Here is a 56153-nt window from a genome sequence, read left to right on the forward strand (position 1 = left end):
GCGCAGCGTGATCGCCCAGCCGAGCGAGGAACCCCAGTCGTGCCCGGCGAGCGCGAAGTCGCCGACGCCGAGCGCGTCCGCGACGCCGAGCACGTCGGCGGCGAGCGCACCCATCCGGTAGTTCTCGACGCCCTCGGGCCGGTCGGAGTCGCCGAAGCCGCGCAGGTCCGGGGCGATCACCCGGTGCCCGGCGGCGGCCAGCGCGGCGATCTGGTGCGCCCAGAGGGTCGCCCGGTCCGGCCAGCCGTGCAGCAGGACGACGGGCGGGCCGGATCCGCCGGTGTCCAGCACGGACAGGGTGGTCCCGCGCGGCGTCGCGCCGGGGACGGTGATCCGCTGCGGCTCGGGGAGGGCCGGGTCGGGTGAGGCCATGGCCGCGACAGTAACCCGGCGCCGGGACCGGGCGGCGCCGCGCGGGCGAACAGCGGAGAACGGAACGGGAGCGCGGAAACGGCGCGCGAGCGCGGCGGAATGCGCTACTCTGTGGGGTGCCTTCAGATAGCAAAGCCACAGCGGTACACCTCAATGATAGCACGGTCGGCAAGCTCGGTACCAGCCCCCGGTTCGCCGAGGAGCTCGCCGCCGAGACCACCCGGCTCCGGTGGCTGCACGGGCTGCTCACCGCCGAGCTCACCGCGGTCGACACCCGCGCCGCGACCGCCCGGTCCACCCCCGCCGGCGAGGAGCTCAGCGCCCGCTGGGAGCGCGACGTCTCAGAGTTCCGCTGGTCGGAGCGGGCCGGTGCGCTGCGGGCCGCCCGGTACGGGCTGTGCTTCGGCCGGCTCGACCACACCGACGGCGGCCCGACCTACGTCGGCCGGATCGGGCTCACCGACCCGGCCGACGGCGAGAGCGCGCTGATCGACTGGCGGGCGCCGGCCGCCCGGCCGTTCTACTGCGCCACCCCGGTCACCCCGCTCGGCGTGACCCGGCGCAGGCACTTCCGGCTGGCCGGCACCGCCCCCGACGAGCGGGTCGACACCTTCCACGACGACGTGCTGGACGGCACGCTCGCCCACCGCACCGAGGCCGCGTCCGATCCGGCCCTGCTGGCCGCACTGAAGGCACCGCGCGGATCGACGATGCGCGACATCGTCACCACCATCCAGGCCGAGCAGGACGACATCATCCGGCTGCCGCTGGCCGGCACGGTGGTGATCGAGGGCGGGCCGGGCACCGGCAAGACCGCGGTCGCCCTGCACCGGGTGGCCTACCTGCTCTACGCCCACCGGGACCGGCTCGCCCGCAGCGGCGTGCTCGTCGTCGGGCCCAGCGCCGGGTTCGTCCGCTACGTCGGCGGGGTGCTGCCCGCGCTCGGCGAGTCCGCCGTCGTGTTCACCACGCCGGGGCGGCTCGCGCACGGGATCGTGGCGACCGCGACCGACCCGCCGGAGGCCGCCCGCCGCAAGGGCGACCTGTCGATGATCGACGTGCTCCGCCGCGCCGTCGCGGACCGGCAGGCGCTGCCCGCCGCGACCGTCGCGATCGAGCTGGAGGACGTGACGCTGCGGCTGGACCGGGCGACCGCGGCGGAGGCCCGCCGCCGGGCCCGGGCGACCGGCCTGCCGCACAACGCCGCCCGGGCGACGTTCCGGGACACCCTCGGCAGGCTGCTCGTCGACCAGGGGCTGGAACGGCTGGACACCCGGCTGGCCGACCCGCCGGAGCTGGCCGAGCTGCTCGCCGGGCTGGACCTGCCCGAGATCGAGCCGGCCGGTGCCGCCGAGGTGTCCGCCGACCTGCGCCACGAGCTGCGCTCGGAGCTGCGCTCGGAGCCGGAGTTCCACGCGGCCGTCGAGGACCTCTGGCCGCTGCTGACCCCGCAGCGCGCACTCGCCGACCTCTTCGGCTCCGCCGACCGGCTCGCCGCCGCGGGCGACGGCGACGGCGACGATCTCGCCGTGCTGCACCGCGCCCCGGGAGCGCCCTGGACGGTCGCCGACGCCCCGCTGCTCGACGAGCTGGACGAGCTGCTGGGCCCGCTCCCCGAGAACGCCGCGGCAGCGGGGAACAGCACCGCCGCGGCCGACGCGCACTACGCCGAGGGCGTGCTGACCGTGCTCACCTCGGCCGACCGGGACCTGGCCGGCGAGGACGCCGACGAGCTGCGGGCCACCGACTTCGTCACCGCCGAGCAGCTCGCCGCGCGGCACGTGCCGGGGGTCCCGCTGACGGTCGCCGAGCGGGCCGCGGGCGACCGCGACTGGCGCTACGGCCATCTCGTCGTCGACGAGGCGCAGGAGCTGTCCGCGATGGACTGGCACGTGCTGCTGCGCCGCTGCCCGTCCCGGTCGATCACCGCGGTCGGCGATCTCGCCCAGCGCAGCGCCCCGGCCGGCGCGCGGAGCTGGGCCGACGTGCTCGGCCCGCACCTGGCGGAGCGCTGGACGCACCGGACGCTCACGGTCAACTACCGGACCCCGGCCGAGATCATGGCGCCGGCGGCCGCCGTGCTGGCGACGTACGCGCCGGGGCACCGCCCGCCGGAGTCGGTCCGCGAGACCGGCGAGCAGCCGTGGGAGCGGACCGTGCCGGCCGCGGACCTGGCGGGCGTGGTCGCCGCCGAGCGGGCGCGGCTCGACGGCGGGACGCTCGCGGTGATCGTTCCGGAGGGCACCGACCCGCTGCCCGCCGGCGCCGCCGGGGTGGCCGTGCACACGCCGTCGTCGTCGAAGGGTCTGGAGTTCGACGCGGTCCTGATCGTCGATCCGGACCGGATCCGGGAGCGCGAACCGGCCGATCTCTACGTGGCGATGACCCGGGCGACGCAACGGCTCGGGCAGCTGCACGTCACGCCGTGAGCCGCCCGGGGCCGGACGTCAGAAGGCCGGCCAGGGGATCGCCGGCCCGAACCCGTCCGGCCCCGGGAACCGCGGCTCGGCGAGCAGGTGGTCGATCCGGGAGCGCAACGCGGCGATCTCGCGCCGGGTCACGTGCTCGCCGAGGGTGTCGGCGAAGTCGCCGGCCAGCTTGGCGCGCAGCTCCTTGAGCGCGGCGGTGTGCTCCTCGCCGAGCTCGTCGCCGATCCAGCCCCACAGCACCGTCCGCAGCTTCGGCTCGCTGTGCAGGGTCAGGCCGTGGTCGACGCCGTAGACGCCGCCGTCCCCGCCGAGGATGACGTGCCCGCCCTTGCGGTCGGCGTTGTTGACGACGACGTCGAACAGCGCCATCGACCGCAGCTGCGGATGGTCGGCGTGCACCAGGACGACCGGGTCCCCGGCGCCGTCGCGGGCCCGCAGCACCGGCAGCCAGCCGTCCGGGACGCAGTCCGGCTCGCACAGCTCGACCAGCGACTCGGCGGCGAGCTGGATGGTCTCCTCGTCGATCTCGGCGCCGAACCCGTCGTCCGGGTCGCCGCCGCCGCCGGTGAGCGCGCTCTCGTCACCGGAGGAGACCCACGCCTGCACCATCCCCGGCCCGAACGGCGCCTCCGGGCGCAGCACGGTCGGCGGGACGACCCGCAGGCCGGACTCCTCGGCGACCAGGTAGGCGCCGACCTCGCGGCCGGCCAGGGTGCCGTCCGGGAAGTCCCACAGCGGGCGCTCGCCGCGGACCGGCTTGTAGACGCAGCGCAGCTCGATCCCGTCGAGGGTGGCGGTGCCGAACAGGGTGGCGTTGGAGGCGTCCACCATCCGGCCGGTGATCTCGATGCGGCCGCGGGCCAGGACCTCGAGGACGGCCGGGTCGCGCAGGTCGGGGGCCTGGCCGCTCACTCGGTCCCGGTCTCGGCCACGGGATTGCGGTCGTGGTAGCCGTTGAGCCGGACGCAGACGTGGCCCTCGGGATCGAGCGGCTCGGCGCACAGCGGGCACGGCGCGCGGCCGGCCGATACGACCTTCTCCGCACGATCGGCGAACGCCTTCGCCTCGTTCGGCGAGAGGAACACCCGCAGCGCGTCCGGGCCCTCCTCGGTGTCGTCGAGCACCACCGACTCGTCGATCTCCTCCTCGGTCACCGCGAGCAGCTCGACGACGATCGAGCTGGAGTCGGCGTCCCAGCCCAGGCCCATGGTGCCGACCCGGAACTCCTCCTCCAGCGGCACGGCGAGCGGATCGGTGTCCGACCGCGGCGAGCCGGCGTCGGTGCCCTCCTGCAGGTTCTCCTCGCCGAACCGCTTCGCCACCTCGCCGAGCAGCGCGGTGATCCGCTCCGCCAGCACCGTGACCTGCTGTTTCTCCAGCAGCACACTGATCGTCCGGGAGCTCTCGATCGCCTGCAGGTAGAAGGCGCGATCGCCGGGCTCGCCAACGGTCCCGGCCACGAAGCGGTCGGGTCGGCGGAAGACGTGGATGACGCGTGCCATGACCCTTCCCAGGGTAGGCGACGGCGGGGCGGTAGGCATCCCCGCCACCCCGCGCGATCGCCGCGACCTGCGCCGATACGCACCGGGGGTGATCTCAGGCGTTCGTCGAGCCCCCGACGACGGCGTCCGACGCGGCCCGGTCGTCCTGGCCGGAGCCCTCCTCGGGGGGCTTCGGGACCAGGTTGGCGACGTCCCCGGACTGCTCGTTCATCCGGGCCACGAACGGCCGCAGCGAGGTGTAGGTGACGACGCTCACCGAGCAGGTGTCGACCACGATCCGCTGGAAGGTGTCGAGATGGCAGCCGAGCGCGTCGGCCAGCACCGACTTGATCACGTCGCCGTGGCTGCAGGCGAGCAGGATGGAGTGCTCGCCGTGCTCGGCCCGCACCCGGGCGACGTGCCGGCGGACCGCGGCGACCGACCGGGCCTGCATCCCGGCGAGCGACTCGCCGTCCGGGAACTCGGCCGCCGAGGGATGCGCCTGCACGACCTTCCACAGGTCCTCGGACACCAGCTCGGAGATCGGCCGCCCGGTCCACGAGCCGTAGTCGACCTCGGCCAGGTCGTCCTCGACGACGGGTTCCAGGCCGCGGGTGGCGGCCAGCGGCGCGACGGTCTGCCGGCAGCGGGTCATCGGGGAGGTGACGATCGAGGCGATCGGCAGGGCCGCGAGCCGGTCGACGACGGCGTCGGCCTGCTCCCGGCCGCGTTCGTCGAGCTCCACGCCGGGGGTGCGGCCGGCCAGGACACCGGCCGTGTTCGCCGTCGAGCGCCCGTGCCGCAGCAGGATCAAGGTCGTCACGCCGCCCGAGGCTACGCGGACCGGGTCGCCGTCAGGTGGCGGAGATCGCGCCGATCGACAGCGCCGCCAGCAGCGCGACGCCCAGCGCGATCCGGTAGGCGACGAACACGTAGACGGTGTTGTTCTGCACGAACCGCAGCAGCCAGGCGATCACCGCGTAGCCGACGACGAACGCGATCAGCACGGCGACCAGCATCTGCACGCCGGACGGCCCGTCCCCGGCGAACACGTCGGGCAGGGTGAACAACCCGGCGCCGAACACCGACGGGATCGCCAGCAGGAACGAGTACCGCACGATCGCCGGGCGGGTCAGCCCGAGCGCCAGCCCGGCGGTGATCGTGCCGCCGGACCGGGAGACGCCCGGGATCAGCGCCATCGCCTGGGCGAAGCCGAGGGCGATGCCGTCGCGCACGGTGATCCGCTCGATCGGCTTGGTCTGCCTGCCGTAGCGCTCGGCCAGCCCGAGCAGCACGCCGAACACGATCAGCATCACCGCGACCAGCCACAGGCTGCGGGCGACCGTCTCGATCTGGGTCTTGAACAGCACCCCGAGCACGGCGATCGGAATCGACCCGATGATCACCAGCCAGGCCAGCCGGTAGTCGTCGGTCCGGCGGACCTCGGCGTCGCGGAAGCCGCGCAGCCAGGTGGTGAACAGGTGCCAGATGTCCTTGGCGAAGTAGACGATCACCGCCACCTCCGTCCCGATCTGCGAGACGGCGGTGAAGGCGGCCCCGGGATCGCGCCCGAAGAACACCTCGGAGGCGATCCGCATGTGCCCGGAGGAGGAGACCGGCAGGAACTCGGTCAGACCCTGGACGAGGCCGAGGACGATCACCTCGAGCCAGCTCACGGGCGACCCCCGACGGGTGGGTCTGCCGGATGCGGAACCTGATCGGTCACGGGCGGTCACCGTACTCGCGGAGACGGGCGTCACAGCGCGCGCCCTCGACGGTGTCGGGGCCCTCCGGGCCTAGGCTCGTGCCCCGTGCAGCGCAGACCCGTCGGCTCCAGCGGTCTGGAGGTGTCCCGGATCGGCCTGGGCACGATGACCTGGGGCGAGGACACCTCACCGGACGAGGCGGGCGCGCAGCTGCGGGCGTTCGTGGACGCCGGTGGGACGTTCGTCGAGACGGCCGACGACTACGGTGGCGGCGCCGCCCAGCAGGTGCTCGGCGGGCTGCTGCGCGGCACGGTCGCCCGCGACGACGTGGTGCTCGCCGGGCGGGGCACCGCGATCGACGCGCCCGGCCGGGGCGGCGGCCCGGCGCGGGCGTCCCGGGCGGCGCTGCTGCGCTCGCTGGACGGCACCCTGCGCCGGCTCGGCGTCGACCACCTGGACCTGTGGCAGTTCCCGGGCTGGGACCCGCGGGTACCGGTGGACGAGATGCTGTCCGCGGTGCAGGTCGCCGTGTACTCGGGACGGGTGCGCTACGCCGGGCTGGTCGCGCCGCAGGGCTGGCAGCTCGCGACGGTCGCGGCCGGTGCGGGCGCCGGGCCGGACCCGGCGGTGGCCAGGCCGGTGTCGACACAGGTCGAGTACTCGCTGCTGGCCCGCGAGCCGGAGGCCGAGCTGCTGCCGGCGGCGCGCTACCACGGGCTCGGGATCCTGGCCTGGGCCCCGCTCGGGCGCGGCGTGCTCACCGGGAAGTACACCGACGGCACGCCGGCCGACTCGCGCGCCGCGAGCGCGCTGCTGGCGTCCTACGTCGAGGCCCGGCGCACCGAGCACTCGGCCCGGATCGTGCAGTCGGTGCTGACCGCGGCGGACGGGCTCGGCACGTCGCCGCTGGTGGTCGCCCTGACCTGGGTGCGGGACCGGCCGGGGGTGGCGACCGCGGTCGTCGGGGCGCGGGACGCGGCGCAGCTGCGGGCGTCGCTGGCCGCCGAGGACGTGACGTTGCCCGCCGAGATCCGGACCGCGCTGGACGACGTGAGCGACCCCGTCCGGTAGCGCTCCGGCGGTGGATCCGCGGCGCCGAGCGCGCCTATGGTGGGGGCACCCGGTGGGTACCCGGGGCGGCACACGGCGGGGCAGCGGGTTCCGGGAGGCACGGATGGCGGAGAGCGGGCCGGAGGACGTCGACGGGAATCGCCGGGGCGGGGCCCGGCCGACCGGCACCCGCGACGGCGAGAGCTGGATCGACGACCGCTACGAGTACCGCCCGGTACGGATCGACGGCGACGTCACCCGGCTCACCGCGTCGGTCCGGCTCGCCGTCCAGGCCGAGTTCTCCGGCTGGGAGCTGTCCCGGCTGCGGCTCTATCCCGGCGGCGTCCGGAAGGTCGTGCTCCGGCGCCGACTCACCCACCGTGACGTCGGGCTGCTCCCCGAGCCGACGATCTGAGGCGTTCCCGCCGGTAACACCCGCCCATCGAGGTGATCACGCTCCGCGTTAACAGCACGGAGCGTGAATCTCACGACCTTGTGCCGCGGTAGCATCACCCGAAAGGATGAGGTCCGCGCCACCTGCCGCTCCCCGACTCCGGCACCGGTGCTGCCCGATCCGTTTCGCCCGGTGCCCAGGCCGAGGACGTCCAGGGACTGCTCGCGACCCACCCCCGGAGTACGTCCTCATGCCCGTCCGCCGTTCGCGGCCCGCCGCACCCGCCGGTCCCGCCGGCCCGGCCCCGCGCCCCGGCCCCGCACCGGCCGGGGACCATCGCCGCACCCGCAGCCAGGACGTGGCCGCCTCGCCGTCGCTGATGGCGATCGTGCTGGTCGCGGCCCTGGGCGTGCTCGCGTACACGGTGTTCCTGTTCGACTTCTCCAACCGGGGCGACTGGCCCGCGTACACCCTGGTGCTGCTGGCCGAGTCGATCATCGTGCTGCAGGCGCTGCTGTCCCTGTGGACCATCCTGTCCAGCGGCTACGACCCGCGGGACTTCACCTTCAACGAGGCGCAGCGCAGGCTCTACGGCGGTGGCGACGGAGCCGACGGCGAGTCCACCCGGGCCATCGGGATCGGCCGGCGCGCCGATCCGCTGCACCTCGGCGGCGTGCCGGTCCGGGTCGACGTCTTCGTCACCACCTACGGCGAGTCGCTCGCCGACATCCGGCGCACCGTCGCCGCGGCGGTCGCGATGGACGGCGAGCACACCGTGTACGTGCTCGACGACGGCAAGTCCGCGGCCGTCCGCGAGCTGGCCGCCGAGCTGGGCGCGGAGTACACCGCGCGGGAGGGCAACGCGCACGCGAAGGCCGGCAACATCAACCACGCGCTGTCGGTGACCGACGGCGAGCTGTTCGTCATCCTCGACGCCGACTTCGTCGCCCGCCGGGACTTCCTCCACGAGACGGTCCCCTTCTTCGCCGACGGGGACGTCGCGTTCGTCCAGACACCGCAGACCTACGGCAACCTGGGCGGGCTGATCTCGCGCGGTGCCGGCTACATGCAGACGGTCTTCTACAAGTTCACCCAGCCCGGCAAGAACCGGTTCAACGCCGCGTTCTGCGTCGGCACCAACGTGGTGTTCCGGCGGGCCGCGGTCGACGAGATCGGCGGGATCTGGCAGGAGTCGAAGTCCGAGGACGTGTGGACGTCGATGAAGCTGCACGAGCGCGGCTGGCGGTCGGTCTACATCGGCCTCGAGCTCGCCGTCGGGCACACCCCGGAGACCATCGAGAGCTACACCAAGCAGCAGCTGCGGTGGGCCACCGGCGGGTTCGAGATCCTGCTGCGGGCGAACCCGATGGGCCGCGGCCGCAACCTCACCCTGGACCAGCGGCTGCAGTACCTGGGGACGGCGACGTTCTACCTGGTCGGCATCGCGCCCGGGCTGCTGCTGCTGGTGCCGCCGATGCAGATCTACTTCGGGATCACCCCGATCTCGCCGGACGTCCCGGTGCTCACCTGGGTGCTGTACTACGCAGGCTTCTACTTCATGCAGGTCGCGGTCGCGCTGTTCACGATCGGCTCGTTCCGCTGGGAGACGCTGCTGCTCGCGTCGGCGTCGTTCCCGATCTACGTCAAGGCGTTCGTGAACGCGCTGCTGCGCCGGGACCAGGCGTGGAGCGTGACCGGGCGCAAGGGGGTGCGGAACTCGCCGTTCGCGTTCATCGGCCCGCAGGTGCTGGCGTTCGTGTTCCTGGCGGCGACGTCGGTGGTCGGGCTGTGGCAGGCACAGCAGATGCGGACGTTCGACCTGGCACTGTTCTGGAACCTGCTCAACACCGCCGTGATCGGGGCGTTCGTGGCGACCGCGGTCCGCGAGTCCCGGCAGATCCGCGCCGAGGCCCGGGCGCTGGACCGGCTGCGCAGGCTCGGCCGGGCACCGGCCGGCGAGCACGACCGCACGGTGCGGACACCGGTGCTGCCCGCGCCGCGGGTCCGCTCCGCGGCGCTCCCGGTGCCCGCCGGACGGGTGTCGCCCGGCTCCCCGCCCGCGACGCGCTCGGCGGGTGGCGGCGGGACGGCCGCAGGATCCGGCCGCCGCACCGGCCCGCACCCGACGACCGGACCGCACGCCCTTCCCCGACCGGCCCTGGCCGGGGCCGCGGTCGCACCTGGTCCTGGTCCGGGTCCTGGGTCCGTCCCTGGGGCCGGGTCTGTGCCCGGGGCAGCCGGTGATCCACGGCGGGATCGGGTGGCCGGGCCGCCGTCCGGGCCGGTCGAGCCGGTCCGCGCCGGCACCGGTCCGGTACCGGACCGGGCCCGCCGCCGGGCCCGGTCCGGCCCGGCGACCGGCCCCCGCCCGGTCCTCCCCGACGCCATCGCCGCGCCCGCCTTCACCGGCCCGTCCGGCATGCAGGCCGGCGCCGCACCGGCCGGCGCCGACGGCGGCTCCCGCTCCACCGGGGCCGCGCACCCCACGGGTGCCCCACGGTCCAACGGCACCCGGTCCAACGGCGCCCCACGCTCCGCCGTGGCCACATCCACCGCTGCCGACGGGGCGTCCCACTCCCCCACCGCACCCCGGTCCCCGGAGGGTCGCGCCGCGCCGCACCGGCACGACCCGGCACCGCACCGGCAGGACCATGACCCGGCCCCCCACCGGCACGACCACCACCCGGCGCCGCACGGTCACGACCACGACCCGGTACCGCGCCGGCACGCTGCCGCACCGGCACCGCACCGGCGCGACCCGGGGACGCCCCCCGGCGCCCGCTCCGCCCCCGCCCCCGCAGCCCCCCGGATCCCGCGGCCCCGGGAGACCGCGAGCGGCCCGCACCCGCTGCCCACCCGGGTCGTGTCCCGGCACGCCCGGAGCGGCCGGTGAGCGCCGGGCGCAGACTGCGGCTGGGGCTGGGCATCACCACGGTGCTGCTGCTGGTCGCGGTCCTGACGATGACCCTGAACGCCCGCAACGGCGTGGTCCGCGGCCACTCCGCGGCGCTCAACGCGCAGAGCTACCCGGTCGGGACCGACTACTCCGGCACCGTCACCGCGCAGCTGGTCCAGGTCGGCGACGAGGTCGCCGTCGGACAGCCGATGTTCGAGGTGCAGAGCGCCACCCTGGCCCGCGACCTGCAGCAGGGTCTGCTCGACCCGGCCCGGGTGCCCTACGGCATCAAGGACGGCAGCACCCTCGTCGTGACCGCCACCGACCCGGGCCGGGTGGAGTCCGTCGGCTACGCGGTCGGCGCGTTCGTGGCCGCCAACTCGGAGCTGGCGACGGTGCAGCGGGCCGGGTCGCTCTACATCGAGGCCGAGTTCATCCTCACCGCACCGGACTACGCCCGGCTGCCGCCGAACGCGACCGTCGACGTCGTCCTGCCGGACAACGGGCGGATCACCGCGCAGGCCGGCCGGGTGCAGGTCAGCACCGAGAACGGCGAGGCCCGCACCGTCGTGCAGGCCTACAGCCCGGAACTCGCGGACTCGACGGCCGACGGGCTCTTCGCCGTCGGGACGCCCGTCCAGGCGACCCTGCACCTGCGCAACGACAACGTCGTGACCCGGGCGTCCACCTGGATCACCGAGCTCACCGGCTTCGGCGGGTTCGCGCCGTGAGCCGGCACTCCGCCGACCATCCCGGCGCCTGGTCGGTCGACGTCCCCGCCCCGTCCGGCGGCCGGCGACGGCGCAGCGCCGACGCCCCGGAGGCGTCCGGCCCCGTCCCGCACCCGCGGCAGCCGCCGGCCGGCCCGCCTGCGCCCGGAACGGACTCGCCGACCGTCCCGGTCCGCGCCGCGGTCCCCCGCCGGCCGCCGGCCGCCCCGCGACCCGGTCGTCCCCGCCGCTCACGGAGGCTGGTCGTGCTGCTCACCGTCGCCGTGGTCGCGATCGTCGCCGGTGTGGCCGGCGTGCGGCTGCTGCCCGGTACCGACGATCGGGCCGGGACCACCGCCGGTGATCCGGCGATCGCCGCGTCGGTCGCCGGGCTCCCGCAGCGCTCGGTCGGTGTCCCGCCGGCGATGCGGCTCGCGGACGGCCAGGTCCCGCCGACCAACCGCTGGTTCTCCGGGCTGGTGTTCCCCGACCAGCCGGAGCCGGTGTTCCCGCTGCCGCTGTCCGTGGGGGTCCGCGTCGACGGCCTGTCCCTCGGGCTGCCGGAGGTGCGCGCCGACGGCTCGACGATCTTCGGCTCGCACACCCCGGCGCTGGACGTCCCGCTCGGGACCAGCGACCTGCGCGTCGTCGCCTACGACGACCTGACCGTCACCGTCGCGATGCTCACCGCAGGCGGCGCCGAGACCGGCCGGCTGGTCATCACCCGTGGCTCGCCGTTCGTCCACTACACCGCGACGACCGCGCAGGACCTCACGATCGGGCCGCAGCCGCTGGACGCCGACGGGACGGTCCTGATCCGGGACGGCCGCTACGGCGTCGTCACCGACGGCGAGCTGACCGGCTCCGCGCTGAGCCTGCCGGCCGGCGGATCGGCGACGTTCTACGCGGTCCCGCCGGACGGCGACCCGGCGGTGTTCGCCGACGCCGCGCGCGTCCCGGTGACCGGCGGAACGGTGACCGAGGACGTCGCGGGCGACACGGTCCGCTCCACCCTGACCTACCGCACCGAGGGCGGCGACACCATCGCGGGACCGATGCCGGGTGCGGCCGCCGGATGCGATCCGGTCGGCCGGTTCGCCACCGTCCACGGGCCGATGCCGGTGTGCCGCACCTCGACGCTCACCGTCGCCGATCCGGTGCTGGCGCCGTCCGGCGCGCTGGACCTGTCCGGCGTCGACGACGCCGGTCGCGCCGAGCTCGCCACTCTCGTCGAACGCGACGTCGCCGAGCTGACGCTGGACGCCGCCGACACCTACTTCGGCGGGAAGCAGCTGGTCCGGGCGGCGACGCTGATGCGGCTGACGTCCGACCTGGGCATGGAGCCGACCGCCCAGCGGGTGCGCGACCAGCTCGTCCCGCTGCTGGAACGGTGGGCCGATCCCGCCGGGTGCGCCGGGCGGAGCACGCACTGCTTCGTCTACGACCCGGCGGTCCGCGGCATGGTCGGGCTGGAGACCTCGTTCGGCTCCGAGGAGTTCAACGACCACCAGTTCCACTACGGCTACTTCCTCTACGCCGCCGCACTGGTCGGCCGGGACGATCCGGCGCTCGTCGACCGCATCGGCCCGGTGATCGACCTGCTGGCCGCCGACGTCGGCAGCCCGGAGCGGACACCCCTGTTCCCCGAGTACCGGGCCTTCGACGCGTTCGCCGGGCACTCCTGGGCGTCCGGGTTCAGCCCGTTCGGGGACGGCAACAACCAGGAGTCCAGCTCCGAGTCGGTCTCCGCGTACAACGGTCTGGCGCTGTGGGCGGAGCTGCGCGGGAACACCGCGCAGCGCGACCGGGCGGTGGCGATGCTGTCCCGCGAGGCCGCGTCGGCGATGCGGTACTGGGTGGAACCGGACCTCTCGCCGTTCCCCGGGTTCGCGCACGGCGTGATCGGCATCAACTGGGGCGGCAAGCGGGACCATGCGACGTGGTTCTCCGCCGAGCCGTCGGCGATCCTGGCGATCCAGCTGATCCCGATGTCGCCGGTCGCGGAGTATCTGCGCGGCGATCCGGAGCGGATCAGGCAGAACGTCGCCGCCGCGACGCCGGCCGGCTTCGACGTCCCCTACGCCGACTCGATCCTGATGTACCTCGCGCTGGCCGACCCGGACGGGGCGGCCACGGCGGCACGGGCGCTGCCGGACGAGCGGATCGACGACGGCAACTCACGTTCGTACCTGACGGCCTGGATCCTGGCGCAGCGTGAGCCCGGGAACGCTGACTCCGGGACCGCTGGGCCGTCCGGGTGATCCTGGCCGGAGTTGTCCACAGGGGACGAAAACGGGGCCGTTCCTGTCAGGGGCACCCGGCATGCTCGACCACATGTTCGACAGCGGCACCTCCACCAGCAGGAACACCACACTCCCGGTCGCGGATCCCGGCTCCCGCGCCCGCCGGGGCGCCCGGCGGTCCGGCCCGCCCGGCGCCGCCCGTGCCACGGCGGCGCCGACACCCGCACGATGGACCAGCGCCGCGCCGACGCGCTCACCGATCTGGTCCTGCATCCCACCGGGCACGTCAGCGAGGGTTCGGCGGCCGTCGCCGGCGCCCACGGCGCAGCACCCGCACAGCCGTCTCCCAGCGCCGACGGTCGGCGCGACCGTCCGGCCGGCCGGACGGCTCTCGCCGTCGACGACGACTCCGGCGGATGCCCGGCCACGCCGGCTGGCGCACCCGGCGTCCAGGCGGGTCCGGCCGGGACGCGCGATGTCGCCCCCACTCCGGCCGGGGTACCCGGCGCCGCACCCAACCCGGCCGAGGCACCCGGCGCCGCACCCAACCCGGCCGGAGTACCCGGCGTCTCGCCCACCCCGGCCGGCATCCGACAGCCGCCGCCCCCGCGATCTCGGTGCGGATCAACGTGACCGTGCCGCTCGACACCCTGCTCGGTGCCGACGAGGATCCCGCCGAGCTCGCCGGTCACGGCCCGATCCCGGCTGCGGATGCCCGCGCGCTGGCCTTCGCGGCCGGGAGCGTCTGGTACCGGCTGATCACCGATCCGGTCAGCGGCCGCGTCCTGCACCGCGACACCACCCGGTACCGGCCCGATGCGGCGCTGACCGAGCTGGTGCGGGCGCGGCATCCCACGTGCACCCATCCGGGGTGCCAGGTCCCTGCGCATCGCTGCGATCTCGACCATGTCGTCCCGCACGATCCGGACCGCGACTCCGGTCCGACCAGTGCCGACAACCTGCATCCGCTGTGCCGCAGCCACCACCGGCTCAAGCACAGTCCCGGATGGCAGGTGCGCCTGCTCCCGGACGGCAGCACCCGGTGGACCGCCCCGTCCGGGCACGTGCACGTCGCCGATCCGTCTCCGGTCGGGCCGGTCGGGCCGGTCGGGCCCACCGGGGCCGCACGGCGCGGACCGGGGGTACTCGCGCTGTTGCGTGACCCGGGGCTCGCCGACCGGCTCGCCACCGGTACCGCCGAGCCACCGTTCTGATGTGGCGCGACACGGATCCGGCGCCGGCGACGGTCGCCCCACCGGCTCCGGACGGGGCGGTGGCGCGTACCCGCGGCCACATGGTCGGGCGGTCAGCCGCCGTAGGGCACCGTCAGGATCTCCATCAGGTGACCCGACGGGTCCTCGAAGTAGACGCCCCGGCCACCGTCGTCGGTGTTGACCTCGCCGGGCCGGGACCGACCCGGATCGGCCCAGTACGCGCCGCCCCGCTCCCGGATCCGGGCGAACGCGGAGTCGAACTCGGCGTCCGAGAGCAGGAACGCGTAGTGCTGCGACGCGATCTCCGCGCCCGCTGCGGCGTCGAGATAGTCGAGGCTCACCCCGTTCGCGGTCTCGACGACCTGGAACGGCCCGAACGGCTGCGGCTCGGCGAGCCCGAGGATCCCGGCCAGGTACGCGGCCCCGGCACGCTTGTCCCGGGAGTGGACGATGGTGTGGTTCAGATCTGCCATGCACACCACGGTGCGACCTCGACCTCGGTCGAGGTCAACCCCCGGCTCAGGATCGGCTGCCGTGCAGCCCGACCTCGGGCGGACGCCCCGCGCCGCGCGGGCTCGGCACCCCGCGGAACCCGTAGGGCGCGGGATCACGGCCCGGCTGCACGAACCAGCACTCCCCCGGCTCGCCGCGGTCCAGGACCTGCTCGACGGCCGCGGCGACGTCGTCGGCCGACAGCATCGGGAAGTCCCCGAACTGCTCCCGCACCTCGGCCAGCAACGGGGTGTCCGCGAAGCCGGGACAGACCGCGTTCACCCGGATCCCGTGCGCCAGCAGGGGATCCGCGGCAGACCGTACGTACCCGACGACCGCGTGCTTGGTCGCCGCGTACAGCGCGTCACCCGGCAGCGGAACCAGCCCGGCCAGCGACGCGGTCGCCACGATGTTCCCGCCACCGGCGCGGCGCAGCGCCGGGACGGCGGCGGCCAGCCCGAACACGACGTGATCGAGGTTGACGCCGACGATCCGCCGGTACTCCACCACGTCCAGGTCCTCGACGCCCGACTGACGAGCGGTGATCCCGGCGTTGAGCAGTACCACGTCGAGCCGGCCGAACCGCTCCTCCACCTCCGCGACCGCCGCGGGCATCGCCCCGGGATCGGTGACGTCGGCCTGCACGGCGAGCCCGCCCGACCGGCCCGCCACGGCGACGGCGCCGTCCCCGTCGAGATCCACCACCGCGACCTGCCCACCTGCCCCCACCAGCCGGTCCACGGCCGCCGCACCGATGCCCGATGCGCCGCCGGTGACCAGGGCGACCCTGCCCGAGAGATCCATGCCGGTCACCCTGCCCGATCCGGGCGCCGCGAGGAAAGCCGGACGGGCCGGGTACGGCCGGCCGTACGAACCGCGCCGCACGGCACCGTCCGCAAGAGCACTGCCGGTCCGTCACCGCCCGTCCAGCACAGCCCGTCCGTCCGTCCCAAACCCTCCGGCACCGCCCGCCCGTCACGCCGTCCGGAGGAAGCGGTCCAGCACCCGGGTCCCGAACGTCAGCGCGTCCACCGGGACCCGCTCGTCGATGCCGTGGAACAGCGAGGCGAAGTCCAGCTCAGGGGGCAGCCGCAGCGGCGCGAAGCCGTAGCACTTCATCCCGAGCGCCGAGAACGCCTTCGCGTCGGTCCCGCCGGACAGCATGTAGGGCACGATCTCGGCCGTCGGGTCCTCGGTCCGCAACGCGGCCTGCATGGCGTCGGTGAGCGGCCCCTCGAACGGCGTCTCCACCGCCGGCAGGTCGGTGACCCACTCCCGCTCGACGTCGGGCCCGAGCAGCTCGTCGACCTCGGCGAGGAACGCCTCCTCGCGGCCGGGCAGCACCCGGCAGTCGACGACCGCCTCCGCCGTCGAGGGGATGACGTTCGCCTTGTACCCGGCGTTGAGCATCGTCGGGTTCGCGGTGTCCCGGACGGTGGCGCCGATGATGCGGGAGATCGGGCCGAGCTTCGCCAGTGCGCCCTCGAGATCGTCCTCCGGGTACTCGACGCCGGTGAATTCGGTCATCCGGTCCAGGAACGCCCGCACCGTGGGCGTCACGACCAGCGGGAACGTGTGGTTGCCGAGCCGCGCGACGGCCTCGGCGAGGATCGTGACGGCGTTGTCGTCGTGCAGGAAGGAGCCGTGGCCGGGCTTGCCCTTCGCCCGCAGCCGCATCCAGGCGATGCCCTTCTCGGCGGTCTCGATGAGGTAGGCCCGCTGGTCCTCGCCGAGGGTCAGCGAGAAGCCGCCGACCTCGCCGACCGCCTCGGTGCAGCCCTCGAACAGGTCGGGCCGGTTCTCCACAAGCCACTGGGCGCCCCACTTGCCGCCGGCCTCCTCGTCGGCGACGAACGCCCACACGATGTCCCGCGGCGGGACGACACCCTCACGCTTGAAGCGGCGGGCCACCGCCAGCATCATCGCGTCCATGTCCTTCATGTCGACGGCACCGCGGCCCCACACGTAGCCGTCCTGCACCGCACCGGAGAACGGGTGCACCGACCACTCGCTCGCGTCCGCCGGGACGACATCGAGATGGCCGTGCATCAGTAGCGCACCCCGGGACCGGTCGGCCCCGGCGAGCCGCGCGATCACGTTCATCCGTTTCGGCATGCCGGACTGGACGATCTCGACCTCGTAGCCGGCCTCGGTCAGCTTGGCCGCGACGTAGTCGGCGGCCTCCGCCTCCCCGGCGAGAGTCTCCGGATCGGCGGTGTTGGTCGTGTCGATCCGGATCAGCTCCGAACAGAGCTGGACGACCTCCGCCTCGGCGCTGGCCGCCTCGCTGGTGGGTGTGTCGTTCGGGTCGCCGGTCATGGGCGTCTTCCTACCACCGGCGTTCCGGACGACCCGGCCGCAACCCCTCCGGGACGCTCGGTTATGCTTCTCCGGCACGCGATCGAGAGATCGTGGCGTCCGAGTGGCGGAATGGCAGACGCGCTAGCTTGAGGTGCTAGTCCCCGTATTAGGGGGTGGGGGTTCAAGTCCCCCCTCGGACACAGACCTAACCCCACGAGTGCGCGCTGATCTCGATCGCGGCGCGCACCGTGCGGAGTTCAGGTGCGTACGTCAACCGCAGGCCGAGCTGGCGGTGGACAGCTGCACGGTCGTCAGTAGCGGCTCGGCCGAGGACGGCGCGCACATCACCGAGCGCTTCAACCAGCTTGTGGATGTCAGCTTCGTTCATCGGGTCGTGCTGGGTTCGGGTGCGGTTACGAACTCGCGCGAGCGCGGCCGCCCGGTGCGCCTGCACCTCGGCGGTCCAGATCGCGACCAACGCAGGATCGGTACCGGCTTCCAGCGCGGCGCGGTATCGGGCGAGCTTCGCGTCGCACTCGGCGGCAACTCGTGCGGCGTCGTTGGCGGCGGGGTCTGACCTCGCATCGGGCTGGGAGCGCACCATCGCCGTCACCGTCCGCTCGATCTGGTCCGGCTCGAAGAGCCCGGCCAGCCATCCGTCCAGCGCGGGCAGGACGTCGTCCTCCGCGACATAGACGTTTCCTGGGTGTTCCACAGTGTTCGCCAGGGCGTACTCACGTGGATAGCGACAGCGGTAGTAGGGCCGGTTGTGATTCCACTGTCCCTGCATCCGACGGTCGCAGACCCCACAGTGCAGGAGACCCCGAAGGACGTAGGGCCGCCGGACCCGTTCGCGCGTCCGAGACTTGGCGCGCCCGCCTCCGGCGAGCATGTCCTGCGCGTTCTGGAAGTCGTCGATGCCGATCAGCGGCTCGTGCACGACGCCCGAGGACCACACCCACGCGTCCCGGTCGTTCCACCGAAGCCGGGGCTCGTGGCCGAGTGCGACGTCATCCACGTCGATGAGCACCTCGTCCATACGCTGCTTGTTCCAGACCTGGCGGCCGGTGTAGCGCGCGTTGCCGAGAACTACCCGGATCGCCCCCTTCGACCCGGCGGCGCCCGAGCGGTGCCGGTTGCGCGCGGGGTCGTGCGCGGACGGGCAGAGGATTCCGTCCCTGGTTAGCCCTTCGGCGATCGTGAAGATCCCGAGGCCGTCGAGGTACTCGGCGAAGATCCGTTTGACGACCGGCCCAGCCGCCGGGTCCGGCTCGAGGACGCGGAGCCGCCGACCGTCGGCGGCCTTCGCCGGGTTCGGATGCGGTCCGGCATCTGCCAGCCGGTAGCCGTAGGGCGGTCTTCCGCCGAGGAACCGGCCCTCGACATCGGCTGACGGGGGTCACTTCAGGCATCCACCGTGGCGCTCGCGTGTGGCCGGGCCGTGGTCGCGGTGATCACCGGGGCGGCGTCGAGGACATCAGCAGTGGCGAGAACGGTGTTGAGCTCGGCGAGTGAGCCCAGGTTCGGGAACGGGACCATGAGCTGCGGAACGCGGGCCCGTCACCGCTCGGGACCGAGCCCCGTTGTCCTCGACGGTCAGCATTCGGTCGTGAAGCCAGCCCTCGCAGCTACCGTCCTCGAACCGCCGACGAGCGCTCAACCAGCAGCGGTGCGACCGCCGATGTCGATCCCGACACCGCCGAGCGCTCCGGCGGCGAGTTGCTCCAGAAGCCCGACGAGGCGTGCTCTCGGAATGCTGTCCCTGATGTAGGCGGTCCCGTTCAGCATCGACAGCACCACTTTGACCACTGCGCGGACGTCGGGCTCGGCCAGGTCCGCGCGTTCCGCCGAGATGGCTGCGCACCAGACGCCTTCGTACTCGCGCTGGCGGCGCCGCAGCTGTCGCAGCTCGCGGACCGGGAGCTCCCGCTGCTCACGCAGGTAGACCGCCAGCAGTGCTCTCTCGGTCGCTGCGAACTCGACGTGGAACTCGACGAGCCGGGCGGTTGCGGCTGAACCGACACCAGCGGACCCGACGATGGCCCGGGATCCGTCGAGGAGGTGGTCCATCGCCGCATCACACAGCGTCGTCAGCAACTCGACCTTGCTGCCGAAATGGCGATACACGCCCGGACCCGAGATACCGACGGCACGGCCGATGTCGTCGGTGCTGACCGCGTGGTAACCCCTGGCCGCGAACAGATCGGCCGCGGCCTGGAGCAACGCGGACTTCCGCTGCGACCGGGTGCCGTCGTTCGCAATCACGACGGCCATGCCCATGCATCCACGTGTGCCCCCTGGGTCCAGATCCCGCATCGCCAGCCGTCCGCACGTTAGCCGTCGCTAACTTCGTACGCCAGTCGCCGGGACCGCAACGGAGCCGTCCCGGGGTCACACCTAGTTCGACAGCCAGCGCTCCGGCGGTAGGACGGGCTGGTCCAAGCGGCCCTTGGCGGCCAGCACGCGCTCGAACTGCTGCAGATGACGAGTCATCGCCTTCGCCGCGCGATCGGCGTCACCTGCCGACACTGCCTGCGCGATGCTGCGGTGCGCCCGGCGGGTTTCCTCCATGTCACGGGCGGAGAGCTGCTCTCCCGGAACGTGCCAGGTCAGCTCCTGCCCGAACGCCGCGATGACCACCCGGATGATCTCGTTGTTGCTGCACACCCCGAGCGCCTCGTGGAACTCGACCGACGGCTCCCACGAACCGTTGGGCGACGATCCTTCGTCGGCGAGCGCGAGCAGCCACGCACGCTGCTCCTCGGAAGCCGTTCGCGCGGCGGCAGCCGCCGCCGCGGGTTCGACGAGCTGGCGGAACTCGGAGAACGCCCGCATCGTCGTACCGGAGATCGTCAGCAGGAGAGCGAGCGAGCGGGTGACCTGGCTCAGGTCGGGCTCGGCGACCCTGATGCCGCCGTGCGGCCCGCGCCGGATCTCGATCAGACCGTCGGACTCGAGGAGTCGCAACGCCTCACGCACGGTCCCCCGGCTGAACCCCGTCTCCGCGATGAGGGTGGCCTCGGACCGCAGGGGCTCGCCCGGCCGCATCTGGTTGCCGAGGATCTGCGCGCGCAGCCGATCTGCCAGGACGTCGGACGCCTTGGGCAGCCTCGGCTGTCGGCGACCGTACATCGGGGCCTCGCTCGCAACACCTCTGGTGCCCGATGAATCAACGCCGTCCACGCCTGCCTCCGTCCTGCCGTTCGAGGGGACAGGACCACAGCAGTAGGAACACAACGTCCATCCTGTACCCGGCAACAGCCTAAGGAGTCGCCTCCTCGGTTGCGCGACGGACCTAGTTGAGGCCGATTCCCGCCGCCTCCAACTTGCGGTAGAGCGTCGAGCGGGAGATTCCCAGCAGCGACGCCGCGGCCTTCTTGTTGCCGGCCGCCTCGCTCAGCGCGTCCATGATCGCGCTGAGCTCGGCCTGCTCGAACCTGCTCATGCGGCGGCGGTAGGCCCGGGCGCGCAGCTCGTCGGGAAGGTCACCGAGGTGCACCTCGCTCCCCCGCGTGACGGTCAGCGCCTGGTCGACCGCGCTGCGCAGGTCGCGTGTGTTGCCCGGCCACGGCGTCCGCATGAGAAGCGAGACGACCTCGGGTGCCAGCCGCCGGGGCGCGGCGAACGATCGGACCAGTGCCGGGATGTCGTTCGTCCGGTTGCGCAGTGGCGGCAGCGCGACCGCAGCGCACCGCTGATCATCGTGGCCGGCCGTCATCGGGACAGGCTGCGTGCCGGCGGTCGCCAGGCAGCGCCATCCGTGCGCGCGGGCACCGTGCAACATCGACGTGACGGTTCGCAGCGCTGCGGGCGAGACCCCGTCGGCGTGCCTCACGACGACGGTGCCCGGCTCGCCGACGAGAACCGACCGCAGACTCGACATCCAGGCCGACGGGCCGTCCACCGTCATCGATTCGGCATCGCGCACGAGCAGCGGACCGTCGCCACCCAGGTGCCGATGAACCGCTTCGGCCACCGCCGTCTTCCCCACACCCGGTTCGCCGGACACGACGACGACCCGGTCGCGCGCGCGTGCGGCGATCGCGTGACACGCTCGCAGCCACGCCGGGTCGGTCCCGACGAGGCCGGGAAGTGAGGACGGCCGGCTCAGGCCGGCGCCGGTGGAACCCGACTCGGTGCGCGCCTCCCGGATCTCGACGATCGCGCCGATCTCGTCGCCGCCGTCGCACATCGATTCACCGTGCATCACGACCATTCGACCGTCCGGCAGCTCCACCTCCGCCTCGGAGACGTCGGGCGACCGCAGCAGCCGGGAGACCTGCTCCCATACCAATGACTGCTCGGCACCGTCGAGAAGCTGGGCCGCACGAGGTGAGCTGATCAGCAGTCGCTCGCTGATCACGAAGAAGTCGTGACGAACGCGTCGCGAGGCCGCCACGAACCGGTCGAGCAGCGCCCGTTCCGCCCCCGACTGCTGCGCCCACAGCCGTTGTTCGATCTGCTCCGCGGTCTGCTCGGCGATGTACTCCACGAGCACGTTGTCGTGGTCGGCCGCGCAGGTGACGTCGAGCAGGCCGTGCAACCGCCGGTCCACGCTTCGGATCGGGACGCCGACACAGGTGAACTCGTGAAGATCCTCCGCGTAGTGCTCGTGGCCGTCGACCCGGACCGTCCGGCCGAGTTCGAGCGCGGTGCCGACCCCGTTGGTGCCGACCTCGCCCTCCGCGAAGACGAAGCCCTCGGCCGCCGACACGGCGTCGAGGCGGCCGAGCAGGTGTGTGTTCGACGACGTGCGGTCGAGGATGCGCGCGGAGGCGTCGGTGAGCAGGAAGGAGATGCCGAGGTCCCCGAGCCGCTCGTTGACGTGGTCGAGCACGGGGCGGGCTGCACGCACCAGGGGTGCCTCGTGATCGAAGTCAGGGGCGTAGCGTGGCCTCATGGTGTCCACCGGCACGTGGAGGTAGGAACAACGACGCCAGGACACGGCGATCTCCGGACGTGTCGTGCACGGGGCGCGGCCCTCGAGGAATGCCTCCCGCTCATGGGCCACCGCGTGCTGAAGGATCGTCATCGATCACTCTCCGCGTCCATCGGGCGTCCAGTGGGGCGTCCGTCGCCGGTACTGCACGGAAAGATTATACCGATTGATGCCGGAATCCGTGTCCCCTTCTGGGACACGGATTCCGGCAGACGATCATTCGAAGCAGTTCGGTGCGTGTTTGAACTCCGCCCAGTCCTCGGGATCGTGACTGATCCAGATGGTGGCGTCGGCGGAGTCCCGGAGCAGGTTGAGCCGCCGGATGGAGCGCAGCGACGCTACCGTGTCGGCGTCGTGGGGCATCGGCGCGATCGTGGTGAGCGCGTCGCGCAGGTGCACCGTGTCACCGGTGAGGATGAAGTTGCGGCCCGGGAGTCGGACCAGCAGGCTCAGCTCGCCCGGCGTGTGCCCCGGGGTGAACAGGATGACCAGGCTGCCGTCGCCGAACACGTCGTGGTCGACCCCGGGTACCTCGAACACGTTGCGGCCCCGCAGTGGCTCCAGGTCGGCCTGCCGGAAGAAGCCCGCACCCGCCGGGTCCGGCCAGAAGCCGAACCGCATGTCACCCTCGCCGACGTAGTAGCGCGCGTCGGGGAAGAGGTAAAGCCCCCCTGTGTGGTCGAAGTGCGTGTGCGAGGCGATCACGTACTTGATGTCGGTGAGCTTGTAGCCCAGCGCCTTGAGCTGCGCATCCACCGTCTGTTCCGGCAGGAACCGCAGGCCGAGATGCTCGGCAAGAGGCCCGTAGACCCCCTCGGGATCGGTGGCGGCGGCCGGGACCAGCCCGGTGTCGAACAGGACCAGGCCCTTGGGGTGCTCGATCAGGTAGGCGGGCATCGGGATGGTGCACTCGCCGCTCGCCCCGAGCAGCAGCAGCGACTTGTCGACGGTGAGGGTGGGCGAGTCGAGCGCCCACATCCGCTTGGCCGTTCCGGGTGTTGCCATCGGTCGTCTCCTTGCGGTGGTCAGGCGCTGACAGGGACGCGGGGCTGCACGTCGAGATCGACGCTGCTCGGCTCGCGCTCGATACGGCCGCACTCGCGGTGCAGGACGGGCATGATCTCCTCGGCGAAGTACTGCATCTGCGCCTCGATCTCCTCACCCTGGAAGCCGGCGGACTCGAACCAGGTGTGGAACATGAAGTCGTCGTAGCCGCACTGCTCCTTGACCTCCATGATCGAGTCGATCACGTACTGCTTGGAGCCGTGGATCGCGACCTTCTTGTCCCGCAGCAGCTCCGCGGTCACCTTCATGTTCAGGTCGTAGAAGGGCTCGTCGGCCTCGGCCAGCACCGCGGCGAACCCGAACGGGCCGTAGTAGTCCCACTGCAGCTCCAGCGCGCGGCCGGCCCGGTCCATGTCACCGAGCCCCTTGTCCACGCAGTGGATGTAGCGGCAGGTCACCACGCCGCGGCGGCGCTCGGCGTCCCAGCCGCGCTTGAACTCGCCGCGATCCTGGCGGTCGGGCCAACCGGCCCGCTCGGCCTCCTCGTGGTAGAGGTCGATGTTCTGCTTGAGCCGGGAGTTGGGCTCGACGATGAAGTACCCGTTGATGCCCCGCTCGGCGGCGAACCGGATGGACCGGGGGCTGGTCAGCGGCTCCCACATCTGCGGGTAGGGCTTCTGCAGCGGCTGCGGGTAGACCGGGATCTCCAGCAGCTTGGTGGTGGTGGCCTGCACCGGGTTGCCGGCGGAGTACATGTCCGGTGCCCCGAGCTTGAGCACCTGCTCCAGCGTGCGACCCATGCCCTCCTGGCTGAAGTAGGCGTGGGTCTGCTTGTGACCCCACTTGGTGTAGGACGGCGGGATCGACATGAACTCGCCGTGGTGCGACATCGAGTCCTGGGTCCAGGCCTTGATGATGATGTCGTAGGCCTCCTCGAAGTAGGCCCGGTTGCGCTCCTGGTCCTGGATCGTGGAGCCGTAGGCCCAGCCGAACACCTCGTTCTCCCGCGGCTGGTAGCCGCGACCGATCCCGAACTCCAACCGGCCCCCGCTGATCACGTCCAGCATCGCGGCCTGCTCGGCGATCCGGATCGGGTGGTGCCAGGTGACGATGTTGGCGGCCTGGCCGAGTCGGATGTTCTTCGTCCGCGACGCGATGGCCGCCTCGGCGAGCAACGGGTTCGGGCTGAGCTCCGCACCCTCGGGCTGGAAGTGGTGCTCGGTCTGGAACCAGTAGTCGAAGCCGAGCTGGTCGGCGAGGATGCCCTGGCGCACCTGGTTGACGATGGTGTGCTGGGCCGAGATGTGTGTCGCGGGCAGGTCACCGTCGTTGACGGCCACCGTGTCCCCGTTGTACTGGACGTGCTTGACAGGAAGGTCCGAGGCTCCGTTGTGGAACACCCCGATCTCGATCGCCACCGCTGTTCTCCGTTCCCCGGCCGAAGCCGATCATTGGTCGTGCACTGGTGGACCGCGCGCCTGAACGCCCGGTCGGGTCACTGCGTCGAGTAGCCGCCGTCGATCACGAGCTCGGAGCCCGTGACGTAGGACGCCTCGTCGGAAGCCAGGAAGAGCACCCCGTAGGAGATCTCCTCGGGCCGCGCCATCCGCTGCAGCGGCGTCGCCCCGACGATGATCGGGATGACCTCGGCCGGTACGTCGTCGGACACCATCGGGGTGTCGACGATCCCGGGATGCACCGAGTTGACGCGGATGCCCGCACCGGCGAACTCGATGGCCGCGGTCTTGGTGAGCAGCCGGACGGCACCCTTGGTGGCCTGGTACGCGGTGGCCCCGCCGCTGCCGATGAGGCCGTAGATGGAGGAGGTGTTGATGATGGAACCGCCGCCCGCCCGGCGCATCGCCTCGGCCGCGGCCTTCATCCCGAGCCAGACACCGGTCTGGTTGGTCGCGATGATCCGGTCCCAGCTCTCGCGGGTGGTCGCCTCGACGCCGGTCATGTCGAGGACCCCGGCGTTGTTGACCAGGATGTCGAGGCGGCCGAAGCGCTCCTCGGCCAGTGCCACCGCGGCGTCCCAGCCGTACTCGTCGCGGACGTCGAACACGTGCGCGACGACGTCGTGACCCTTCGCGGTGAGCGTCTCCGCCACGGCCGCGAGCTCGTCGGCGAGGATGTCGCCGATCACGAGTCGCGCTCCCTCGGAGGCGAGCAGCGCCGCGTGCGCGGCACCCTGACCCCGTGCCGCGCCGCTGATGAGCGCCACCTTGCCGGCGAGCCTGTCACCCATGTCGTTCTCCTCCGGTAGTCGGTCCGGTCGGCGGGCCGCGCTCACGCGGTGCCGGCGGGGCCCGCCGCGGCCGGTGCCGCGTGGGTGTGTCCGTGCCCTGTCCCGTGGGCGTGCCCGTGGTCGTGGGACACCGGGTCGGCCACGGGCCCGGGGGTCTCCTTCAGGGAGCGCTCCTGGCGTTCGAGCTCCCGCTCGAGGCTGCGGTTGTCCCCCCTGGCCCTGGCGACCCACGTGCGCGCGGCGTCGGGCGCCATGTGGCAGAGCCCGGGCACGTCGCGGTTGTCCAGGCACAGCGCACGGTCGGACGCGGCCGGCCTGCGCTCGCTCGGCGGTGCCGCCCGGCCGGAGAGCCCGACCGCGGAGAACCGGCGCCTGGCGGGTGCCCGGCAGGCCGGGCACTGCATCGTGGGTGGCGCGGGGTTGGACACGAAGTGTTCGCTGACGCCGTCGCAGGCCGCGCACCGGTAGTCGACGATGATCATCGGGACGCCTCCGCTCGGTACCGCCTGCGGGCGTCGGCCTCGCCGAACCTGGCCCGCAGGACCTTCTTGTCGAACTTGCCCACGCCGGTCTTCGGGATGGCGTCGACGAACAGGAACTCCTCGGGGATCCACCAGCGGGCGAAGTGCTCCAGCAGGTAGGCCGTGAGGTCCTCGGGGGTGACGGGCGAGCGCGTGACGACGCAGGCCAGCGGGCGTTCCAGCCACTTGTCGTGGGGCACCGCCACGACCGAGGCCTCGGCCACAGCCGGATGTGCCATCAGGGAGTTCTCCAGCTCCACCGAGGAGATCCACTCCCCGCCGCTCTTGATCAGGTCCTTGGACCGGTCGGTCAGCTGCACGTAGCCGTCCGGGTCGATCACGCCGACGTCACCGGTCCTGAACCAGCCCTGCGCGTCGTAGCTGGCCGGGCTGCGCGGGTCGTCGTAGTAGGCGCTGGCCATCCACGGCGACCGCAGGTGGTACTCGCCGACGGCCTTGCCGTCCCACGGCAGGTCCTCGCCGCCCTCGTCGACGAGCCTGACCTCGCACAGCGGCAAGGGCAGACCCTGCTTGCCGCGGACGTCGTAGACCTCGTCCTCGGCGACGTGCTCGTGCTTGCTCTTCAACGCCGTGAAGGTGACCAGCGGCGAGGCCTCGGTCATCCCCCAGCCCTGCGGCACCACGATGCCGTGGGTGTCGGCGAACCACTTCATCAGACCGCGCGGCGGGGCCTGACCGCCCAGCCAGAGGACCTCGAGCGAGGAGACGTCGTAGTGCGGGTCGTCGCGCTCGAGCAGGTCGCGAATCATCACGCCGATGGTCACCGCGCCGACGGCATGGGTGACCTGGTGCCGCTCGATCAGCTCGAGGTAGTGCCTCGGCTCGGGGTGCGGACCGGGCAGCACCAGCGTCGCGCCCTGCAGCGCCGCGGCGAAGGGTACGCCCCAGCTGTTGGCGTGGAACATCGGGCTGATGGCGAGGAAGATCGCCTCCTCGCGCATCCCGATCGAGCCGTGCAGGCACAGGGCCAGGGTGTGCAGCACCACGCTCCGGTGGCTGTAGAGGACGCCCTTGGGGTCTCCGGTCGTGCCCGACGTGTAGCACATCGCGGACGCGGTGGTCTCGGGGAAGTCGGGGAACTCCAGCTTCCCGTCCTGTGCGGCGAGCAGCTCCTCGTAGGAGTGGACCGGGCTCAGCGTGGTCTCGGGCACCTCGTCGGCGAGCACCACGTAGGCCTGCACACCGGGCAGGTCCGGGGCGAGCCGCTCGACCAGCGGGATCTGGTCGGGGTCGATCAGCAGCACCCGGTCGCCACCGTGGTTGATGATGTAGGCGATCTGCTCGTCGAACAGCCGCAGGTTCACGGTGTGCAGGACGGCGCCCATGCACGGCACGCCGAAGTAGGCCTCGTAGTGGCGGTGGGTGTTCCACGCCAACGTCCCGACCCGATCGCCGGGCTGCACGCCCAGCGCGGTCAACGCCTGGGCGAGCTTGCGCGCCCGCACCGCGTACTCGGCGTAGGTGTAGCTGAGGTCCTCGCCGTCACCGGTCCGGGAGATGATGCGCTTGTCGCCGAACACCCGTTCAGCGCGCCAGAGCAGCTGCTTCATCAGCAGAGGCCGATCCATGATCAGGCCGTCCATACCCACCTCCGAGCTCGAACCATCCGCGGGTCGACGCTAGCCACCGGAGGAGGAAGTGGCGTGTGTCACTTCGTGACACGCGCCTGTGGCTCGACGCTCGGACCAGCGATCCCGGGGTTCGATCGACCTGCGTCGGTCTGCGGTGAGCATCGATGTGCCTCGTTGTGCAGCACACACCCCCGGCGCGGACGAGCGCGACGAGGCGCGGAACGGGCGGGCAGGCCGAATCAGATGTCGCCCACTGCAGCAGCAGACCGTTCCCGCTCCGATCAGGGTCCACGATCTCGCACAGAACCGTGCATGCGGCGATTGGATGCGCCGACGAGCGTCGGGAGGAACCGGACGACACCCGCTCGGTGGGCGGTCACCTGGTTCTCCATCTTCATCGCCTCGACGACGGCGATCAGGTCGCCCTTCCCGACCTTCTGCTCCTCGTCCGACCGCCATTCGGACGAGGTTTCCCTGCATCGGCACGATGACAGCGTCGCTGACGATCTCGTCGGCGGCTGCTCGCTGCAACGCGGCGGACTGCCGCCGGACAGTCCGGCCCACTCGGACGGGTGAGCACGTCTCCGGTGGGCTCGGGTTCTCCGACGAGGTGCTCGATGACAGCGTGCCGTTCTGGCCGCGAAGGTACTCGACGGTGCCTGCGCCGACGTAACCCGCGGCGCGGCAGATCCGCTCGGCCGAGGTCCGGACGGCCTCGTCCTGCTCGAGGGTGAGGAGGGGCGCGCGAGCTTCCTCGATCAGCTTCTGGTTGCGCGTTGCAGCGAGCAGTCACGCAGCCCACCACCAGGACGGCCCCTTGGGGAATCGGCGAGTACCTGCGCCTCGACGTGGCGAGCACGGTCGAGGAAGCGCTCGACGAAGCACTCGCCGCGGCCGAGTGCGGCGGCTGCTTCGCGGGTGGCGGCGGCGAAGGCCTCAGGGACCTCCGCCTTTTGGCGGACGATCTCGAGCCCGCGCCCTCCGCCGCCGAACGCAGCCTTGACGACGGGTGGGTAGCCGTACTGGCGACCGAACTCGATCACCTCGGTGGCACGGCATCGACGCCGGCTGTCAGCGCCGCGCCCACGAGGGCGTCCGTGTCGAGATAGGTGGACGCGGCGTCGGTAACGGCAAGGGCGATGGCATCGTCCGCCTCGCGGACGTGCCGCATCACGGTCGGAACACCTCGTGTGAGGCCTCGACCTGGGTGGGATGCAGGCAGATCTTGCCGTCGTAGCCGAGGTCCCGGGCCTGGACGGCGTCGGATCGGAAGTTCTCGAGGTCCCGCACCGCGACGACCGCGTGTCGATCGAGGCCACGCCGGACAGACGCGCGGCCAGGGCCACCCGGCTGCGCGCGTAGAGCACCTCGGTGCCCGCTCGGCTGCGGTCGGCGATCAGGCCCTCAACGCCGAAGTAGACGGCGTCCGGGCGGTCCGCGGCGTCGGCCGTGAGCAGTGTCCGGACATCGACGACCCCGAGGGCACTCTCGATACCCTCGACGACCCGGGTTTCGGCCGGCAGCGCCGCGCGGACCTGCCGGAGCTGCTCGACCCGCTCGTACTGGGGCAACACCACCCCGTCGACAGCGGGAAGGGCGCGACGACACCGGGACGGCAACGGGCGACCTTCGCCATCATCTCCGGCCGTCCACCCGGGACGAACATCAGGCTCCGGATGACCACCACATCCGGCGTCACGGGGAAGCCGCGAAGACCTCGGCGTCGCGGGCCGTTCCCCTCGTCACGAGGCACCTCCTGGAGTGACGACGCCCGTGGCGGAGCTGGTGGGGCGCCGATGCATCAGGCCGGTGCGCCGCGCACTGCAGATCAACTCGTCGCGCTGGTTGAACGCGCGGTGCTCGAACACGACGAGTCCCGTGTCGGGTCGTGAGCGGGACGGCCGGGCCTCGACGACCTCGGTCTCCACGTGGACGGTGTCGCCGTGGAAGACGGGCTTGGGGAAGACGACCTGGTCGAGCCCGAGCTGCGCGACGATGGTCCCCAGCGTCAGCTCGTGCACCGACAACCCGACCACGAGCGCGATGGTGAACATGCTGTTCACCAGGGGACGGCCGAACTCGGTCGTCGCGGCGTACTCCGCGTCGAGGTGCAGTGGCGCGGGGTTCATCGTCATCGTCGTGAACAGCACGTTGTCGGTCTCCGTGACGGTGCGCCTGGTGGCGTGCCGTATGTAGGTCCCGACCTCGAGCTCTTCGAACCATCGGCCGGTCACCTCGCGGTCGTCGGTCCTGGACATCTGGCCTCCTGCGAGTGGTGAGTGTGCGCCTCGTGTTCATCGGCGGTCGCGCGAATCCCGGACCGCGGCCGCGACGGCCTCCAGCGCGCCGGCGTCCTCCATGGCGCTGACATCGCCGGTGGGCGCGCCGTGCTCGACCAGATCCCGAAGCAGGCGGCGCATCGTCTTACCGGTCCGGGTCTTCGGCATCGCCCCAGTGACGTAGACCTGGTCCAGCTGTGCGTAGCCGCCCAGCTCCGCCACGACCCGCCGCCGGTTGTCGGCCGGCACCGCCCCGATCTGGCCGTCGGGGCCGACGGTATCGGCCGCATGAGTGACGAACGCGATCGGGACGGTGCCCTTGGTGTCGTGCGGGACGCCGACCACGGCTGTCTCGACCACCCGCTGTCGCCGACCTACCGGCCGTTGACGTCGTGCAGGATGTGGAACGCGCGCCGGAAGTACACCGCCGGGGTGTTCGGACCTGTCCTCACGTTCTGGACCTGCCCGACCAGGATCGTGTGGTCTCCGGCGGGATGACGATCGTGCACCGAACAGTCGAGGATCACCGACGCGACGTCGAGCACCGGGAGTCCGTTGTCGTCGGCGACGAAGCCGGCGTCGGCGAACTTGTCCGCACCGCGCGTGGCGAAGCGCATCGCGAGCTGCGCATGCTCGGGATGGATCACGTGGACGATCCATCTCGTGACTCGCTGGAAGACCGAGGCGCACTCGGCGCCATTCGCCAGGCACACCAACACGAGCGGTGGCTCCATCGAGACCGAGCAGAACGACGTCGCCGTGAAGCCCCACCAGCGGCCCGACGGGTCGGCCGTCGTGACGATCGTGACCCCGCTCGGGAAGGACGCCATGGCGTCCTTGAACAGGTTCAGTCCCTCCGGCGCCAGAGCAGGACCGTTCTCACTCATCGCAACGCCGTCGCATCCGGGCCGGCCACGGACCCCATCTCGTGGTCCATGCGGACCCGCTTGGTCGTCAGGTAAGCGATGTTGTCCGCATTCGGGGCGATGATCAGCGGTTCGCGGGCGGCGATCTTCACCCCGTGCCCGGCGAGCCCGTGGTACTTCGCCGGGTTGTTGGTCATCACGCACACCTGTCGCACACCGAGGTCACGCAGGATCTGTGCGCCGACCCCGTACTCCCGGCTGTCAACGGGCAGCCCCTGGGCGAGGTTCGCCTCGACGGTGTCCATGCCGGCGTCCTGCAGGGTGTAGGCGCGGAGCTTGTGGCTGAGCCCGATCCCGCGGCCCTCGTGACCGCGCAGATAGACGACGGCACCGCGGCCGACCGCTCCGATGCGCTCCATCGCCGCCTGGAGCTGCTCGCCGCAGTCGCATCGGCGTGAACCGAACACGTCCCCGGTGAGACACTCGGAGTGGACCCGCACCAGCACATTGTCGTCGGGGGCTGGGTCCTCCGGCTGGCTGACGTCACCCATCACGAGCGCGACGTGCTCGCTGCCGTCGAGCTCCGATCGGTAGGTCGCGGCCGTGAACTCGCCGTACGGGCTGGGCACCCGGCCGGATGCCTGGCGCAGCACGAGGGTGTCCGTACGCAGGCGGTACCGCACCAGGTCCGCGACGGTGATCGAGACCAGCCCGTGCTGCCGGGCGAACCGGGCCAGCTGGGGACGTCTCGCCATGGTGCCGTCGGCGTTGGTGACCTCGGCGAGCAGACCGGCGGGTGCCAGCCCCGCGAGCCGGCAGAGGTCCACGGCGCTCTCGGTGTGCCCGGCCCGCCGCAGCACGCCGCCGTCGCGGGCCCGCAGCGGGAAGATGTGTCCGGGCCTGGAAAGGTCACCCGGCCGGGTCCCCGGGTCGGCGAGTGCCCGGATCGTCGCCGCACGGTCCGCGGCCGACACCCCGGTGCTGGTGACGTTCTTCAGGTCGACCGAGACGGTGAACGCCGTCGCTCTCGGATCGTCGTTCTCCGCGACCATCGGCGGCAGCTCGAGCCGGTCGACGAGCGCGGCGTCCATGCCGACGCAGACCAGGCCACTGGTGTGGCGGATGACGAACGCGAGCATCTCCGGTGTCGCCAGCTCGGCGGCGGCGATGAGATCGCCCTCGTTCTCGCGGTCCTCGTCGTCGACGACGAGGACCATCCGGCCGCGGCGCAGCTCCGCCAGCGCGGCATCGACCTGGTGGTCCTGATCCATGCAGGCCACGGTAAGAGGCGTAGGCGACGGCGACGTGTACGACATCGCGACACCTCGTGCCCGGGCGCCGCGTGCTGTGTCACCCGCCCGGACGTCCGGATCAGCCCGGTTCGGGGGGCGCCCGCGGCGGGAGCGGGCGCCGCGCCGGACCGACGTAGTCCTCGCGGTCGGGCGCCAGCATCCGGAACCGGTCGCCGCTCTCGATCTCCTCGAGCATGTGCGCCCCGATCCCGGGCAGGAACGAGATCAGGCTGGTCACGTACATCTGCGGCGGCCCGAACCCGAGCTCGGTGAGCACCCTGGCCATGGCGCCGTCGATGTTGAGCGGGAGCGGCCGCCGGCCGGGCCGCAACGCTCTGTACGCGGCGAGGATCGCGTCGTGCAGCCGCTCACGGTGCCCTCGACGCCGTGCCGGCGCGCGGCCGGGTAGGCCATCAGCCCGCAGAGCACGGCCTCGAACACCGCGGCCTGCGCGGCGGTGGGCAGCTCGCCGCCGCGCAGGGTCGGCCAGGTGCACTCGGCGTAGCTGCGGCCACGGATCAGGTCCGAGAGCGGGTAGCCCCGGACGTAGATCTCCTCGTCGTCCATCTCGGTGATCGCGGTACGGAACCACAGACCGTCGCCGCTCGTCATCGCTGGACGCCTCGCTCCCGCTTCCGGCCCGCGGACCGCCGGTTCAGATGTCGCTGTCGGCCAGGAACCCCAGCACCGTGGAGGTGAAGGCGTCGTTGTCGTCGCCCGCGACCATGTGCCCGGTGGCGGACACGTCCACGTGCCGGGAACCGGGGATGAGCTCGAGGAACTCCGCGACCCCCTCGTCGCTGACGATGTCGGACTGTTCCCCACGCACCAGCAGGGTCGGCACGGTGATCCGGCGCGCCGCGGCGGCGGCCCGTTCGTGGCTGGTGGACCGGCGCGGCTCGGAGTCGATCTGCAGGAACGCCGGGTCCCAGTGCCAGTACCACCGGCCGTTCTCCCGCTGCCGCACGTTCTTGCGCAGACCCTCGGGAGTCGGCGCGCGCTTCCGGTGCGGGTTGTAGGCCCTGACGGCCTCCGCGACCTCCTCCAGCGAACCGAACCCGTCGGGATTCGCGCTCATGAAGGCCATGATCCGGGCGACGCCCGCGGGTTCCGCCCGCGGCACGATGTCGACGAGCACGAGCGCGCGGGCCACGTCCCCCCGCTCGCCCTGCGCGACGAGCGAGGTCATACCGCCCATCGACGCCCCGATCAGCAGCGGGCGCTCCTCCAGTGCCCCCACCACGGACGCCAGGTCGGCCACCAGCCCGTCGATGCCGTAGTCGCCGTCGGGCGCCCAGTCGCTGTCGCCGTGGCCGCGGGCATCCAGCGCGAGCGCGGTCCAGCCGTTGTCGGCCAGCGCCGCGGCCGTGCGGAACCAGGAGTGCCGGGTCTGGCCGCCGCCGTGCAGCAACAGCACGGCTCCACGGTGCTCGCCGACCCCGTCCCAGCGGTCGCCGACGATCTTGCCGGCGGCCCCGTCGAACACGGCCCGTTCACCCGGGCGGACGCCGTTCACGCGCGGGAGCTGATCGTCGCCGTCGGGACGGAACCGGGAAGGTTGGTATCGACCATGCCCCGGACCATAGACGTCCGGTCGAGCTCGGGCGAGGTAGGACGCCACCCCATTCTCTCAACCGTCAGTTCGAAGTTCGCCCGAGATGTCGTTCTACGATCACGTGCTGGAGTCCCGCCATGCTGACAGGGGATCAGCGCCTGGCCGGGGAGCCGCCGGATACGGGTGAGCCACGCGGCGGTCTGCGCACGGGGGTGATGCCGCCGATCGCGGACCCGGCAAGCCGGGGCACGGCGGACATCGCTGCGCCGGTCCACCTGGTACGGACCGCGCCGACACCATCCGTACAAGCGACCACCTCGCCTTCCACCCGATGCTGGAGGGCACCATCGCGCTCGTCGCGGCGGCCGCAGTCACCAGCACGCTGTCGACGGCACCTGCGTGCAGCTGATCGCCCGCGCTCCTGCCCGCCGCCGCACACCACCCACTGGGTCGGCGGCCACAGCGACTCCTCGATGCGGCGGGCGGCCCGGTTCGGCGACGGATGGCTGGCGATGCACCGGATGCCGAGCAGAGCGGTGAACCGGATGGGCAGACCGGCCGCCGGGTCCTCCGGGTCAACGATCGGCCGTCAGCACCAGGGCCGAGCCGTCGGTCAGCGCGCCGGAGGTGACGACGCCGACCTCGTGGCGCGGCACCTGCCGGTCACCACCACGACCCTGGATCTGTAGCACCGCCTCGGCGACCGTGTTCATGCCGTGCAGGTAGCCCTCGGCGAGCAGGCCGCCGTGGGTGTTGACCGGAAGCGCTCCGTCGCGTGCGGTCGCCCCGGACCGGACGAACGCGCCGGCCTCTCCCCTATCGCAGAAGCCCAGGCCCTCCAGCCCCATCAGCACCACGCTGGTGAAGCAGTCGTAGATCTCGGCGAAGTCGACGTCGGTGGCGCTGATGCCGGCCCGGCCGTACAGCTCGTCGCGCAGCCCGTGGGTGAAGTTGCGGGTGTAGTCGTCGTGCAGCAGCTGGTCGCCGATGTCCAGGCCCGGCCGGGCGCCGGCCCGGTAGGCGGCCGATGCCACCACCGCCGGCGGGTGCGGCAGGTCGCGAGCCCGGTCCAGGCTGGTCACCAGCACCGCGCAGGCACCGTCGACCTCGCTGGTGCAGTCGGCGGCCCGGAACGGCTCGGCGATCATCGGCGAGTCCAGGTAGCCGGGCAGGTCCAGCGGGCGGCGCTGGATGGCACGGTCGTTTGCCTGCGCGTAGACCCGCTGCGCCAGCGCGACGGCCGCCAGGTCGCGCTCGTCGCCGCCGGTCTCGTGCAGGTAGCGCCGGGCCCACATCGCGATGTACATCAGGTACGCGGAGTAGCCGATCGGGTACCGGTACTGCGCCGCGCCACTGCCGAAGGCGGTGCTGCCGACGCGAACCCCGGACCGGCCGTTGAGCGCGCGGAAGACCACCACGTTCTCCGCGTAGCCCTGGGCCACCGCCATCGCGGCCTGCTGCACCATGAAGCACGGCGACTGTCCGCCCTGCTGGAAGTCCATCACGAAGCGCAGCCCGGGTACGGCGAGCGTGGTGGCCACCGCCTCGCTCGACACCGAGTCGTTGAGAACGCTGAAGCTGACCACCCCGTCGACGTCGACGGGCCGCAGGCCCGCGTCGAGCGTGGCGGCGCGCGCCGCCTCGGTCGCCAGGTCCAGCACCGTCCGCCCGGAGGCCTTGCTGAACGCCGAGTACCCGACGCCCGACACCGCCACGTCTCTCATGTCGCCTCCCGGTCGAGGACGCTAGGGCGGCGGACCCGGTTCGTCAACCGACGATTCGAACTTTTTCGTTGACGTTGGTTAACGGCCAAGTGTTAAGATTCCGTCCATTGAGTCAGGACGGCGGAACCGTCGGGCCCGGTCCGACACCGGCCGCGGCGGGCCGCGACCGGTGAGCGGTCCCCGCCATCGCGAGCGTCGCCGCCACCGACAGCAGCACCGACCGCGGAGGCCGTACATGACAACGCAGCAGCAGGCCGGGATCCTCGTCGACCGGGTACGGCTCGGCGACGGGGACGACGAGATGGGCCTGGTCACCCTCAACCGGCCAGCCGAGATGAACCCGCTGGACTGGCCGACGGCACTGGAGCTGGGCCGGGTGTTCGACGAGCTGGCCGGCGACGACCGTGTCCGGGTCGTTGCGGTGACCGGCGCCGGGCGGGCGTTCTCCGCGGGTGGGGACATGAAGAAGTACCGGGAACTGCAGCGTGACCCGGCCGCGTTTCCCCAGTTCCTGAGCGACGCCACTGAGGTGTTCGCCCGGATAGGCCAGTACCCGAAACCGTTCGTCGCCCTGGTCAACGGCGTCGCCGTGGCCGGCGGGATCGAGCTGCTGCTGTCCTGCGATCTCGCCATCGCCTCCACCTCGGCCAGGATCGGCGACGCGCACCTCACGTTCGGCCAGATGGGTGGGGGCGGGGTACTCACGTTGCTGCCGCGCGCGGTCGGCCCGGCCAGGGCGCGTGAGCTCATCCTGTCCGGTCGGCTGCTCTCGCCCCAGGAGGCCCTGGACTGGGGGCTGGTGTCGAAGGTGGTGCCCGACGAGGAACTCGTCGCAGCGGGAACCGCATTCGCCGCGGAGGTGGCGAAGAAGTCGCCGCTGGCGGTGGGCAACGCCAAGCGGGTGCTCAACGCCGCCCTCTGGGACGGCACCGGCGTGGCCGCCGGAATACGCCTGGAGCGTGAGGTCACCAGCCGCTACTGCCTGACCAGCCACGACGCCGAGGAGGGCCTGGTCGCCTTCGCCGAGAAGCGCCGGCCAGCCTTCACCGGGCGCTGAGGAGGACCGCCGTGCCGACCCCCGAGCGCCCCGGGCCGCCCCCTCCGAACACCGACGTCGACAGCGAGCCGCATTGGGCGAACCTGCGCGCGCACCGCCTGGCGCTGCAGGCCTGCGCAGCGTGCGACCGGCGCCGGTTCCCGCCCACGCCGGCGTGCCCGTACTGCGCGCACCCGGAATCGCGGTGGGAGGATGCGCCCGGCACCGGCACCGTCTACTCCTCGATCACGGTGCACCGGACCCTGGACCCGGCCTTCGCCGCCGAGGTGCCCTACTCCATCGCCACCGTCGACCTCGACGGAGGCGGCCGCATGATCGCCAGGATGGCCGACGGGGTGCCCCTGGACGCCCGGGTCGTTCCCCACTTCGTCGATCACGAGGGGTGGACGGAGCTCCGCTTCACCGGCGTGGTCGGCTCGTGACGGACATCGGGGCGGGCGGCCACGCCCGGCCGAAGGGCCCTTCAGCCGCCGGGACCGGCTCCGGGACGGAACAGCCGCAGCAGGTTCGCCGCGACCGCGGCGGACGCCGCGTCGAAGTCCCGCTTGCGGCGGCCGCGGAACCACACCGGCACGTAGTTCATCGCCCCGTAGAGGTTGTGCATCGCCACGTCCTCGTCCACGTCGAACTCCCCGTCGGCGATGCCGCGGCGCACGACCGCCCGGAAGATCGCGTCGTGTCCCTCACGCAGCCGGCGGGTCCGCCGCCGGTAGGTTTCGGGCCAGTCCAGCGGCTGGAGGAACAGCCGGGCCATCTCCGGGCGGGTGCGCACGATCAGCTCGAGCTGTCGCGTGATCAGCAGGGTGAGCTGCTCGGTCGCGGTGCCCGGGTGTGCGACCACCACGTCCCGCAGCTCGCCGTTGAGCGAGCTGCCGAGCTGCTCGAGGCAGGAGCTGACGAGCTCCTCCTTGCTCGGGAAGTAGTGGTAGAGCGACGCCTTGGTGAGGTCCAGCCGCTCGGCGATCTCGTCCAGGCTCAGGCCGTGGTACCCGCGCTCGGCGAGCACCACCGCCGCCGCGGCGAGGATGTCCTGGACCTTGCGGTCGCGCCGCCGCGCAACCCGCCCCCCCGCGGGCTGCTCCGCCGAGCCGACCGCCCCGCGCACACCTGTCATCGCCGCTCCGTCCCGTGGTCGCCGGGTCGATGCTACCAGGCGGTCGATTACCGACGATCCTTCTATAATTCGACCGTATGGTTGACGATTCGCCGATCGGGCACCTACGGTCAGCACGACTGCAGGAGGCGACGATGACTGCTGTGACGGCCCGTGGACCGGGCACGAAGGTGACCGACCCGGCACGGGTGATCGCGTCGCTGCCGCCGGTCGACGTGCTGGCGCTCGGTGGCCTGGCCCTGGAGAACCGGCCGGCCACCCTCGTCCGGGCGGCCGTGCGGGCCGGGTTGCGGACACGGGTGCTCACCTCCAGCCCGGCGGCGTCCTGGGACGCGGATGTGCTGCTGGTCGCCGGGCTCGTGGAGCGGCTGAGAATCCCGCACGTCTCCCTCGGCGAGGCGGGTCTGGCCCCCGGCGTGCGCGCGGCCGCCGACGCCGGCGTGGTGTTCGAGGACCTGGACGAGGCGGTGCTGATAGGCAGCCTGATCGCTGCGGCCGAGGACTCCCCCTACCAGGTCCTGCACAAGCTCGGCGCCAACGACGTGCTCGACGACAACCCGCTGCTCGACACGCGCGACGGGCACCGCGTGGTCGCGGCCTGCCACCCCGATGTCGCGTTCCTGCACGCCCCGCTCGGCGACAGCGCGGGCAACCTCGCCTATCTCGGCAGCCGCTACGCCGATCTGCTGCTGGCTCGCGCGAGCACCCGGGTCTACGCCCAGGTCGACGCGATCGTGCCGACCTCGGTCGTCCGCCGGGTCGGCATCGGCGTACCGGGTCACCTCGTCGACGGCATCGTCGCGGCCCCGTTCGCAGCGCACCCCACGGCGAGCGGAGGGTGCTACAGCGCAGACGTGCGCCATCTCGCGGAGTACGTGCGGGCCGTGCGGACCGGGGCGGCTCAGGAGTACCTGCAGCGCTACTGCCGGGCGGAGCGGCCAGCGGAGTACGCCGAGCTGATCGGCCATCCGCACCTGCGCACACTCGAGACGGAGGCACTCGCGTGAACCTGGGATCCAGGGAACGGATGGCCGTCCTGCTGGCCCGCGAGCTGCGTGACGGGTGGACCGTAGGGACGGGCGTCCGCTCGCTGGTGCCGGCGGCGGCCTGCCTGCTGGCCCAGGCCACGCACGCCCCGGACCTCACCGTGCTGGCCGGAGGCATCTACACCAACCCCCGGCGGCTGGTGGCGCTCGCCACCGGACTCGACTGCCGCCCCGAGGCCACCGGCGACTTCGTCGACGTCTACCAGACCACGGAGCGGGGCATCGACGCGATCTTCCACAGCGGCCTGCAGATCGACCGGTTCGGCAACGTCAACCTGCACTGGGTGGACCGCCCTCAGGGACGGCTGCGGGGGCCGGGAGTCGCCAACACCTCCTTCGGCCACACCGCGGGACGCATCCTGCTCTGGCTGGAGCGCCACGACCCGCGAGTGCTCGTCGAGCACGTCGACTTCGTCTCGATCGCCGGCCTGCGCATCCGCAAGCGCACCCGCGCCGAGCTGGGCATGCCCAACCTCGGGCCCGCCGTGCTCGTCACGCCGTCGGTGCTCTTCGCCCCCGACGGGGGCGAACTGCTGGCACGCAGCACCCACGGCACCCGGGACTGGGCCGCGGTCCGACGCGACACCGGCTGGCCGCTCCCCGACCAACCTCCGCCCTGCACCCCCGAGCCGACGCCCGAGGAGATCTCGGTGCTGCGCTCGGTCGTCGACCCCGGTGGGTTGCTGCGGGAGGCCGCCTCGTGATCTACCTGGAGCACGAGGCGAAGTCGGTGCTGGCCGCGGCGGGGCTGCCCGTGCCGGTGGGCAGGCTCTGCACCGGCAGGGCCGTGCCGCGGGTCGGGGAGACCGGCCCGTGGTACGTCAAGGCGCAGGTGCCCTACGGCGGACGCGGCAAGGGCGGGCTGGTCCGCCGGGCCGACGACGAGGCCGGGCTGCTGGCTGCGGGCGAGGCGATCCGGCAGGTGGCACCCGAGGCCGACCAGCTGGTGGAGCTGGCCGTCCCGACCCGGTCCGAGCGCTACGTCGCGATCGGGTTGGACACCGCGGCCGGGCGGCCCTACGCGGTGTTCGGCGCGCGGGGCGGGATCGAGATCGAGTCGGGCGACCCCGCCCTCCTGGCCCGGACCGACATCTCGATGGCCCGGGGGGTCCGGGCGGAGGACGGGGTCGAGCTGGCGCACCGGGTCGGCCTGCCGGCCGACGAGGCGGCTGCCGCCGGGGCGCTGCTCGTCCGGCTGTGGGACCTGTTCCGACGCCACCAGGGTGAGCTGCTGGAGATCAACCCGTTGATCTGGGACGGGGCGCGGTTCGTGCTCGCCGACGCGAAGCTGCGTACCTTCGAGCACGAGGCCGAGGACGGCACGGTCTACTTCCCGCGCCCCGGCCCGGTCGCCGTGCTCAGCGGAGGCGCCGGGCTGGGCATGGCGGTGGCGGACATGCTGCACCATCTCGGCACCCCACCGGCCAACTTCGCCGACATCGTCGGCGGGGTCACCACGCAACGGCTGACCCACGTCGCCCGGCAGGTCCTGCACCGGTGCCGCGACGACGACGTCGCGGCGGTCCTGATCGTGCTGTCCGTGTCGCTGACCCCGCTCGGCGGCGTGTTGAGCGTGATCCGTGACGTGATCGTCGAGGTCGGCCTCGACGTCCCCGCCGTCGCCTACTTCGGAAGCGGGGCGGCTCGTTCGGACACCGGGGACCTCCTGGGCGAGCTGGCCGGGCTCGGCGTCGACGTGCGGCCCGAACTGGAACAGGCGATCTCCCGTGCAGCCGAGCTGGCCGGCGCGGCAACACGTCCGGACACGGAGGCAGCGTCATGAGCATCCTCGCCGACCGCAGCACCCGCGTTCTGGTCCAGGGCGCCACGGGCTCCGCCGGACGGCGCCAGCTGCGGGCTCTCGCCGAGTTCGGTACCCCCGCGGTCGCCGGCGTGACGCCCGGCCGCGGCGACACGACCGTCGACGACGTCGCGATCTTCGACACGGTCGCGGAGGCCGTCGCGGCCACCGGCGCGACCGCCTCGATCGTGCACGTCCCCCCGCGCGACCGAGCGGCGACCGGCGCCGCGCTGGAGGCCATCGAGGCCGGCCTGGACCCAGTCGTACTCGTGACGGAGGGGGTTCCGGTCCACGAGACCCTCGAGATCGTCGAACACGCGCGCGCAGCCGGAACGACCCTGGTCGGGCCCAACTGTGTCGGCGCGATCGTTCCCGGGTCCGCCCTGCTCGGCATGCTGCCCCCGGGCTGCACCACACCCGGCCGGGTCGGGCTGATCTCCAAGAGCGGCAGCCTGGCGATCGAGATGCTGCGGGCGCTGACCGGTGCGGGCATCGGCCAGTCCACGGCGGTGTCGATCGGCGGAGACCCGGTTCTCGGCACGAGCCAGGCTCGCTACCTGGAGCTGTTCGAGGCCGACCCGGACACCGACGCGGTACTGGTGCTCGGCGAGATCGGCGGGACCATGGAGGCCGCCGCGGCGGAGCAGGTGGCGCGGATGCGGACCCCGGTGGTGGCGTTCATCGCCGGCCGTACGGCACCGCCGGGCCGGCGGATGGGGCACCTCGGCGCCCTGAGTTCGTCGGGCGCGGACTCCGCGGCCGGCAAGGAGGCAGCGCTCGCCGAGGCCGGTGCGGTGGTGGTCCCCACCCTGTGGGCGGCCCGCGACGCGCTGCGGGAGCTGACCCGTGGCTGATCTCGAGGTCGAGGTCGTCGGCGGCACCCACTGGGTGCGGCTGAACCGGCCACGGGTGCTCAACGCCATCACGACCGCGCTCAAGGACGAGTTGCTCGCCGCGCTGGAGCGGGCTGAGGACGATCCGGGTGCGGTCTGCCTGGTGCTGACCGGTACCGGTCGGGCGTTCTGTGCCGGGGCGGACACCCGCGAGCTGGCCGCCGCGGGCGAGGTCGAGAACCTCCTGACCTCCGTGGCCCGGGTGGAGCGCACCCAACGGCTGGTCGAACGGATGCGCCGCAGCCGCCTTGCGACGATCGCCGCGGTCAACGGGATCGCCGCCGGCGGCGGGGTCTCCCTGGCCCTGGCCTGCGACATCGTGGTAGCGGCGGGGTCGGCCCGGTTCGCCCTGCTGTTCGGGGCGAGGGGCCTCGTCCCCGACGCCGGTCTCACCCGCCACCTCGTGGAGTCGGTCGGCAGGCGTCGTGCGCTGGCGCTCGCCCTCACCTGCGCCGACCTGGACGCCGACGAGGCCCTGCGCTGCGGGCTCGTCGATGCGGTCACCCCCGACGACGAGCTGGTGAGCAGGGTGACCGAGCTCGCCGCTGATCTCGTGGGTCGCGGGGCGCACACGATCGCGCTCACCAAGCGGGCGTTCGCCGCCCCGCAGCACTCCGACCTCTCCCTCGAAGCGCTCACACAGGCGGTGGCGCTGCAGGGCGCGGCGACCCCCGGCACCCGCACCGCCCCGGCGAAAGGACGATCATGACCCGGTCACCCTCCCCTGGCCGCAGGCTCCGCCTGCCCGCGGTCCTGCTCACCATGGCGTTGCTGCTCGCGGGATGCGGCGGCGGCGCCGCCCCCGGCGCGGCCGGCGGCCCGTTGCGGATCGCGAGTGCCAGCTCGAGCCTCAGCGCCGGACCGCTCCTGGCGGCGATGGCCCTGGACACCTTCACCCCTGCCGGCATCGCCTACGAGTACACCGACTTCGCCGGGAACAGCCCCAACACCATCGCGGCGCTGAGCGCCGGTGCCGCCGATGTCGCGCTGGTCGGCGCGGCGTCGGGATGGGACGCGCTGCAGGAGGGAGCGCCCCTCGTCGTGGTCGCCGCGATCGCCGGGAACACCAGCGAGCTCGGCATGCGCACCGACGTGGCGCAGCGCCTCGGGATCACCGAGACCTCGCCGATCGAGCAGCGGGTGCAGGCGCTGCGCGGGCTGACGATCGCCACCGCACGGACCGGGTCGGCCAACTACCAGATGCTGCGCTCGCTGTTCACCCTCTACGGCCTCAACCCCGACACCGACGCGACGATCGTCCCGTCCGAGCCGACCGCGATCGTCGCCGGGCTCCAGAACGACGGGATCGACGCCGCCTTCTACGGAACCGGGGTGATGCAGACCAACTACGCGGACGGCACCGCCGTCCCCATGGTCAACCTGCCTCGCGGTGACGTCCCGGAGCTCGAGGACATCGTGTTCGCCACGGCGTTGGTGCGCACCGAGACACTCGAGAACGACCCCGCCCGGGTGGAGCAGTTCGTCACCGCGCTGCGGGCGGCGGGCACCGCCATCACCGACCGGGGCGAGGAGACCCGCGCCGCGGTGAAGGACAGGTACTTCCCCGACCTTCCCGACGAGGTCTACCGGCTGTCCTGGGATCAGGTCGCACCGGCCTGGATCCTCGACGGCACCCTGAGTCCCCAGCAGCTCACCGCATCGCTGGACTTCCAGACCCAGACCACAGGGAAGCCCTATGACGGGATCGGCTTCGAGGACGACGTCGCGCCGATCGCCCGCTCGTGAGCGGCGGCACCGTGACCGCGACACGTGCGGAACTCGTCGGTCTCGACGGCGTGAGCGTCCGCTTCGGGGACACCGAGGTCCTCGCGCCCACCTCGATCCAGGTGCGCGAGCGTGAGTTCGTCACGCTGTTCGGTCCGAGCGGATGCGGGAAGTCGACCCTCCTCAACATCGTCGCGGGGTTGCTGGTCCCCAGCTCGGGTCAGGTGCGGTTCGACGGGAAGGCGATCTCGGGGATCAACACCCGGATCGGCTACATGACCCAGGACGACACCCTGCTGCCCTGGCGTACGGTCCGGGCGAACGTGGCGATGCCGCTGCGGATGCGCGGCGTCCCGCGCCCCGAGATCGCCGACCGGGTCCAGACCTACCTGCGGCTGCTCGACCTCGAGCACGCCGCGGACCGGTACCCGGCCCAGCTGTCGGGTGGTATGAAGCGGCGAGCCCTGCTGGCCCGCAGCATGATCTACGAGCCTCGGATGCTGCTGATGGACGAGCCCTTCGCCGCCGTCGACGCGAGGCTGCGGGAAGGACTGCACGACGAGGTGCGGCGGGCGGTGGAGCAGGCGGACCAGACCGTGTTGTTCGTGACCCACGACGTCGCCGAGGCCGCGCTGCTCTCGGACCGCGTCCTGGTGCTCGGACACCGGCCCGGCCGCGTGGTCGCCGAGCTGACCATGCCCTTCGGAGCGAATCGCGACCTCCGTCGGCTGCGGCTCAGCGAGGAGTACCTCGCAGCCCAGCTGGCCGTGCGCCGCGCCCTGGACACCGCGGAGGAGGACGATGACTGACACCATGAACGGTCGCGCCCGTGCTGTGGCGACCAGGCCGGCACTAGCATCGGGGATCCGGGACCGGGTGGCCCGCCACCTGTTGCAGGCGGCGATCCTGGTCGCCTTCCTGCTGCTGTGGCAGTACGCCTCGGGACGCTGGGTCGCGCCACTGTTCATCAGCTCCCCGGTCGCGGTGTGGGACACTGTCGTCCGCTGGATCGCGGACGGCACGCTCCTCCACCACGCGGTCGCCACGTTCCGGGTCGCGGTGGCCGGTTTCCTGATCGGCGGGCTGTCCGCGGTGGTGTTCGGTTACCTGCTCGGCGTCTCGCGGTTCTGGGCGGGGGTGGCGGAGCCGTTCATCACCGCGCTGTACGCGCTGCCCAAGGTGGCGATCATCCCGCTGCTGATCATCTGGGTGGGCGTCGGTGCGGGGCTGTCGCTGGTCGTCTGCGCGCTGATCGTGTTCCTGCTGCTGTTCTACAACACCTTCTACGGCATCCGGGAGGTCAAGCCTGCACTGATCGACGGGGTGCGCATCATGGGCGGCGGCTGGGCGGACGTGGCGTTCAAGGTACGGCTGCCCTCGGCCTTCGTGTGGATCGTCGCGGGAATGCGGATCTCGGTACCGCAGGCTCTGGTCGGCGTGGTCACCGCGGAGATCCTGGCCGGCAACCGCGGCCTCGGCTACCTGGTGAGCTTCAACGCGGGCCAGTTCAACACCGCAGGCACCCTGGCCGCGGTGGCGACGCTGCTGCTGATCGGGCTGGGGCTCGACCGGGTGGTCGCGCTGGCCACCCGGAGCGCGCTCGCCTGGCAGCACGGCGGGGGCCGGTGAGCGTGCCGGCCGGCGCCGGTCACCGGCCTGCGCTCGCGCGCCTGCTCGCACCGGCGTCGGTCGCGGTCGTCGGGGCGTCGGAGGGGCTGGGCGGCTTCACCGGGTCCTGCGTGCACAACCTGCTGCGCTACGGGTTCACCGGCCGGATCCACCCGGTCAACCCGCGGCGCGCCGAGGTGCTCGGCCTCACCTGCCACCCGAGCCTGGCCGAGGTGCCCGGTCCGGTCGACTCCGCCGTGCTGCTCGTCGGTGCCGACCGGGTGCTGCCGGTGCTGGAGGACTGCGTCGCCGCCGGGATCGACAACGTGATCGTCGCCGCGTCGGGTTTCGGCGAGGGCGGGGCGGGACCGGCCGGCCTGGCCCGACGACGGGCACTCGACGCCTTCCTGGACCGGCACCGGATCACCCTGCTGGGACCGAGCACCACGGGTGTCGTCAACCTGTTCGACCGCTACGTTCCGCGCGCGGCCACCAACATGATCGGCCCGGACGGCGTGGTGCCCGGACCGGTGGCGGTCGTCTCGCAGAGCGGCGCGTCGAGCAACATCGTGTTCAACCGCGCGCAGGATCACGGGCTCGCCGTGGGCCTCGCCGTCGCCACCGGGCTACAGGCCACCCTCACGACCTGGGACGTCGTCGAGCACCTGGCCACCGACGACCGGGTCAGGGTGCTGGCACTGATCGTCGAGGAGCTCGGCCCCGCGGCGGTGTGGCGGCCGCGGGTCCAGGCGGCGGCCGCGGCCGGCCAGCAGGTCGTCCTGTGCCGGGTCGGCACCTCCGATCGCGGGGCCGCTGCCGCGGCGTCGCACACGGGAGCGGTCGCCGGGCACTGGCGCTCGCAGCGCGCGGCGCTGCTCGACGCCGGGGTGCTGGTCGTGGACGATCTCGACCAGCTGTGGGAGGTTGCCGCGCTGTGCGCCGCATGGGGCCCGGCGTCCGCACCGGCACGCCTGGGCGTCGTCGCGCTGTCCGGCGGCGAGGGCGCGCTGATCAGCGACCAGGCCACCGCGGCCGGGATCGCCATGCCCGACCCGTCCGACGCCTTCGTCGGACTGGTCGGGAAGCATCTCACCCTGACCCGGGGCGCCAACCCCTTCGATCCGTCCGGGGAGATCCTCGGCAAGCCCGACCTACTGGTCCCGATGCTGGAGCAGTTCTTCGACGACCCGGCTTTCGACCGGGTGCTTCTCGCCTGGCACGTGCTCGACCAGAACGTCCTTCCCGCCCAGCAGGAGGCGCTCGACGACCTGTTCGCGCGCTACCGGCACCGGCTCGTGGTCACCGCGTGGCCGCTGTCGACCCTGGACGGGTGGCACCGGCTCGCCGGACCGGGCGCCCCACCGCTGCTGCCCGGCTCGCACCGAGCCGTCGCGGCGCTCGCCCGCTGGTCCGGATCCGCGCCCATCATGGCGGTGGCACCGGCGGTGACGGCACCGGTCACGCTCCCGGCCCGGCTCGGCACCGGCTACCACGAGGTCCGGGAGCTGCTGGCGGGTCTCGGCGTCCCCTTCGGCCCGGCGCGTCGGGCCGAAGGGGAGGACGCCGCCGCGGCGGCGGCGGCGGCGATCGGTCCACCGGTCGTGCTCAAGTCCGACGTCGACTCGATCACCCACAAGTCGGCCGCCGGCCTCGTCGAGCTCGGCCTGGTCGCCGACGACCAGGTGCGGGCCGCGTGGCGCAGGCTGCACGCGGCGACCGGGTCGGCCACGGTCATCGTCGAGGCACAGCTCACCGGGGAACTGCAGGTGTTCCTGGGTGCCCGGCGAGACCTGGACGCCGGCCCGGTGCTGGTCTTCGGCTCCGGCGGTTCGGCAGTGGAGTACCTCGACGACATCGGGATGGTTCCGGCCGGCGCCGACCCACGCCGCGCGATCGCGGCCAGCCGGGTCGGCCGCTTCCTCGCCGACCACACGCCCGCCGTCACCGACGCACTGGCCGACATGCTGGCCGCGCTGGGCGGCGTCGTGACCGACCCGCGGATCGCCGCCGTCGAGGTCAACCCGGTGATGGTCGACCTCCGGCGGGGCACCGCGCTGGCCGTCGACGCACGGATCGAACTCAGCTCGGACTGAGCCGCGCAGCGGTCACGTCCCCTGCCCGAAACGGGGCGGCCGCTTCTCGACGAACGCCGCGATCCCCTCCTCGGCATCGGCGGTGCCGAAGAGCCGGTCGATCCCGGACGCCTCGGCGCGCATCCCGGCTCGCCGGCCGCCGTCGAGGTGGGCCAGCACGCACGCCTTGAGCTCCCGCAGCGCCGGGCGGGCCCCCGCGGCGAGGCCTGCGGCGTAGTCCACGGCCTCCGCCACCAGCCGATCGACCGGGTGCACGCTGTTGACCAGGCCCAACGCCAACGCCTCGGCGGCGGCGAGCTGGCGTCCGGTGTAGAGCAGGTCCAGCGCCCTGCCCTTGCCCACGACCTCCACGAGCCGCTGCGTGCCGCCCGCCCCGGGGAGCAGTCCGAGCTTCACCTCGGGGAGCCCGATCCGCGCCTGCTCCGCGAGCATGCGGAGGTCGCACGCCAGTGCCAGCTCCATGCCGCCGCCCATCGCATGGCCGTTGACCGCCGCGATGGTCGGCAGCGGGATGGCCTCGATGTCGTCCATCGCCCGCTGGATGCCGCTGATGAACCGGGGCATCTCGTCGGCGTCGAGCGAGTTCATCATCTTGATGTCGGCGCCGGCGACGAAGCGCGGCCCGGCACCGGTGATGACGAGCGCGCCGACGTCGTCGCGGGCCGCGGTCCGCGCCATCGCCTGCGAGATCTCCTGCACGAGCGCGAGGTCCAGCGCGTTCGCCGGCGGCCGGTCGACGGTCAGCAGGCCGACCCCGCGGGCGACCTCGATCCGGACGTGGTGGAGGTCGGTCTCGGTCACGGTCATCTGGTCGTCCTCCGGAATGGTCGGGTCGGTCGCGGCTCAGCGGGCTCCGAGCACCCGGTCCAGCCAGGCCACCAGGTCGGCGATCACCTCGGCACGGTTGGTCTCGTTCAGGATCTCGTGCCGGCCGCCCTCGTAGGTGGCGACCGTGACGTCGGTGAGCCCGGCCGCTCGGTAGCGCTCGACGACCAGGTCAAGGAGCGCGAGCCCGGCGTTGATCGGGTCCTGGTCACCGGCGACGACGTAGAGCGGGAGGTCCGCGCGGATGCCGGCGAGCCGTTGCGGGTCGGCCAGCTCGGCGCCGGAGCCGAACATGAGCTTGGACGAGGGGATGTCGGTACCGAAGCCGCAGGCCGGGTCGGCGACGTAGGCGTCGACGATCGCCTCGTCCCGGCTGAGCCAGTCGGACTCGGTGCGGGCCGGCTCGAACGCCGCGTTGAACCCGGCGAGCTCGAGGGGCTGGTCGAGGTCGATGGCGGCGGCGATCTGGTCCACCGCCGTCGTCCCCGACAGCACGGCCGCGTCGATGCGGTCGCTGTGGTCGAGCAGGTACTGCTGGGTGGCCATCGACCCCATGCTGTGCCCGAGCAGCACGACGGGCACGCCCGGGTGGGCCTCGTGGACCGTCTCCACCAGCGCGCCGACGTCCCCGACCAGACGGTTCCACCCGTCCTCCCCGAACACCCCGAACCGGGACGGGTCGCCCGCGGTGGCGCCGTGGCCGCGGTGGTCGCCTGCGTAGACCACGAAGCCGGCCGCGTTCAGCGCCGCCGCGGTCTCCGCGTACCGACGCGCGTGCTCGCCCAGGCCGTGCGCGATCTGGACGACGCCACGCGGGGCCCCCGCCGGATCCCACCGGTAGACCACCACCCGGGTGCCGTCCCGGGACACCAGCTCCGAGGTGTGGGCGGGCTCGACGGTGCTCATCCGGTTCCTCCTCAGCAGGTCGTGCACGGTGGTCGCGCCTAGTGACGGGGCCGCCGGTAGCCGCTAACGTACCGGGTGATCCTTATCAGGAACAGCGAGGTTTCTCATGGCAGCCCTGCGCGAGCGGCTCACCCCGGAACAGGCCGACTACGTGAAGGCCGTCGATGCGTTCTGCGAGCGGGAGTGCCCACCACACAAGCTGCGCGCGATGACCGCGGACGGCACCGTCGCCCACGACCACGCCCTCTACCGGAAGCTGGCGGCAACCGGCTGGCTCGGGTTGACCATCCCCGAGGAGTACGGCGGCTCGGGCGGCGAGCTGTCCGACGTCGCCCTGCTCACCGAACGCCTGTCCTACCACCGCCTGCCGGTCACCGGATACCTCACCACGGTCATCACCGCCCAGGCGCTGATCAGGTTCGGTACCGAGGAGCAGAAGCGGCGCGTGCTCCCCGCGGTGGCCCAGGGTGACGTGCTGTCCATCGCGATCACCGAGCCGGACACCGGATCGGACGCCGCGGCGGTACGCACCCACGCCCGCCGCCACGGCGACGGCTGGCGGATCAACGGCGAGAAGATCTACACCAGCAACGCCAACCATGCGCGCTGGGTCCTGGTGGTCACGCGCACCGACCCCGACGCGGCCAAGCACCGCGGCATCTCGCTGTTCCTGGTGCCGATGGACCGGGTGGAGGTGACCAAGCTGGACATGCTCGGACACATCGACACCACCATCACCCGCTACGCGGATGTCCGCGCCACCGACGCCGACATCGTGGGCGGGCTCGACGCGGGCTGGCAGGCGCTGGTACAGGGGCTCAACAGCGAGCGGATGATCATCGGTGCGGAGGCGGTCGGGGTCGGCCAGCGCGCGTTCGACGACGTGCTGCGTTATGTGAAGGAACGCCACCAGTTCGGGCAGCCCATCGGACGGTTCCAGGCGCTGCAGCACGGGCTCGCCGAGACGGCCACCAAGCTGCTCGCAGCGCGGCTGCTGGTCCGGCACGTCGCCGAACTGCTCGACGAGGGCGACCCGGCCCCGGCCGAGGCCTCGATGGCGAAGCTGTTCGCCACCGAGACGGCCAAGGAGGCCGCCCTGCAGGGCATGCAGTTCATGGGCGGGATGGGCTACAGCATGGAGAGCGACATGCAGTCCTACGTCCGCGACAGCCTCGTCATGACCATCTTCGGGGGCACGTCGCAGATCCAGAAGAACATCATCGCCGGGCAGCTCGGCCTCAACGGCTGACCAGCCCGCACCACGACCGGGGAGCACCATGACCGACGAGCTCAGCGACCGACTCGACGAGCTGGCCGCCCGCGACGACACCTGGGTCACCCGCGAGGTGCTGCAGCGCTACGTCGACCAGGGCGCCTGGACCGAGCAGAGTTTCGTGCACGACCTCGAGCGGCACGCGGCCGAGCGGCCGGACTCCCTGGCGATCATCGATGAGGACGGCCGGCGCACCAGCTACGGCGAATACGAGGAGCGGACCCGGCGGTTGGCGAGCTCGCTGCTGGGTCTCGGCCTGCGGCCCGGCGACCGGCTCGCGATGCAGCTGCCGAACTCGAGCGAGTTCTGCCTGACGTTGATGGCCTGCGCCCGGGTCCGGATCATCCCGGTGTTCCTGCACGTCGTCTACGACGAGCACGACCTCGACTACGTGCTGAACCTGACGGGGGCCCGGGCGCTGGTCGTCCCCGCCTCGTTCAAGGGCCGCGACTTCGTCCCGCTGGCCCGCACGATGCGCGACCGGATCGCCGTGCTGGAGCACCTCGTGGTGGCCGGCGGTGACGGCGACGACCTGCTCTCCTTCGAGGACCTGACCGCGGCGGAGCCCGCGCACGACATCGAAGCGCTGCGGCCCACCGGCGCCGACCCGTTCTTCATCATGTTCACCTCAGGCACCACGGGGCGGCCGAAGGCGGAGCTGCACACCCACGCCAACAACCTGTTCTGGATCCAGAGCTTCGAGCAGGGCCAGCAGTTCCCCCGCGACGCGCAGTGGATCATCGTCACGCCCATCGCGCACCTGACCGGGCTCGGCCTGGGCGTGCTCTCGGCCCTGCGGCGCGGAGCGGCGTTCACGCTGCTGACCGGCTGGGACGTCAACAGGTGCGTCGAGCTGCTCGAACGCGACGAGCCGACCTACCTGCTCGGGGCGGCGCCGATGCTCATCGACCTCGCCCGCTTCCCCGACCTCGGCTCCCGCGAGGTGCGGAGCCTGCGCGGCATCTGCTATGCCGGTGCCCCCTGCCCGGCCGAGACGCTGAACGCGCTCAACTCCCAGCTGGGCGCCGAGATCGCCGCGTTCTACGGCTACACCGAGGCCGGCGTCACCTTCATGACCCGGCCCGGCGACCCGATCTCGGTCACCAGTCGCAGCATCGGCTCGGTGCTCGACGGGGTCGAGATGCGACTGGTCGACGACGAGGGCAACGACGTCGAGCCGCCCGGCGAGGGCGAGCTCTGGTCGCGCGGGCCGAACTTCGTCGTGGGCTACTACGGCCAGCCGGAGACGACCGCGCGGATGTTCGACGCCGACGGCTGGTTCCGTTCCGCCGACATCGTCCGCATCGACGCCGACGGCTACGGCTACTTCGTGTCGCGCCGCGACGACCTGATCAACCGGGGCGGGTACAAGATCGACCCGCGGGAGATCGAGGAGCTGCTCTACGAGCACCCGCGGGTGGGCCAGGCCGCGGTCGTGGCCATGCCCGACGAGCGGCTCGGGCAGCGGGCCGCCGTCTTCGTCGTCCCCGCGACCCCGGGCGACGAGGTCGCACTGGCCGACCTGACCACCTTCCTCGAGGGGAAGGGGTTGAGCCGCACCAAATGGCCGGAGGCGGTCGAGCTGGTCGAGTCCTTCCCGATGACCAGCACCGGCAAGTTCATGCGGTACTCGCTGCGCGAGCGGGCCGAACAGCTGCGCCCGCAGCGATGACGCCGGTCCCGCCGTGATCGACCTGCGGGAGTTCGTCCGTCCCGGGGACACCGTGGCCTGGGGGCAGGCGGGCGGCGAGCCGCGGGCGTTGATCGGTGCGCTGCTGCTGCAGGCTCCGGGCCTGGGCGGGGTCACCGCGTTCGTGGGGATGACCTTCGACGACCGGCTCGCCGCGGCGCCCGGCGTGGCGCTGCGCTCCTACGGCGCCCTCGGCGTGCTCTCGGGCGGGCCGGTGGAGGTGCTGCGCTGCCACATGTCGTCGCTCCCCAGCCTCATCCGCTCCGGCCGTCAGCCGGTGGACGTGGTGTTCTGCCAGGTCTCACCGGCCGACGCGGACGGCTGTCACGGCCTCGGGGTGAGCGTGGACTACCTCATGGCGGCGGTCGGGACCGCGCGGGTGGTACTGGCCGAGATCGACCCGTCGGTGCCGGTGACGCACGGGCCGGGTCGGGTGCACGGCTCGGTGTTCGCCGCCACGGTGACCACCGACCGCGGGCCGACGCCGATCCCCGACCGGCCGGGAGGCGCGATCGAGGCCCGGATCGCCGCGCACGTCGCAGCGCTGGTCCCGGACGGGGCGGTGCTGCAGCTGGGCGTCGGCGGGCTGGCCACCGCCGTCGCAGGGGCGTTGCGTGGCCACCGCGGGCTGCGCGTGCACAGCGGGCTGGTCGGCGACTGGCTGGTCGATCTGGACGAGAGCGGTGCACTGGTCACCGGCGACGGGCCGCCGGCCGTCGTGGCGGGCACGGCGCTGGGCACCGACCGGCTCTACCGCTACCTCGACCGCAACCCCCGCGTCGAGATGCGGCCGGTCGAGCTGGTCCACCCGCCTACGGTCACCGCCGCCCTACCCGGGTTCGTCGCGGTGAACCAGGCGCTGCAGGTCGACCTCGACGGGCAGGTCGGCGCCGAGTCGGTGGCCGGCCGGTACCTCGGGGCGGTCGGCGGCCAGGTCGACTTCCTGCGCGGTGCCGCGATGTCGGCAGGCGGGGTGGGGATCGTGGCGCTGCCGTCGGTGACCACGCACGGCGCGTCCCGGATCGTCGAGCGGCTCGACGGTCCCGTCACCACCTCGGCGGCGGACGTCGGGTGGGTGGTCACCGAGCACGGTGCGGTCGACCTGCGCGGCCTGACCCGCGGCGAGCGGGCCCGCGCACTGCGAACCGTCGCCGACCCCTCCCACCGGCCCCGCCTCGCCGACGTGGCCCACCCCCTTTCCCCACCGCCGGCCACGGCGTCATAATCCTTATAATGAACGGAGACCCCCTTGGCGGCAGCCCACCCCTCCTTCCCGCTCCGCGAGGCGGACGGCGTCACGCGGATGTACGACCTCGGTCTGTGGGACGAGCACACCCTCGCCGTGCCCGACGACCGGCTGGGCGCGCGGGCCTGCGCCGTCGTCGTACCGGTCGCGGGTGCCGCACCCGACCTGGCCGGCATCTGCGCCTTCCTGCGCGAACGCGATGTGGCGGTGGTGACGCCGTCCGAGGAGCTCGTGCTCGTCGACGCACTGCCCACCAACGCCGGCGGCAAGATCGACAAGGCCGGGGTGCGCGATGCCGCGCTCGCCGAGCTCCGGTCCCGGCCCGGGCGTCCGACCATCCGACCCACCATGGAAGGAACCGCATGACCAGCCCGCTCGACCAGCTCACCGACACCCAGGCCGATCTCGTCGCCCGCGCCCGGGCGATCGCCCAGCAGGAGCTGCGCCCCCGCGCCGCCGAGTGGGACCGGCGCGCCGAGTTCCCGGAGGAGCAGTTCCAGCTGCTGCGCGAGGCCGGCCTGACCGGGCTCACCGTCCCCGTCGAGTACGGCGGCCAGGGCCTGGGGACCTTCGAGGCCTGCCTGGTGCTGGAGGAGCTGTCCGCGGGCTGCCTGGCCAGCGCGATGACGATCCAGATGCAGGTCAACGGGCCGCCCCGGGTGATCGCCCGGATCGGCACCGACGCGCAGCGCAAGGAGTACCTGCCACGGGTGGCGGACGGTTCGATGTGCTTCTCGATCGCCATGACCGAGCCCCAGGCCGGCTCCGACGGCACCGCGCTGCAGACCACCCTGCGCCCGCACGGCGACGGGTTCCTGCTCAACGGCGAGAAGTGCCACATCACCGGTGCGCTGCGGTCGGACGCCTTCCTCGTCTTCTGCCGGGCGCCCGACACCGCCGGCCCCGACGGCATCGGCGCGGTCCTGATCGACCGCGACGTGGAGGGCCTCGCCCCGATCGAGACCGAGCCGAAGATGGGCGGCCGCGCCGTCGCCGAGGGCATCATGCGCTTCACCGACGTCCCGGTGCGCGCCGACCAGGTCGTGCTCGAACCGAGGAAGGGCTCCCGGGACGGGGCCAGGTTCCTGATCCGCCAGTTCAACCCGGAGCGCTGCGGCAACGCGGCGATGTCGCTGGGCCTGGCCCGCAGCGCGCTGGACGACGCGGTCGCCTACGTCAAGCAGCGTGAGCAGTTCGGCCGGCCCATCGTGGAGTTCCAGGGACTGCAGTGGAAGATCGCCGACATGGCCACCGCCATCGACGCGGCCCGGCTGCTGCTCTGGCGCGCGGCCCGCACCGACGTCGAGGGCTTCCCCGGCATCCGGGAGACCGCGATGGCGAAGCTCGCCGCGAACGAGGCGGCCCTCATGGTCACCACCGAGGCCCTGCAACTGCTCGGCCACAAGGGTTACCTCACCCGGTACCCGATGGAACGCTACGTGCGCGACGCGTTCGGCCTGGGCATCGGCGGCGGCACCACCGCGGTCCTGCGCAACATGATCGCGGGCGAGGTCACCGGCGTCCGCGTCAGCCAGCGGAAGTCCTGATGGACCTGGCGCTGTCCGCCGAGGCCGTGACCTACCGGGACCAGCTGCGCGCGTGGGTCTCGGAGCACCTGCCCGAGCAGTGGCGCGACGTCCCGGTGGGCACCGGCGACGACGAGGCGTACGTCGCGATGCGCCGCGAGTGGGGGCGCATGCTGCACCGGGGCGGCTGGTTGGCGCCGCACTGGCCGGTGGCCCGCGGCGGGCGCGGGCTCGGCGTCGACGCACAGCTGGCGTTCCTCGACGTACTGGTCGCGGCGGGTGCCCCCGAGCAGATGAACACCAACGGGATGGGCATCTTCGCCCCGGCCCTGATGGCGTTCGGCACCGAGGCGCAGCAGGACCGCTACCTCGGCCCGATGCTGGCCCACGACGACATCTGGTGCCAGGGCTTCTCCGAGCCCGGGGCCGGGTCCGACCTGGCCGGGTTGGCCACCCGGGCGGTTCCCGACGGCGACCGGTTCGTCGTCTCCGGGCAGAAGGTGTGGACCTCCTACGCCCTGTTCGCCCAGCGCTGCTACCTGATGGTCCGGGTCGCCGGGGTGCCGGACGGCGTCACGATGGTGGTGCTGCACATGGACCGGCCGGGGGTCACCGTCAGGCCGCTGCGCAACATCACCGGCACCAGCGAGTTCTGCGAGGTCTTCCTCGACGAGGTCACCGTCGACGCCGACGACGTGGTGGGCGGGATCGGCGACGGGTGGCGGGTGGCCACGTACGCGCTCGCCCGGGAGCGATCGACCGGGTTGGCCCAGCGGGCCCTGCAACTGTCCCGCGAGCTGGAACTGATGAACGCCCGGCTGCACCGCGACGGCCACGCCGACGACGTGCTGGTCGACGCGTTCGTGCGCAGCCGGGCGGTGGACAGCACCGTGCGGCGGGTGCTCGCGACGGTCGCCGACGGAGGCGAGCCGGGGATGCTCGCACCGGTGGCCAAGCTGCTGTGGAGCGAGGGTCACCAGGCCCAGCTCGCCACTCTGGTCGAGGCGGCTGGCCCGGAGGTCACCGGCGCCGGCGAGGGCTGGTCGGACTGGCTGCGGGCCCTGCTGTTCAGCCGGGGGGAGACGATCTACGGCGGCACCTCGGAGATCCAGCGCAACCTGATCGCGAAGTCGCTCGGCATGCCGAGCGACCGCGGCTGAACGGACGAGGAGCGGGATGGACCACCGGATCGACGACGAGACGGCGGCGCTGCGCGCGGCGCTGCTGGAGTTCCTGCGCGAGCGGATGCCCGACCCCGGTGCGGAGCCCGGGCCCGGGACGCGGCTGGACGCCTGGCGGGAGCTGGTCGGGTCGGAGTGGCTGGAGCACTTCGCCTCCGCGGACCGTGCCGATCCGGCCGCGCGGGTCGCGGCGCTGCACGTGGCGGAGGCCTTCGGAGCGGTGCCGGTCACCGGGCCGGTCGACGTGGTCGCCGGCTACCTGCTGCCGCTTGCCCTGGCGACCACCTGGAGCGCCGGGCTCGACCGGCTGCGCGACGGGTCGCTGGTCACCGCGCTCGTGCCGGGGATCGACGCTCCCGGCCCCGACGCCGTGCCGCGCCGCCGGGCTCAGCGCCTGGCCGCGGTGCCCGACGGGCACGGGGTACGGGTGAGCGGCGTGCTGCCGCAGGTGGCCTGCGCCGCGGGCGCCGACGCGGTCGTCGTCGCCACGGAGTTCGGCGGGCGTCCGGCGGTGGCGCTCGTCGAGCTCGACCGCCCCGGGGTGGTCGTCGGCGAACCGTCCGGTGTGGACCTGCGCAGGCCGGTGGCCGACGTGGCCCTCGACGCCGTCGCGGTCGACGCCGCCGGGGTCCACGCCCCTCCCGACCTGCTCGATCGCGAGGACGCCTGCGCGGCCGGGCACAGCCTGTTCCTCGACGCCGAGGCCGTCGGCGGTGGCACGGAGGTGATCGCCCGCACGGTGGCCTACTGCACCGACCGGGTCCAGTTCGGCCGCCCGATCGGCTCCTTCCAGGCCGTCCGGCACCGGTTGGCCGACGTGACGGCGAAGGTCGAGGGTGCCCGTTCCCTCGCCTACCGCG

Annotated in this window: 56 protein-coding genes, 1 tRNA gene and 2 pseudogenes (2 of these 59 cut by a window edge); 26 read left to right on the forward strand and 33 right to left on the reverse strand. The window is 72.6% G+C overall.

Features of this window, described 5'->3' with window-relative positions:
- Positions 1 to 372: the 5' portion of an alpha/beta fold hydrolase gene (locus ACVJO7_RS17275; protein WP_491673707.1), read on the reverse strand. It extends 504 nt beyond the left edge of the window; the window shows 372 of its 876 coding nt (coding positions 1–372); it begins with the start codon at positions 370 to 372; its stop codon lies off the left edge, out of view.
- 116 nt (positions 373 to 488) lie between these two features.
- Here ACVJO7_RS17275 and ACVJO7_RS17280 point away from each other — a divergent pair, with 116 nt between their 5' ends.
- Positions 489 to 2801, forward strand: a complete 2313-nt coding sequence (locus tag ACVJO7_RS17280) for a UvrD-helicase domain-containing protein (protein ID WP_491673708.1) — start codon at positions 489 to 491, stop codon at positions 2799 to 2801.
- A gap of 18 nt (positions 2802 to 2819) precedes the next feature.
- Here ACVJO7_RS17280 and ACVJO7_RS17285 read toward each other — a convergent pair whose 3' ends face one another.
- From ACVJO7_RS17285 to ACVJO7_RS17300, 4 genes are all read right to left on the reverse strand, one after another.
- Entirely contained in the window at positions 2820 to 3713 is an 894-nt protein-coding gene (locus tag ACVJO7_RS17285; RefSeq protein ID WP_491673709.1) for an SCO1664 family protein, read from the reverse strand.
- Complete coding sequence (locus ACVJO7_RS17290; protein ID WP_491673710.1) at positions 3710 to 4303, reverse strand: DUF3090 domain-containing protein; 594 nt, start codon at positions 4301 to 4303, stop codon at positions 3710 to 3712. The genes ACVJO7_RS17285 and ACVJO7_RS17290 overlap by 4 nt, the downstream gene beginning before the upstream one ends.
- Before the next feature lie 94 nt (positions 4304 to 4397).
- A complete protein-coding gene (locus ACVJO7_RS17295; RefSeq protein ID WP_344023629.1) occupies positions 4398 to 5105 on the reverse strand; it encodes a histidine phosphatase family protein in 708 nt (235 codons plus the stop codon).
- Between the two features lie 31 nt (positions 5106 to 5136).
- Positions 5137 to 5958 (reverse strand): undecaprenyl-diphosphate phosphatase, encoded by an 822-nt coding sequence (locus ACVJO7_RS17300; protein WP_344023631.1) that lies wholly within the window; start codon positions 5956 to 5958, stop codon positions 5137 to 5139.
- Between the two features lie 135 nt (positions 5959 to 6093).
- On the opposite strand from ACVJO7_RS17300, the gene ACVJO7_RS17305 reads away from it, so the two are divergent.
- From ACVJO7_RS17305 to ACVJO7_RS17330, 6 genes are all read left to right on the forward strand, one after another.
- A complete protein-coding gene (locus tag ACVJO7_RS17305; RefSeq protein WP_344023633.1) occupies positions 6094 to 7059 on the forward strand; it encodes an aldo/keto reductase in 966 nt (321 codons plus the stop codon).
- Positions 7060 to 7162: 103 nt separating this feature from the next.
- Positions 7163 to 7453 (forward strand): DUF5703 family protein, encoded by a 291-nt coding sequence (locus ACVJO7_RS17310; protein ID WP_491673711.1) that lies wholly within the window; start codon positions 7163 to 7165, stop codon positions 7451 to 7453.
- Between the two features lie 229 nt (positions 7454 to 7682).
- Positions 7683 to 10325, forward strand: a complete 2643-nt coding sequence (locus ACVJO7_RS17315; RefSeq protein ID WP_491673712.1) for a glycosyltransferase family 2 protein — start codon at positions 7683 to 7685, stop codon at positions 10323 to 10325.
- Positions 10322 to 11059: a hypothetical protein gene (locus ACVJO7_RS17320; protein WP_491673713.1), complete on the forward strand. Its 738-nt coding sequence runs from the start codon at positions 10322 to 10324 to the stop codon at positions 11057 to 11059. Before ACVJO7_RS17315 ends, ACVJO7_RS17320 begins: the two co-directional genes overlap by 4 nt.
- Entirely contained in the window at positions 11056 to 13299 is a 2244-nt protein-coding gene (locus tag ACVJO7_RS17325) for a glycosyl hydrolase (protein WP_491673714.1), read from the forward strand. The genes ACVJO7_RS17320 and ACVJO7_RS17325 overlap by 4 nt, the downstream gene beginning before the upstream one ends.
- Before the next feature lie 611 nt (positions 13300 to 13910).
- The gene (locus tag ACVJO7_RS17330; RefSeq protein ID WP_491673715.1) at positions 13911 to 14495 is read left to right on the forward strand and encodes an HNH endonuclease signature motif containing protein; all 585 of its coding nucleotides are present in this window, start codon (positions 13911 to 13913) and stop codon (positions 14493 to 14495) included.
- A 92-nt stretch (positions 14496 to 14587) separates the two neighbouring features.
- On the opposite strand, the gene ACVJO7_RS17335 is transcribed toward ACVJO7_RS17330, so the two are convergent.
- The 3 genes from ACVJO7_RS17335 to ACVJO7_RS17345 form a co-directional block, all read right to left on the reverse strand.
- Positions 14588 to 14968: a VOC family protein gene (locus ACVJO7_RS17335; protein WP_491673716.1), complete on the reverse strand. Its 381-nt coding sequence runs from the start codon at positions 14966 to 14968 to the stop codon at positions 14588 to 14590.
- Positions 14969 to 15014: 46 nt separating this feature from the next.
- On the reverse strand, positions 15015 to 15791 hold the full coding sequence (locus tag ACVJO7_RS17340) for an SDR family oxidoreductase (RefSeq protein WP_491673717.1): 777 nt from the start codon (positions 15789 to 15791) through the stop codon (positions 15015 to 15017).
- A 171-nt stretch (positions 15792 to 15962) separates the two neighbouring features.
- The gene (locus tag ACVJO7_RS17345) at positions 15963 to 17306 is read right to left on the reverse strand and encodes a M20/M25/M40 family metallo-hydrolase (RefSeq protein WP_491673718.1); all 1344 of its coding nucleotides are present in this window, start codon (positions 17304 to 17306) and stop codon (positions 15963 to 15965) included.
- Between the two features lie 97 nt (positions 17307 to 17403).
- Here ACVJO7_RS17345 and ACVJO7_RS17350 point away from each other — a divergent pair.
- A tRNA-Leu gene (locus tag ACVJO7_RS17350) sits at positions 17404 to 17488 on the forward strand.
- 5 nt (positions 17489 to 17493) lie between these two features.
- Here ACVJO7_RS17350 and ACVJO7_RS17355 read toward each other — a convergent pair.
- The 22 genes and pseudogenes from ACVJO7_RS17355 to ACVJO7_RS17460 form a co-directional block, all read right to left on the reverse strand.
- Entirely contained in the window at positions 17494 to 18627 is a 1134-nt protein-coding gene (locus ACVJO7_RS17355; protein WP_491673836.1) for a recombinase family protein, read from the reverse strand.
- 65 nt (positions 18628 to 18692) lie between these two features.
- Positions 18693 to 18827, reverse strand: a complete 135-nt coding sequence (locus tag ACVJO7_RS17360) for a hypothetical protein (protein WP_491673719.1) — start codon at positions 18825 to 18827, stop codon at positions 18693 to 18695.
- A gap of 117 nt (positions 18828 to 18944) precedes the next feature.
- Positions 18945 to 19562, reverse strand: a complete 618-nt coding sequence (locus ACVJO7_RS17365) for a TetR/AcrR family transcriptional regulator (RefSeq protein ID WP_491673720.1) — start codon at positions 19560 to 19562, stop codon at positions 18945 to 18947.
- Between the two features lie 123 nt (positions 19563 to 19685).
- Positions 19686 to 20471, reverse strand: a complete 786-nt coding sequence (locus ACVJO7_RS17370) for a FadR/GntR family transcriptional regulator (protein ID WP_491673721.1) — start codon at positions 20469 to 20471, stop codon at positions 19686 to 19688.
- A gap of 112 nt (positions 20472 to 20583) precedes the next feature.
- Positions 20584 to 22320: a sigma-54-dependent Fis family transcriptional regulator gene (locus tag ACVJO7_RS17375; protein ID WP_491673722.1), complete on the reverse strand. Its 1737-nt coding sequence runs from the start codon at positions 22318 to 22320 to the stop codon at positions 20584 to 20586.
- 123 nt (positions 22321 to 22443) lie between these two features.
- Positions 22444 to 23232 (reverse strand): N-acyl homoserine lactonase family protein, encoded by a 789-nt coding sequence (locus tag ACVJO7_RS17380; RefSeq protein ID WP_491673723.1) that lies wholly within the window; start codon positions 23230 to 23232, stop codon positions 22444 to 22446.
- A gap of 20 nt (positions 23233 to 23252) precedes the next feature.
- On the reverse strand, positions 23253 to 24650 hold the full coding sequence (locus ACVJO7_RS17385) for an LLM class flavin-dependent oxidoreductase (RefSeq protein ID WP_491673724.1): 1398 nt from the start codon (positions 24648 to 24650) through the stop codon (positions 23253 to 23255).
- 77 nt (positions 24651 to 24727) lie between these two features.
- On the reverse strand, positions 24728 to 25480 hold the full coding sequence (locus ACVJO7_RS17390; protein WP_491673725.1) for an SDR family NAD(P)-dependent oxidoreductase: 753 nt from the start codon (positions 25478 to 25480) through the stop codon (positions 24728 to 24730).
- 41 nt (positions 25481 to 25521) lie between these two features.
- Positions 25522 to 25962: an FmdB family zinc ribbon protein gene (locus ACVJO7_RS17395; RefSeq protein ID WP_491673726.1), complete on the reverse strand. Its 441-nt coding sequence runs from the start codon at positions 25960 to 25962 to the stop codon at positions 25522 to 25524.
- Positions 25959 to 27590: a long-chain fatty acid--CoA ligase gene (locus ACVJO7_RS17400; RefSeq protein ID WP_491673727.1), complete on the reverse strand. Its 1632-nt coding sequence runs from the start codon at positions 27588 to 27590 to the stop codon at positions 25959 to 25961. Before ACVJO7_RS17400 ends, ACVJO7_RS17395 begins: the two co-directional genes overlap by 4 nt.
- 284 nt (positions 27591 to 27874) lie before the next feature.
- Positions 27875 to 28147, reverse strand: coding sequence for an acyl-CoA carboxylase biotin carboxyl carrier protein subunit (locus ACVJO7_RS17405; protein WP_491673837.1), 273 nt, complete (start codon positions 28145 to 28147; stop codon positions 27875 to 27877).
- A gap of 139 nt (positions 28148 to 28286) precedes the next feature.
- A pseudogene (locus ACVJO7_RS17410) lies at positions 28287 to 28636 on the reverse strand (ATP-binding protein); the annotation flags it as partial.
- The gene (locus ACVJO7_RS17415; protein ID WP_491673840.1) at positions 28633 to 28767 is read right to left on the reverse strand and encodes a biotin carboxylase N-terminal domain-containing protein; all 135 of its coding nucleotides are present in this window, start codon (positions 28765 to 28767) and stop codon (positions 28633 to 28635) included. The pseudogene ACVJO7_RS17410 and the gene ACVJO7_RS17415, both read right to left, overlap by 4 nt.
- Before the next feature lie 187 nt (positions 28768 to 28954).
- A pseudogene (locus ACVJO7_RS17420) lies at positions 28955 to 29170 on the reverse strand (HpcH/HpaI aldolase/citrate lyase family protein); the annotation flags it as partial.
- A 165-nt stretch (positions 29171 to 29335) separates the two neighbouring features.
- Entirely contained in the window at positions 29336 to 29851 is a 516-nt protein-coding gene (locus tag ACVJO7_RS17425) for a MaoC family dehydratase (RefSeq protein WP_491673728.1), read from the reverse strand.
- Between the two features lie 36 nt (positions 29852 to 29887).
- Positions 29888 to 30232, reverse strand: coding sequence for an AMP-binding enzyme (locus ACVJO7_RS17430; RefSeq protein WP_491673729.1), 345 nt, complete (start codon positions 30230 to 30232; stop codon positions 29888 to 29890).
- A 14-nt stretch (positions 30233 to 30246) separates the two neighbouring features.
- Complete coding sequence (locus ACVJO7_RS17435) at positions 30247 to 30759, reverse strand: flavin reductase family protein (RefSeq protein WP_491673730.1); 513 nt, start codon at positions 30757 to 30759, stop codon at positions 30247 to 30249.
- On the reverse strand, positions 30756 to 32009 hold the full coding sequence (locus ACVJO7_RS17440; protein WP_491673731.1) for a bifunctional 3,4-dihydroxy-2-butanone-4-phosphate synthase/GTP cyclohydrolase II: 1254 nt from the start codon (positions 32007 to 32009) through the stop codon (positions 30756 to 30758). The genes ACVJO7_RS17435 and ACVJO7_RS17440 overlap by 4 nt, the downstream gene beginning before the upstream one ends.
- Before the next feature lie 100 nt (positions 32010 to 32109).
- Complete coding sequence (locus ACVJO7_RS17445) at positions 32110 to 32316, reverse strand: hypothetical protein (RefSeq protein WP_491673732.1); 207 nt, start codon at positions 32314 to 32316, stop codon at positions 32110 to 32112.
- On the reverse strand, positions 32265 to 32642 hold the full coding sequence (locus ACVJO7_RS17450; RefSeq protein ID WP_491673733.1) for a hypothetical protein: 378 nt from the start codon (positions 32640 to 32642) through the stop codon (positions 32265 to 32267). The genes ACVJO7_RS17445 and ACVJO7_RS17450 overlap by 52 nt, the downstream gene beginning before the upstream one ends.
- Positions 32643 to 32685: 43 nt before the next feature.
- Complete coding sequence (locus tag ACVJO7_RS17455) at positions 32686 to 33546, reverse strand: alpha/beta fold hydrolase (protein ID WP_491673734.1); 861 nt, start codon at positions 33544 to 33546, stop codon at positions 32686 to 32688.
- 614 nt (positions 33547 to 34160) lie between these two features.
- Positions 34161 to 35309, reverse strand: a complete 1149-nt coding sequence (locus ACVJO7_RS17460; protein ID WP_491673735.1) for a thiolase C-terminal domain-containing protein — start codon at positions 35307 to 35309, stop codon at positions 34161 to 34163.
- Positions 35310 to 35544: 235 nt separating this feature from the next.
- On the opposite strand from ACVJO7_RS17460, the gene ACVJO7_RS17465 reads away from it, so the two are divergent.
- Positions 35545 to 36366 carry an enoyl-CoA hydratase/isomerase family protein gene (locus ACVJO7_RS17465; RefSeq protein ID WP_491673736.1) on the forward strand — a complete coding sequence of 274 codons (822 nt, stop codon included), beginning with the start codon at positions 35545 to 35547 and terminating at the stop codon, positions 36364 to 36366.
- 11 nt (positions 36367 to 36377) lie between these two features.
- Positions 36378 to 36788, forward strand: a complete 411-nt coding sequence (locus tag ACVJO7_RS17470; protein ID WP_491673737.1) for a Zn-ribbon domain-containing OB-fold protein — start codon at positions 36378 to 36380, stop codon at positions 36786 to 36788.
- Positions 36789 to 36829: 41 nt separating this feature from the next.
- Here ACVJO7_RS17470 and ACVJO7_RS17475 read toward each other — a convergent pair whose 3' ends face one another.
- On the reverse strand, positions 36830 to 37480 hold the full coding sequence (locus tag ACVJO7_RS17475) for a TetR/AcrR family transcriptional regulator (protein WP_491673738.1): 651 nt from the start codon (positions 37478 to 37480) through the stop codon (positions 36830 to 36832).
- 134 nt (positions 37481 to 37614) lie between these two features.
- Here ACVJO7_RS17475 and ACVJO7_RS17480 point away from each other — a divergent pair, with 134 nt between their 5' ends.
- Genes ACVJO7_RS17480 through ACVJO7_RS17520 form a run of 9 tightly spaced genes read left to right on the forward strand, consistent with a single transcriptional unit; the run spans position 37615 to position 46646 of the window.
- Positions 37615 to 38487 (forward strand): CoA-transferase, encoded by an 873-nt coding sequence (locus ACVJO7_RS17480; RefSeq protein WP_491673739.1) that lies wholly within the window; start codon positions 37615 to 37617, stop codon positions 38485 to 38487.
- A complete protein-coding gene (locus tag ACVJO7_RS17485) occupies positions 38484 to 39230 on the forward strand; it encodes a hypothetical protein (RefSeq protein ID WP_491673740.1) in 747 nt (248 codons plus the stop codon). The genes ACVJO7_RS17480 and ACVJO7_RS17485 overlap by 4 nt, the downstream gene beginning before the upstream one ends.
- Positions 39227 to 40309, forward strand: coding sequence for an ATP-grasp domain-containing protein (locus tag ACVJO7_RS17490; protein WP_491673741.1), 1083 nt, complete (start codon positions 39227 to 39229; stop codon positions 40307 to 40309). Before ACVJO7_RS17485 ends, ACVJO7_RS17490 begins: the two co-directional genes overlap by 4 nt.
- Complete coding sequence (locus ACVJO7_RS17495) at positions 40306 to 41181, forward strand: succinate--CoA ligase subunit alpha (protein ID WP_491673742.1); 876 nt, start codon at positions 40306 to 40308, stop codon at positions 41179 to 41181. Before ACVJO7_RS17490 ends, ACVJO7_RS17495 begins: the two co-directional genes overlap by 4 nt.
- Positions 41174 to 41929 (forward strand): enoyl-CoA hydratase/isomerase family protein, encoded by a 756-nt coding sequence (locus ACVJO7_RS17500; RefSeq protein WP_491673743.1) that lies wholly within the window; start codon positions 41174 to 41176, stop codon positions 41927 to 41929. The genes ACVJO7_RS17495 and ACVJO7_RS17500 overlap by 8 nt, the downstream gene beginning before the upstream one ends.
- The gene (locus ACVJO7_RS17505; protein WP_491673744.1) at positions 41926 to 42966 is read left to right on the forward strand and encodes an ABC transporter substrate-binding protein; all 1041 of its coding nucleotides are present in this window, start codon (positions 41926 to 41928) and stop codon (positions 42964 to 42966) included. The genes ACVJO7_RS17500 and ACVJO7_RS17505 overlap by 4 nt, the downstream gene beginning before the upstream one ends.
- An 11-nt stretch (positions 42967 to 42977) precedes the next feature.
- Entirely contained in the window at positions 42978 to 43754 is a 777-nt protein-coding gene (locus tag ACVJO7_RS17510; RefSeq protein WP_218600713.1) for an ABC transporter ATP-binding protein, read from the forward strand.
- A complete protein-coding gene (locus tag ACVJO7_RS17515; RefSeq protein ID WP_491673745.1) occupies positions 43747 to 44574 on the forward strand; it encodes an ABC transporter permease in 828 nt (275 codons plus the stop codon). The genes ACVJO7_RS17510 and ACVJO7_RS17515 overlap by 8 nt, the downstream gene beginning before the upstream one ends.
- A complete protein-coding gene (locus ACVJO7_RS17520) occupies positions 44571 to 46646 on the forward strand; it encodes an acetate--CoA ligase family protein (RefSeq protein ID WP_491673746.1) in 2076 nt (691 codons plus the stop codon). The genes ACVJO7_RS17515 and ACVJO7_RS17520 overlap by 4 nt, the downstream gene beginning before the upstream one ends.
- Positions 46647 to 46658: 12 nt before the next feature.
- On the opposite strand, the gene ACVJO7_RS17525 is transcribed toward ACVJO7_RS17520, so the two are convergent.
- Positions 46659 to 47453, reverse strand: a complete 795-nt coding sequence (locus ACVJO7_RS17525; protein WP_491673747.1) for an enoyl-CoA hydratase/isomerase family protein — start codon at positions 47451 to 47453, stop codon at positions 46659 to 46661.
- Between the two features lie 36 nt (positions 47454 to 47489).
- Positions 47490 to 48377 carry an alpha/beta fold hydrolase gene (locus tag ACVJO7_RS17530; protein WP_491673748.1) on the reverse strand — a complete coding sequence of 296 codons (888 nt, stop codon included), beginning with the start codon at positions 48375 to 48377 and terminating at the stop codon, positions 47490 to 47492.
- Positions 48378 to 48483: 106 nt separating this feature from the next.
- Here ACVJO7_RS17530 and ACVJO7_RS17535 point away from each other — a divergent pair, with 106 nt between their 5' ends.
- The 7 genes in view from ACVJO7_RS17535 to ACVJO7_RS17565 are tightly spaced (at most 28 nt apart) and all read left to right on the forward strand, a layout consistent with a single transcriptional unit that may run on beyond the window.
- Positions 48484 to 49626, forward strand: coding sequence for an acyl-CoA dehydrogenase family protein (locus ACVJO7_RS17535; protein WP_491673749.1), 1143 nt, complete (start codon positions 48484 to 48486; stop codon positions 49624 to 49626).
- A 28-nt stretch (positions 49627 to 49654) separates the two neighbouring features.
- The gene (locus ACVJO7_RS17540) at positions 49655 to 51322 is read left to right on the forward strand and encodes a class I adenylate-forming enzyme family protein (protein ID WP_491673750.1); all 1668 of its coding nucleotides are present in this window, start codon (positions 49655 to 49657) and stop codon (positions 51320 to 51322) included.
- 13 nt (positions 51323 to 51335) lie between these two features.
- The gene (locus ACVJO7_RS17545; protein ID WP_491673751.1) at positions 51336 to 52565 is read left to right on the forward strand and encodes an acetyl-CoA hydrolase/transferase family protein; all 1230 of its coding nucleotides are present in this window, start codon (positions 51336 to 51338) and stop codon (positions 52563 to 52565) included.
- 24 nt (positions 52566 to 52589) lie between these two features.
- The gene (locus ACVJO7_RS17550) at positions 52590 to 52952 is read left to right on the forward strand and encodes a hypothetical protein (protein WP_491673752.1); all 363 of its coding nucleotides are present in this window, start codon (positions 52590 to 52592) and stop codon (positions 52950 to 52952) included.
- Positions 52949 to 54133 (forward strand): acyl-CoA dehydrogenase family protein, encoded by a 1185-nt coding sequence (locus tag ACVJO7_RS17555; protein WP_491673753.1) that lies wholly within the window; start codon positions 52949 to 52951, stop codon positions 54131 to 54133. The genes ACVJO7_RS17550 and ACVJO7_RS17555 overlap by 4 nt, the downstream gene beginning before the upstream one ends.
- Entirely contained in the window at positions 54133 to 55272 is a 1140-nt protein-coding gene (locus ACVJO7_RS17560) for an acyl-CoA dehydrogenase family protein (RefSeq protein WP_491673754.1), read from the forward strand. Before ACVJO7_RS17555 ends, ACVJO7_RS17560 begins: the two co-directional genes overlap by 1 nt.
- A 16-nt stretch (positions 55273 to 55288) precedes the next feature.
- On the forward strand, positions 55289 to 56153 hold the 5' portion of the coding sequence (locus tag ACVJO7_RS17565) for an acyl-CoA dehydrogenase family protein (protein ID WP_491673755.1). 314 nt of this gene lie beyond the right edge of the window; 865 of the gene's 1179 nt are visible here — the first part of the coding sequence; its start codon is at positions 55289 to 55291; its stop codon lies off the right edge, out of view.

The organism is Pseudonocardia sp. DxW, from assembly GCF_058448985.1.

Excerpts from the sequence above, each read along its gene's own strand:
- ACVJO7_RS17290 (WP_491673710.1), bottom strand. The coding sequence starts at position 4,303 with ATGGCACGCGTCATCCACGTCTTCCGCCGACCCGACCGCTTCGTGGCC.
- ACVJO7_RS17310 (WP_491673711.1), top strand. The coding sequence starts at position 7,163 with ATGGCGGAGAGCGGGCCGGAGGACGTCGACGGGAATCGCCGGGGCGGG.
- ACVJO7_RS17315 (WP_491673712.1), top strand. The coding sequence starts at position 7,683 with ATGCCCGTCCGCCGTTCGCGGCCCGCCGCACCCGCCGGTCCCGCCGGC.
- ACVJO7_RS17335 (WP_491673716.1), bottom strand. The coding sequence starts at position 14,968 with ATGGCAGATCTGAACCACACCATCGTCCACTCCCGGGACAAGCGTGCC.
- ACVJO7_RS17340 (WP_491673717.1), bottom strand. The coding sequence starts at position 15,791 with ATGGATCTCTCGGGCAGGGTCGCCCTGGTCACCGGCGGCGCATCGGGC.
- ACVJO7_RS17345 (WP_491673718.1), bottom strand. The coding sequence starts at position 17,306 with ATGACCGGCGACCCGAACGACACACCCACCAGCGAGGCGGCCAGCGCC.
- ACVJO7_RS17360 (WP_491673719.1), bottom strand. The coding sequence starts at position 18,827 with ATGGTCCCGTTCCCGAACCTGGGCTCACTCGCCGAGCTCAACACCGTT.
- ACVJO7_RS17365 (WP_491673720.1), bottom strand. The coding sequence starts at position 19,562 with ATGGCCGTCGTGATTGCGAACGACGGCACCCGGTCGCAGCGGAAGTCC.
- ACVJO7_RS17375 (WP_491673722.1), bottom strand. The coding sequence starts at position 22,320 with ATGACGATCCTTCAGCACGCGGTGGCCCATGAGCGGGAGGCATTCCTC.
- ACVJO7_RS17380 (WP_491673723.1), bottom strand. The coding sequence starts at position 23,232 with ATGGCAACACCCGGAACGGCCAAGCGGATGTGGGCGCTCGACTCGCCC.
- ACVJO7_RS17390 (WP_491673725.1), bottom strand. The coding sequence starts at position 25,480 with ATGGGTGACAGGCTCGCCGGCAAGGTGGCGCTCATCAGCGGCGCGGCA.
- ACVJO7_RS17395 (WP_491673726.1), bottom strand. The coding sequence starts at position 25,962 with ATGATCATCGTCGACTACCGGTGCGCGGCCTGCGACGGCGTCAGCGAA.
- ACVJO7_RS17400 (WP_491673727.1), bottom strand. The coding sequence starts at position 27,590 with ATGGATCGGCCTCTGCTGATGAAGCAGCTGCTCTGGCGCGCTGAACGG.
- ACVJO7_RS17425 (WP_491673728.1), bottom strand. The coding sequence starts at position 29,851 with ATGTCCAGGACCGACGACCGCGAGGTGACCGGCCGATGGTTCGAAGAG.
- ACVJO7_RS17435 (WP_491673730.1), bottom strand. The coding sequence starts at position 30,759 with ATGAGTGAGAACGGTCCTGCTCTGGCGCCGGAGGGACTGAACCTGTTC.
- ACVJO7_RS17440 (WP_491673731.1), bottom strand. The coding sequence starts at position 32,009 with ATGGATCAGGACCACCAGGTCGATGCCGCGCTGGCGGAGCTGCGCCGC.
- ACVJO7_RS17445 (WP_491673732.1), bottom strand. The coding sequence starts at position 32,316 with ATGGCCAGGGTGCTCACCGAGCTCGGGTTCGGGCCGCCGCAGATGTAC.
- ACVJO7_RS17450 (WP_491673733.1), bottom strand. The coding sequence starts at position 32,642 with ATGACGAGCGGCGACGGTCTGTGGTTCCGTACCGCGATCACCGAGATG.
- ACVJO7_RS17460 (WP_491673735.1), bottom strand. The coding sequence starts at position 35,309 with ATGAGAGACGTGGCGGTGTCGGGCGTCGGGTACTCGGCGTTCAGCAAG.
- ACVJO7_RS17465 (WP_491673736.1), top strand. The coding sequence starts at position 35,545 with ATGACAACGCAGCAGCAGGCCGGGATCCTCGTCGACCGGGTACGGCTC.
- ACVJO7_RS17475 (WP_491673738.1), bottom strand. The coding sequence starts at position 37,480 with ATGACAGGTGTGCGCGGGGCGGTCGGCTCGGCGGAGCAGCCCGCGGGG.
- ACVJO7_RS17480 (WP_491673739.1), top strand. The coding sequence starts at position 37,615 with ATGACTGCTGTGACGGCCCGTGGACCGGGCACGAAGGTGACCGACCCG.
- ACVJO7_RS17495 (WP_491673742.1), top strand. The coding sequence starts at position 40,306 with ATGAGCATCCTCGCCGACCGCAGCACCCGCGTTCTGGTCCAGGGCGCC.
- ACVJO7_RS17505 (WP_491673744.1), top strand. The coding sequence starts at position 41,926 with ATGACCCGGTCACCCTCCCCTGGCCGCAGGCTCCGCCTGCCCGCGGTC.
- ACVJO7_RS17515 (WP_491673745.1), top strand. The coding sequence starts at position 43,747 with ATGACTGACACCATGAACGGTCGCGCCCGTGCTGTGGCGACCAGGCCG.
- ACVJO7_RS17525 (WP_491673747.1), bottom strand. The coding sequence starts at position 47,453 with ATGACCGTGACCGAGACCGACCTCCACCACGTCCGGATCGAGGTCGCC.
- ACVJO7_RS17530 (WP_491673748.1), bottom strand. The coding sequence starts at position 48,377 with ATGAGCACCGTCGAGCCCGCCCACACCTCGGAGCTGGTGTCCCGGGAC.
- ACVJO7_RS17535 (WP_491673749.1), top strand. The coding sequence starts at position 48,484 with ATGGCAGCCCTGCGCGAGCGGCTCACCCCGGAACAGGCCGACTACGTG.
- ACVJO7_RS17540 (WP_491673750.1), top strand. The coding sequence starts at position 49,655 with ATGACCGACGAGCTCAGCGACCGACTCGACGAGCTGGCCGCCCGCGAC.
- ACVJO7_RS17555 (WP_491673753.1), top strand. The coding sequence starts at position 52,949 with ATGACCAGCCCGCTCGACCAGCTCACCGACACCCAGGCCGATCTCGTC.
- ACVJO7_RS17560 (WP_491673754.1), top strand. The coding sequence starts at position 54,133 with ATGGACCTGGCGCTGTCCGCCGAGGCCGTGACCTACCGGGACCAGCTG.